Annotated in this window: 51 protein-coding genes (2 of these 51 cut by a window edge); 32 read left to right on the plus strand and 19 right to left on the minus strand. The window is 74.2% G+C overall.

Annotation, left to right across the window (positions count from 1 at the left end):
• A protein-coding gene (locus ACIQVZ_RS23010) for an amidase (RefSeq protein WP_402452507.1) crosses the window boundary here: on the minus strand, positions 1–553 show its beginning. 839 nt of this gene lie to the left of the window's left edge; the window shows 553 of its 1,392 coding nt (coding positions 1–553); it begins with the start codon at positions 551–553; its stop codon lies off the left edge, out of view.
• Positions 540–797 (minus strand): hypothetical protein, encoded by a 258-nt coding sequence (locus ACIQVZ_RS23015; protein ID WP_402452508.1) that lies wholly within the window; start codon positions 795–797, stop codon positions 540–542. The genes ACIQVZ_RS23010 and ACIQVZ_RS23015 overlap by 14 nt, the downstream gene beginning before the upstream one ends.
• Positions 798–925: 128 nt before the next feature.
• On the opposite strand from ACIQVZ_RS23015, the gene ACIQVZ_RS23020 reads away from it, so the two are divergent.
• From ACIQVZ_RS23020 to ACIQVZ_RS23030, 3 genes are all read left to right on the plus strand, one after another.
• The gene (locus ACIQVZ_RS23020; RefSeq protein ID WP_402452509.1) at positions 926–1,834 is read left to right on the plus strand and encodes an MBL fold metallo-hydrolase; all 909 of its coding nucleotides are present in this window, start codon (positions 926–928) and stop codon (positions 1,832–1,834) included.
• A gap of 290 nt (positions 1,835–2,124) precedes the next feature.
• Positions 2,125–2,259 (plus strand): hypothetical protein, encoded by a 135-nt coding sequence (locus ACIQVZ_RS23025; RefSeq protein WP_402452511.1) that lies wholly within the window; start codon positions 2,125–2,127, stop codon positions 2,257–2,259.
• A 127-nt stretch (positions 2,260–2,386) separates the two neighbouring features.
• Positions 2,387–2,764 (plus strand): nuclear transport factor 2 family protein, encoded by a 378-nt coding sequence (locus ACIQVZ_RS23030; protein WP_402452513.1) that lies wholly within the window; start codon positions 2,387–2,389, stop codon positions 2,762–2,764.
• Positions 2,765–2,798: 34 nt separating this feature from the next.
• Here the strand turns inward: ACIQVZ_RS23030 and ACIQVZ_RS23035 are convergent, their stop codons facing one another.
• From ACIQVZ_RS23035 to ACIQVZ_RS23045, 3 genes are all read right to left on the minus strand, one after another.
• Complete coding sequence (locus ACIQVZ_RS23035) at positions 2,799–4,229, minus strand: VWA domain-containing protein (RefSeq protein WP_402452514.1); 1,431 nt, start codon at positions 4,227–4,229, stop codon at positions 2,799–2,801.
• Positions 4,226–5,104 (minus strand): AAA family ATPase, encoded by an 879-nt coding sequence (locus ACIQVZ_RS23040; RefSeq protein ID WP_402452515.1) that lies wholly within the window; start codon positions 5,102–5,104, stop codon positions 4,226–4,228. The genes ACIQVZ_RS23035 and ACIQVZ_RS23040 overlap by 4 nt, the downstream gene beginning before the upstream one ends.
• 283 nt (positions 5,105–5,387) lie before the next feature.
• Positions 5,388–6,059, minus strand: coding sequence for a Tat pathway signal sequence domain protein (locus ACIQVZ_RS23045; protein ID WP_350879815.1), 672 nt, complete (start codon positions 6,057–6,059; stop codon positions 5,388–5,390).
• Between the two features lie 387 nt (positions 6,060–6,446).
• On the opposite strand from ACIQVZ_RS23045, the gene ACIQVZ_RS23050 reads away from it, so the two are divergent.
• The 3 genes from ACIQVZ_RS23050 to ACIQVZ_RS23060 all read left to right on the plus strand — a co-directional run bounded on the left by ACIQVZ_RS23050 (position 6,447) and on the right by ACIQVZ_RS23060 (position 8,510).
• The gene (locus ACIQVZ_RS23050) at positions 6,447–7,199 is read left to right on the plus strand and encodes a TetR/AcrR family transcriptional regulator (RefSeq protein ID WP_402452517.1); all 753 of its coding nucleotides are present in this window, start codon (positions 6,447–6,449) and stop codon (positions 7,197–7,199) included.
• A 142-nt stretch (positions 7,200–7,341) separates the two neighbouring features.
• A complete protein-coding gene (locus tag ACIQVZ_RS23055) occupies positions 7,342–7,998 on the plus strand; it encodes a DUF6230 family protein (RefSeq protein WP_350879817.1) in 657 nt (218 codons plus the stop codon).
• A 2-nt stretch (positions 7,999–8,000) separates the two neighbouring features.
• Entirely contained in the window at positions 8,001–8,510 is a 510-nt protein-coding gene (locus tag ACIQVZ_RS23060) for a DUF6114 domain-containing protein (RefSeq protein ID WP_350879818.1), read from the plus strand.
• A gap of 110 nt (positions 8,511–8,620) precedes the next feature.
• On the opposite strand, the gene ACIQVZ_RS23065 is transcribed toward ACIQVZ_RS23060, so the two are convergent.
• Positions 8,621–9,715 (minus strand): NAD(P)-dependent alcohol dehydrogenase, encoded by a 1,095-nt coding sequence (locus tag ACIQVZ_RS23065; protein ID WP_402452519.1) that lies wholly within the window; start codon positions 9,713–9,715, stop codon positions 8,621–8,623.
• A 158-nt stretch (positions 9,716–9,873) separates the two neighbouring features.
• On the opposite strand from ACIQVZ_RS23065, the gene ACIQVZ_RS23070 reads away from it, so the two are divergent.
• A complete protein-coding gene (locus tag ACIQVZ_RS23070) occupies positions 9,874–10,761 on the plus strand; it encodes a helix-turn-helix domain-containing protein (protein ID WP_402452521.1) in 888 nt (295 codons plus the stop codon).
• Positions 10,762–10,875: 114 nt separating this feature from the next.
• Complete coding sequence (locus tag ACIQVZ_RS23075) at positions 10,876–12,132, plus strand: globin domain-containing protein (RefSeq protein WP_402452522.1); 1,257 nt, start codon at positions 10,876–10,878, stop codon at positions 12,130–12,132.
• A gap of 92 nt (positions 12,133–12,224) precedes the next feature.
• Here the strand turns inward: ACIQVZ_RS23075 and ACIQVZ_RS23080 are convergent, their stop codons facing one another.
• Positions 12,225–13,631, minus strand: coding sequence for a selenium-binding protein SBP56-related protein (locus ACIQVZ_RS23080; protein WP_402452523.1), 1,407 nt, complete (start codon positions 13,629–13,631; stop codon positions 12,225–12,227).
• A 247-nt stretch (positions 13,632–13,878) separates the two neighbouring features.
• Between ACIQVZ_RS23080 and ACIQVZ_RS23085 the strand changes: the two genes are divergently transcribed.
• The 6 genes from ACIQVZ_RS23085 to ACIQVZ_RS23110 all read left to right on the plus strand — a co-directional run bounded on the left by ACIQVZ_RS23085 (position 13,879) and on the right by ACIQVZ_RS23110 (position 19,301).
• The gene (locus ACIQVZ_RS23085; protein ID WP_402452524.1) at positions 13,879–14,865 is read left to right on the plus strand and encodes an alpha/beta hydrolase; all 987 of its coding nucleotides are present in this window, start codon (positions 13,879–13,881) and stop codon (positions 14,863–14,865) included.
• Positions 14,866–14,948: 83 nt separating this feature from the next.
• Positions 14,949–15,743 carry a spermidine synthase gene (locus tag ACIQVZ_RS23090; RefSeq protein ID WP_402452567.1) on the plus strand — a complete coding sequence of 265 codons (795 nt, stop codon included), beginning with the start codon at positions 14,949–14,951 and terminating at the stop codon, positions 15,741–15,743.
• A 154-nt stretch (positions 15,744–15,897) separates the two neighbouring features.
• On the plus strand, positions 15,898–16,710 hold the full coding sequence (locus ACIQVZ_RS23095; protein WP_402452525.1) for a class I SAM-dependent methyltransferase: 813 nt from the start codon (positions 15,898–15,900) through the stop codon (positions 16,708–16,710).
• 202 nt (positions 16,711–16,912) lie between these two features.
• Positions 16,913–17,578: a DedA family protein gene (locus ACIQVZ_RS23100; protein ID WP_350879825.1), complete on the plus strand. Its 666-nt coding sequence runs from the start codon at positions 16,913–16,915 to the stop codon at positions 17,576–17,578.
• Positions 17,579–17,699: 121 nt separating this feature from the next.
• Positions 17,700–18,368, plus strand: coding sequence for an O-methyltransferase (locus ACIQVZ_RS23105; RefSeq protein ID WP_402452526.1), 669 nt, complete (start codon positions 17,700–17,702; stop codon positions 18,366–18,368).
• 33 nt (positions 18,369–18,401) lie between these two features.
• Positions 18,402–19,301 carry a Gfo/Idh/MocA family protein gene (locus tag ACIQVZ_RS23110; RefSeq protein WP_402452528.1) on the plus strand — a complete coding sequence of 300 codons (900 nt, stop codon included), beginning with the start codon at positions 18,402–18,404 and terminating at the stop codon, positions 19,299–19,301.
• 16 nt (positions 19,302–19,317) lie between these two features.
• Here ACIQVZ_RS23110 and ACIQVZ_RS23115 read toward each other — a convergent pair whose 3' ends face one another.
• Positions 19,318–20,427, minus strand: a complete 1,110-nt coding sequence (locus tag ACIQVZ_RS23115; protein WP_350879828.1) for a hypothetical protein — start codon at positions 20,425–20,427, stop codon at positions 19,318–19,320.
• Positions 20,428–20,721: 294 nt separating this feature from the next.
• On the opposite strand from ACIQVZ_RS23115, the gene ACIQVZ_RS23120 reads away from it, so the two are divergent.
• The 5 genes from ACIQVZ_RS23120 to ACIQVZ_RS23140 all read left to right on the plus strand — a co-directional run bounded on the left by ACIQVZ_RS23120 (position 20,722) and on the right by ACIQVZ_RS23140 (position 26,461).
• Positions 20,722–21,540 (plus strand): SDR family NAD(P)-dependent oxidoreductase, encoded by an 819-nt coding sequence (locus ACIQVZ_RS23120; RefSeq protein WP_402452530.1) that lies wholly within the window; start codon positions 20,722–20,724, stop codon positions 21,538–21,540.
• Positions 21,541–21,637: 97 nt separating this feature from the next.
• Positions 21,638–22,531 carry an ABC transporter substrate-binding protein gene (locus tag ACIQVZ_RS23125; protein ID WP_402452531.1) on the plus strand — a complete coding sequence of 298 codons (894 nt, stop codon included), beginning with the start codon at positions 21,638–21,640 and terminating at the stop codon, positions 22,529–22,531.
• Positions 22,532–22,744: 213 nt separating this feature from the next.
• A complete protein-coding gene (locus ACIQVZ_RS23130) occupies positions 22,745–23,803 on the plus strand; it encodes a phosphotransferase family protein (protein WP_402452533.1) in 1,059 nt (352 codons plus the stop codon).
• Between the two features lie 3 nt (positions 23,804–23,806).
• Positions 23,807–25,018 (plus strand): acyl-CoA dehydrogenase family protein, encoded by a 1,212-nt coding sequence (locus ACIQVZ_RS23135; RefSeq protein ID WP_402452534.1) that lies wholly within the window; start codon positions 23,807–23,809, stop codon positions 25,016–25,018.
• A gap of 153 nt (positions 25,019–25,171) precedes the next feature.
• Complete coding sequence (locus tag ACIQVZ_RS23140) at positions 25,172–26,461, plus strand: alpha/beta hydrolase family protein (protein ID WP_402452536.1); 1,290 nt, start codon at positions 25,172–25,174, stop codon at positions 26,459–26,461.
• 46 nt (positions 26,462–26,507) lie between these two features.
• On the opposite strand, the gene ACIQVZ_RS23145 is transcribed toward ACIQVZ_RS23140, so the two are convergent.
• The 3 genes from ACIQVZ_RS23145 to ACIQVZ_RS23155 all read right to left on the minus strand — a co-directional run bounded on the left by ACIQVZ_RS23145 (position 26,508) and on the right by ACIQVZ_RS23155 (position 29,070).
• Entirely contained in the window at positions 26,508–27,479 is a 972-nt protein-coding gene (locus ACIQVZ_RS23145; RefSeq protein ID WP_402452537.1) for an NADPH:quinone oxidoreductase family protein, read from the minus strand.
• Positions 27,476–28,234, minus strand: coding sequence for an SDR family oxidoreductase (locus tag ACIQVZ_RS23150; RefSeq protein ID WP_402452568.1), 759 nt, complete (start codon positions 28,232–28,234; stop codon positions 27,476–27,478). The genes ACIQVZ_RS23145 and ACIQVZ_RS23150 overlap by 4 nt, the downstream gene beginning before the upstream one ends.
• Positions 28,235–28,308: 74 nt before the next feature.
• A complete protein-coding gene (locus ACIQVZ_RS23155; protein ID WP_350879835.1) occupies positions 28,309–29,070 on the minus strand; it encodes an SDR family oxidoreductase in 762 nt (253 codons plus the stop codon).
• Between the two features lie 207 nt (positions 29,071–29,277).
• On the opposite strand from ACIQVZ_RS23155, the gene ACIQVZ_RS23160 reads away from it, so the two are divergent.
• The 4 genes from ACIQVZ_RS23160 to ACIQVZ_RS23175 all read left to right on the plus strand — a co-directional run bounded on the left by ACIQVZ_RS23160 (position 29,278) and on the right by ACIQVZ_RS23175 (position 35,179).
• Positions 29,278–29,907 (plus strand): TetR/AcrR family transcriptional regulator, encoded by a 630-nt coding sequence (locus tag ACIQVZ_RS23160; protein ID WP_402452539.1) that lies wholly within the window; start codon positions 29,278–29,280, stop codon positions 29,905–29,907.
• A 405-nt stretch (positions 29,908–30,312) separates the two neighbouring features.
• Positions 30,313–30,891 carry a GNAT family N-acetyltransferase gene (locus ACIQVZ_RS23165; RefSeq protein ID WP_402452540.1) on the plus strand — a complete coding sequence of 193 codons (579 nt, stop codon included), beginning with the start codon at positions 30,313–30,315 and terminating at the stop codon, positions 30,889–30,891.
• Positions 30,892–31,090: 199 nt separating this feature from the next.
• Positions 31,091–32,818, plus strand: coding sequence for a glycosyltransferase family 2 protein (locus ACIQVZ_RS23170; protein WP_402452541.1), 1,728 nt, complete (start codon positions 31,091–31,093; stop codon positions 32,816–32,818).
• Positions 32,819–33,031: 213 nt separating this feature from the next.
• Positions 33,032–35,179, plus strand: coding sequence for an acyltransferase family protein (locus tag ACIQVZ_RS23175; protein WP_402452542.1), 2,148 nt, complete (start codon positions 33,032–33,034; stop codon positions 35,177–35,179).
• 112 nt (positions 35,180–35,291) lie between these two features.
• Here ACIQVZ_RS23175 and ACIQVZ_RS23180 read toward each other — a convergent pair whose 3' ends face one another.
• Positions 35,292–35,915: a hypothetical protein gene (locus ACIQVZ_RS23180; protein WP_402452543.1), complete on the minus strand. Its 624-nt coding sequence runs from the start codon at positions 35,913–35,915 to the stop codon at positions 35,292–35,294.
• 142 nt (positions 35,916–36,057) lie between these two features.
• Between ACIQVZ_RS23180 and ACIQVZ_RS23185 the strand changes: the two genes are divergently transcribed.
• Genes ACIQVZ_RS23185 through ACIQVZ_RS23195 form a run of 3 tightly spaced genes read left to right on the plus strand, consistent with a single transcriptional unit; the run spans position 36,058 to position 37,449 of the window.
• The gene (locus tag ACIQVZ_RS23185; RefSeq protein WP_063350865.1) at positions 36,058–36,288 is read left to right on the plus strand and encodes a hypothetical protein; all 231 of its coding nucleotides are present in this window, start codon (positions 36,058–36,060) and stop codon (positions 36,286–36,288) included.
• A 25-nt stretch (positions 36,289–36,313) separates the two neighbouring features.
• A complete protein-coding gene (locus ACIQVZ_RS23190; RefSeq protein WP_350879841.1) occupies positions 36,314–36,820 on the plus strand; it encodes a hypothetical protein in 507 nt (168 codons plus the stop codon).
• A gap of 32 nt (positions 36,821–36,852) precedes the next feature.
• Positions 36,853–37,449 (plus strand): class I SAM-dependent methyltransferase, encoded by a 597-nt coding sequence (locus tag ACIQVZ_RS23195; protein WP_402452544.1) that lies wholly within the window; start codon positions 36,853–36,855, stop codon positions 37,447–37,449.
• A gap of 176 nt (positions 37,450–37,625) precedes the next feature.
• Here ACIQVZ_RS23195 and ACIQVZ_RS23200 read toward each other — a convergent pair whose 3' ends face one another.
• The 3 genes from ACIQVZ_RS23200 to ACIQVZ_RS23210 form a co-directional block, all read right to left on the minus strand.
• Positions 37,626–38,219, minus strand: coding sequence for a TetR/AcrR family transcriptional regulator (locus tag ACIQVZ_RS23200; protein WP_402452545.1), 594 nt, complete (start codon positions 38,217–38,219; stop codon positions 37,626–37,628).
• Positions 38,220–38,262: 43 nt separating this feature from the next.
• Complete coding sequence (locus ACIQVZ_RS23205) at positions 38,263–38,901, minus strand: histidine phosphatase family protein (protein WP_402452547.1); 639 nt, start codon at positions 38,899–38,901, stop codon at positions 38,263–38,265.
• Between the two features lie 104 nt (positions 38,902–39,005).
• Positions 39,006–39,941: an aldo/keto reductase gene (locus ACIQVZ_RS23210; RefSeq protein WP_402452548.1), complete on the minus strand. Its 936-nt coding sequence runs from the start codon at positions 39,939–39,941 to the stop codon at positions 39,006–39,008.
• A gap of 223 nt (positions 39,942–40,164) precedes the next feature.
• On the opposite strand from ACIQVZ_RS23210, the gene ACIQVZ_RS23215 reads away from it, so the two are divergent.
• Positions 40,165–40,887, plus strand: a complete 723-nt coding sequence (locus ACIQVZ_RS23215) for a rhomboid family intramembrane serine protease (RefSeq protein WP_402452549.1) — start codon at positions 40,165–40,167, stop codon at positions 40,885–40,887.
• A 98-nt stretch (positions 40,888–40,985) separates the two neighbouring features.
• Positions 40,986–41,954 carry a D-2-hydroxyacid dehydrogenase family protein gene (locus ACIQVZ_RS23220; RefSeq protein WP_402452551.1) on the plus strand — a complete coding sequence of 323 codons (969 nt, stop codon included), beginning with the start codon at positions 40,986–40,988 and terminating at the stop codon, positions 41,952–41,954.
• Between the two features lie 149 nt (positions 41,955–42,103).
• Here the strand turns inward: ACIQVZ_RS23220 and ACIQVZ_RS23225 are convergent, their stop codons facing one another.
• Together ACIQVZ_RS23225 and ACIQVZ_RS23230 are read right to left on the minus strand one after the other, a co-directional pair.
• A complete protein-coding gene (locus ACIQVZ_RS23225) occupies positions 42,104–43,699 on the minus strand; it encodes an L-lactate permease (RefSeq protein WP_402452553.1) in 1,596 nt (531 codons plus the stop codon).
• 234 nt (positions 43,700–43,933) lie between these two features.
• The gene (locus tag ACIQVZ_RS23230) at positions 43,934–44,680 is read right to left on the minus strand and encodes an IclR family transcriptional regulator (RefSeq protein ID WP_402452555.1); all 747 of its coding nucleotides are present in this window, start codon (positions 44,678–44,680) and stop codon (positions 43,934–43,936) included.
• A gap of 98 nt (positions 44,681–44,778) precedes the next feature.
• Here ACIQVZ_RS23230 and ACIQVZ_RS23235 point away from each other — a divergent pair, with 98 nt between their 5' ends.
• Together ACIQVZ_RS23235 and ACIQVZ_RS23240 are read left to right on the plus strand one after the other, a co-directional pair.
• The gene (locus tag ACIQVZ_RS23235; RefSeq protein WP_402452557.1) at positions 44,779–45,945 is read left to right on the plus strand and encodes a pyridoxal-phosphate-dependent aminotransferase family protein; all 1,167 of its coding nucleotides are present in this window, start codon (positions 44,779–44,781) and stop codon (positions 45,943–45,945) included.
• A 37-nt stretch (positions 45,946–45,982) separates the two neighbouring features.
• The gene (locus ACIQVZ_RS23240) at positions 45,983–48,997 is read left to right on the plus strand and encodes an FAD-binding and (Fe-S)-binding domain-containing protein (RefSeq protein WP_402452559.1); all 3,015 of its coding nucleotides are present in this window, start codon (positions 45,983–45,985) and stop codon (positions 48,995–48,997) included.
• 59 nt (positions 48,998–49,056) lie between these two features.
• Here ACIQVZ_RS23240 and ACIQVZ_RS23245 read toward each other — a convergent pair whose 3' ends face one another.
• The gene (locus ACIQVZ_RS23245; RefSeq protein ID WP_350879852.1) at positions 49,057–50,652 is read right to left on the minus strand and encodes a M4 family metallopeptidase; all 1,596 of its coding nucleotides are present in this window, start codon (positions 50,650–50,652) and stop codon (positions 49,057–49,059) included.
• A 209-nt stretch (positions 50,653–50,861) separates the two neighbouring features.
• On the opposite strand from ACIQVZ_RS23245, the gene ACIQVZ_RS23250 reads away from it, so the two are divergent.
• Positions 50,862–52,190 (plus strand): hypothetical protein, encoded by a 1,329-nt coding sequence (locus ACIQVZ_RS23250; protein WP_402452560.1) that lies wholly within the window; start codon positions 50,862–50,864, stop codon positions 52,188–52,190.
• A 32-nt stretch (positions 52,191–52,222) separates the two neighbouring features.
• Here ACIQVZ_RS23250 and ACIQVZ_RS23255 read toward each other — a convergent pair whose 3' ends face one another.
• Positions 52,223–54,409 carry an AMP-binding protein gene (locus ACIQVZ_RS23255; RefSeq protein ID WP_402452561.1) on the minus strand — a complete coding sequence of 729 codons (2,187 nt, stop codon included), beginning with the start codon at positions 54,407–54,409 and terminating at the stop codon, positions 52,223–52,225.
• Positions 54,410–54,615: 206 nt separating this feature from the next.
• On the opposite strand from ACIQVZ_RS23255, the gene ACIQVZ_RS23260 reads away from it, so the two are divergent.
• A protein-coding gene (locus tag ACIQVZ_RS23260) for an ATP-binding cassette domain-containing protein (protein ID WP_350879855.1) crosses the window boundary here: on the plus strand, positions 54,616–55,265 show its 5' portion. Its footprint extends 175 nt past the window's final position; 650 of the gene's 825 nt are visible here — the first part of the coding sequence; its start codon is at positions 54,616–54,618; the stop codon falls past the right edge of the window.

Consider the following 55,265-nt stretch of genomic DNA (forward strand, 5'->3'; position numbering starts at 1 on the left):
CGACGACCCCGTTGAGCGCGGCGGGCACCCGGATCGAGCCGCCGGTGTCGGTGCCCAGCGCGAAGGTCGCGGCGCCCGCGGCGACGGCGACGGCGGATCCGCCGCTGGAGCCGCCGGCGACCCGGCCGCGGTCCCAGGCGTTGCCGGTCTGCGGGGTGGTCAGGCCGTAGGCGAACTCGTGGGTGTGCGTCTTGCCGACCAGGATCGCGCCGGCCGCGGCCAGACGGGCGGCGACCGTGCTGTCGGCCTGCGCGCGGTGGTCGGCGCGGACCCGGGAACTGGCCGTGGTGGCCAGCCCGGCGACGTCGATCAGGTCCTTGAGCCCCATCGGCACGCCGTGCAGCGGCCCCCGGTGCAGGCCGCGTGCCGCTTCCCGTTCGGCCTCGCGGGCCGCCCGGCGCGCCCGCTCCGCGGTGACCGCGACGTAGGCGCCGAGGTGCGGTTCGACCTGCTCGATGCGGTCGAGGACCGAGTCCACCAGTTCGACGGGGGACAGTCGCCGGGCCCGGATCTCCTCCGCGGCGGTGGCGAGGGAGAGCTCATACGGCTGCATCGCGCTTCTCCTCTTCCGTGTAGTGGGCGCTTTGCGCGCGGTAGGCGCTCGCGGGCGGGGTGTCCCCGAAGTCCAGCTCCCGCAGGACCGCGACGACGGAGAGCAGCTGATTGGCGGTGGCCGCGACCGAGTCGTGGCGGTCGGCGGGCAGGGGGAGCCCGGCCCGGGCGGCCCAGCGGGCGGCCTCGGGCGGCGTGAGGTCGGTGGTGGGCGGTCGGCCCGAGGGGCGTTCGGCGGAGGACATGGGTGTTCTCTCCTGATCGGGGCTGGGGCGCGATGGCAGTCGCAGCAAAAGCTAACTGTTTGCGTTAGTCGGACTGTAGGCCCTACGATGGCTTAACGCAAACAGATTGCGTTTACGGGAGGAGCCCCATGTCCAGCGCCACGTCCGAAGCCCCCGCCCCCATCCCCGCCTGGGCGGTGGGCGACGTCACCGTCCACCGCGTCGACGAGACCCTCCTGCCGCCCGCGACCGGGCCGTGGCTGCTGCCCGAGGCCACCCCCGAGGTCGTGACCGGCCACGACTGGTTGCGCCCCCACTTCGCCGACCACGAGGGCGTCCCGCGCCTCGACAGCCACAGCTTCGCGTTCTCCGTGGGCGGGCTGCGCGTCCTCGTCGACACCGGCATAGGCAACGGCAAGGAGCGGGCCAACCCGGCCTGGCACCAGCTGCGGACCGACTACCTGGAGCGCCTCACCGCCGCCGGCTTCCCCCCGGACTCCGTCGACCTGGTGATCCTCACCCACCTGCACGCCGACCACGTCGGCTGGAACACGCGGGAGGTGAACGGCGAGTGGGTCCCCACCTTCCCCCGCGCCCGCTATCTCACCTCCCGCGCCGAGCGGGAGTTCTGGGCCGGCTACGACCTGGAGGAGGCGCGCAGGCAGATGTTCCTCGACTCCGTGATCCCGGTCGAGCGGGCCGGCTTGCTGGACCTCGTCGACGTCCCGGCCGAGGGCGTCGAGATCACCCCGGGCCTGAGCCTGATCCCCACCCCCGGCCACACCCCCGGCCACGTCGCCGTCGAACTGACCAGCGGGGGCGAGACGGCGCTGATCACCGGTGACTGCATCCACCACCCGGTCCAGCTCGCCCACCCCGCCATCGGCGCCTGCGTCGACATCGACCCGCGGCAGTCCGAGGCCTCGCGCCGCAAGCTCCTCGGCTCCCTCGCCGACACGGACACCCTGCTGCTCGGCACCCACTTCGCGCCGCCCACCGCCGGCCGCGTGCGCACGGAGGGGGACGCCTACCGGCTGCTGCCCGTGCCCTCGGCCTGACGCCGCGTTCGACCTCCCCGGGACGCTCGCACCCCTTCACCGGTCCTGCGCCCGGGGTCCGTCGACCGCACACCCGGATCGAGCGGGACGGGTGCGCCGGGTCGGGGCGGTGAGCCGGAGTCGGCTCCCCGGGGCTCGATTCCCGCGCGATCTGTCGTTTATCTGGCGATACCGCCGCTGAGCTGCGAAATCTCGCTGGCAGCGGACGTTGATGATCCCCTAGAGTCGGCGCGCCCGCCCCGGTCGGGGCGCTGGCGGCACCGGCGTGCGAGTCCGAGCACGCGGCGATCGTGGTGGTCCAGCGGCTGACGGCCATGCAGTGGGCGCGCCGGGCCGACATCAACCCGATCGCAGCCATGGCCGCCCAGACGGCGGCCGAGGAGGCCCGGGCGCAGGCCCGGGCGCAGGCTCAGGCCCAGGCGTAGGGCCAGTCTTCGGCCGCCACGGCGGCGGACTCGGAAGCTCCCTTAAGGCTGTGACCGGGATGGTCCACCGTCGTCGGAAGGCGGCTCGCGGGACGAGCGCACGCGCAACGGCTGGTATTACTGAGGCATGCAGGAAGAGACGGCACGCTCCGCGATCGACACGTTCATCTCCGCGTTCAACGCCTCGGACGACAGCTATGTGACTGCCCTGCTCGCCCAGGCCCTGACCTCAGACGTGGTCTTCTGGGGGCCGTTGGGCCGCAGCGAAGGACTCGCGGCGGTCGAGCAGTTCGTGCTGGACATCCGGCGCCACCCGGCGGGGGCCGGCACGATGGCGCGCTGCTCAGCGGTGGACATGCCTGGCGAGTGGGCCCGGTACCAGTGGGTCTTCACCACGCCGGATGGAGGCCCCCGCCTGGCGGGAACGGACGTCGTCCATCTGCGGCGGAGCCTCATCGACCAGATCATCGTCTTCGCGGGGGAGATCGAGCCGTCCGCCTCCTGAGTCGTCCTTCTGCCGCTCCTACGCGTTCACCGCACTAGACCGGCAGCAGGCGGGTGATCAGTTCGCCGAGGCGGCGGGCGTTGCGGCAGGAGTGCATCTCCACGACGCCCGCGTAGGCGGCTGCGGCGGAGTCGCCGGTCGGCCAGAGGGCGGGCTGCTCGGGGTTGAGCCAGTGGACCCGCCGGGCCCGGCCGGCGATCCGGCGCAGTGCGTCCAGGTTGGGGTCGCGGTGGTTGTTGCGGGCGTCGCCGAGGATCAGCACGCTGGTGCGCGGGCCGACCGCGTCCAAGTGCCGTTCGGCGAACTCGCCCAGGGCGGAGCCGTAGTCGCTGTTGCCGTGGTGACCCATCACCTTGGCCTCGGTGAGGATCCGGGCGGCGAGCCGGGCCGGGTCGGCGTCGCCGCGCGCCAGCAGGGCGGTGACCTCGGCGGTGCGGTTCACGAAGGCGAACACCCTGACCTTGCTGAACTGTTCGCTCATCGCCTGCACCAGCAGCATGGTGAAGTCGGCGAATCCGGCCACCGAGCCGGAGACGTCGCACAGCAGCACCAGTTCCGGCCGGGCCGGGCGGCGCAGCCGGTAGGCCGGGCGCAGCGGCACCCCGCCGGTGGACAGTGAGCGGCGCAGGGTGCGGCGCAGGTCGATGCGTCCGCGTGCGGCGCGGCGGCGCCGGGCGGCCAGCCTGGTGGCCAGCTTGCGGGCCAGCGGGTGGACGGTACGCCGCAGTTCGGCGAGCTGGTCGCGGCCGGCGGCGAGGAAGTCGATCCGGTCGGCGGTGGGTGCGACGGCGCGTTCGGCGATCCGCTCGGCGCCGCGCAGTTCGGCGACGCGGCGGCGGGCCTCGGTGGCGACCAGGGCGCGGAAGTCCTGGATGCGGCGGCGGATCTCGTCGGCGAGGACGCGGTCGGACAGGTCCGGGGCGGTGGCCTGCTCGCGCAGGGCGGCGAGGATCCGGGCGAGCAGGGTCTCGGGGGCGAGCCGGCCGAGCGCCTGGTGGGCCGACCAGCCGTCCGAGGCCGGGGTGGCTCCGGCGCCGTACCGGCCCAGGGCCTCCACCACCTCGCCGGCCAGCCGGGCCTGGGCGGCCCGGTCGTCGGCGGCCAGGGCGGCGGCGAGGCGCTCGCGCAGGTCGTCGCGCAGCGGGTCGGGGCGGCCGGGGCACGGCGGCCGGGGGTCGTCCGGGAGTGCGGGCGGGTCGGCGCGGACGGCCTCGGGGGTGCCGACGCCGAGCGGGAAGAACAGGTCGAACGTGGCGTCGAAGACTGCCCGTTGGGTGTCCGAGCGCAGCAGCGCGGCGGCCAGCCCGGCCCGCATCTGCTCGCGGTCGGCGAGCCCGAGGACATCGAGGACGGCGGCCGCGTCGACCGTCTCGGCGGGGCCGATCCGCAGGCCGTGCCCGCGCAGCGAGCGGACCAGGCCGGTGAGTCGGGCGGCGGTGTCGGCCGGGGGCGGGGCGGTGGTCACGCGAGGGTGAGCTTCTGCGCGGCCTTCCGGATGTCGTCCTGGTGCTTGAGGATCACCCCGAGGGTGTCCTGGACGACCGCCTCGTCGAGGGTGTCGGCGCCGAGCGCCAGCAGGGTGCGGGCCCAGTCGATGGTCTCGGCGACGGACGGCGCCTTGCGCAGGTCCAGCGCGCGCAGCGCGCCGACCACCTGGACCAGCGAGGCGGCCAGCGTGTCGTCCAGGCCGGGCACCTTGAGCCGGACGATCCGCCGCTCCACCTCGGCTTCCGGGTAGTCGAGGTGGAGGAAGAGGCAGCGCCGGCGCAGCGCCTCGGACAGTTCGCGGGTGGCGTTGGAGGTGAGCAGGACGAAGGGGCGGCGGCTCGCGGCGATGGTGCCGAGTTCGGGCACGGTGACCTGGAAGTCGCTGAGCACCTCCAGCAGCAGCGCCTCCACCTCGACGTCGGCCTTGTCCATCTCGTCGATGAGCAGCACGGTGGGCTCGTCGCCGCGGATGGCGGTGAGCAGCGGGCGGGTGAGCAGGAACTCCTCGCCGAAGATGTCGGTGCGGGCCTGGTCCCAGCCCTCGTCGCGGCCGGCGGTGATCCGCAGCAGCTGCTTGGCGTGGTTCCACTCGTAGAGCGCGCGGGCCTCGTCGATGCCCTCGTAGCACTGGAGCCGGACCAGCCGGGCGCGGCCGATCGCGGCGACCGCCTTGGCGAGTTCGGTCTTGCCGACCCCGGCGGGGCCCTCGACCAGCAGCGGCTTGCCGAGCCGGTCGGCGAGGAAGACGGTGGTGGCCACGGCGGTGGAGGCCAGGTAGCCGGTGGCGGCCAGCTGGTCGGCGGTGTCCGCCACCGATGCGAAGAACCCCGTGCCGTCGCCGCTGCCGCTCATCTGCCCGCCCCGTTCCTGTCGGCCGTGTCCGTGCGGCAGCACCCTACCGGCCGGTCACTTCGCTGTCTCGGGGGTTCGGCGGGGTGGTGGGGTGCGGGGCCGCTGGTCCGGGGCCGTGGCGTGCTGCTGGATCACCTGGCGGGCAGGCGTGCTGGCGTGCGGGCGCGCCGGAGCGGCGTACGGCGACCGCGGTCGCCGTACGCCGCTCGTCTGTTCCCGCCGGTCCCGTCCGTCAGTCGACGAGGTCTGACCGGACGTCAGTCGGCGAAGGCCCCTCGGGTCGTCAGTTGACGAAGATGAGCGGGCTGCCCGCCACCGAGGTGTCGGTGACCGGGCCGTAGGTGGCGCTGAAGTAGCCGGTCGAGAAGCACAGGCCCGAGCCGGAGACCAGGTTGAACGGCTGGGAGGAGAAGCCGATGGTGTTGCCGGTGTTCGAGGTGGTGCCGTTGATCCCGGTGGTGGTCTGGTAGACGCAGTTGATGCTGCCGAGGATGGTGTTGAGCACCACCGTGGTCTTCATCGCGCCGGCCGCGCCGGGGGTGAGGGCGACCGGGTTGCCGGGGCCGTCGCCGACGGTGTTGGTGAACGGCAGGTTGTTGACGGTGATGCTCTTGACGCCGGTGACGCCGAGGACGTTGGAGGAGCAGGAGCCGAAGGTCTGGGTGTTGAGCTGCTCGACCGCGCTGCCGGGGGCGGCCGGGTTGGCCGTCACGGTGGCGGAGAAGGCCGAGTTGGCGCAGCTGATGCCGCTCGTTCCGCTGGCGCTGCTGTAGAAGGTGGCGGTGGTGCCCGAGACCAGACTGGCGGTGAGGACGTCGCCGACGGCGACGTCCGGGCCGCTGCTGCTGCCGGTGGTCAGCACCGCGGAGCCGTCGGCCTGGGCGGGTGCGACGGCGGCGCAGGTGAAGGCGAGGGCGGCGAGGGCCGCGGTACCGAGCGTGCGGCGAAAGCGCATGAGGGTGACCTCTCTCCGTGCGGAGACGGGTGGGGGTGGCCCGCGGTGCGGGTGTGGTGGCGTGCACGGCGGGGGAGGTGCGTGGGCATGGCGTGCCGGGGGCTTCGCGGGGCCGTGGTGCGGCGGGCCCGGCGCCACGGGCCCGCTCGTACGGCACAGCGGTGTGAAGGTGCGGACGTGCGCTGCGAGTGCAGGAGTGCACGTCGGCGGCTGCCACCGCCGCGGGCCTGCGTCCGCTCGTGGTCCCGTGGCCCGGGCTGCTCGCCCGGGGCCGCCGGAGCCCCTGGAGGTCGTCCGGTGGTGACAGGGTCGCCCACCGGTTGGAAACCTGTCAGTGTTGTAAACCCGATGTTGCGTCAATGTCAATACGGGTAACAGGAGTTGGTGATGGAACGGAAACACCTCCGAAGTGCCGACGTGATCCTGCTGCCGGGCGCGCGGGCCGGCCGTGACCCGGCCCGCTCCATCAAGCGCGGCCCGAGCCGGCTGCCCCCGGGCGTGGTGGCCGCGACCCAGCGCGAGCGGCTGCTCGACGGGCTGGTCCAGACGGTGGCCGCGCGCGGCTACCAGCACGCCACGGTCAGCGACATCTGCCGCGCGGCGGGGGTGACCAGGCCGGTCTTCTACGAGCTGTTCAGCGGCAAGGAGGACGCCTTCCTGGCCGCGCACCGGTACGGCACCGGGGTGGTGGTCCGGCGGATGGCGGCGGCCTTCGCGGCGGAGTCCGACTGGTGCGCCGGGATCCGGCAGGCGCTCGGCGCGATGCTCCATCTGCTGGCGGGGACACCGGCTTTCGCGACCATGGCGGTGATCGAGATCGAGGCGGTCGGACCGGCCGGCCGCCGCGAGCGGGACCAACTCCTCACCCGGTTCCGGGCGTTCTTCGCCGAGGTGCCACAACCCCCGCGCGGTGTGCGGGTCGTGGAGCTGGTGGACGCCGTGGTGGGAGGGGTCTACAGCGCGCTCTACCGGCGGATCGACTCCGGCCGGACGGTTCAACTACCGGAACTCCTGCCGGTGTTGAGCATGTTCTGTCTCGCGCCCTTCCTCGGCCCGGCACAGGCGGCCGCCCGGCTCGGGTTTCCGATCGGTGAAGATCCTTCGTGCACCCGTATTGACCCGGCCACTACCGGGCAGTAGCTTCCCAGTTACTCAAAGCGCGGCCTGACCGTGCCCGCCCCGCTGCCGAGGGGCGGGCGGCCCGGTCGGGCCGTGGAACGCTGTCCGCGCCAGGGCACCGTGCCAGTGCCTGCACATCCCACCCACCCAACAGGGAGCACACATGGCCATGTCCGAGGACGCCGCCGCCGCGGCCGAGACCCCGGAGACGCCGACCGGCACCAGGAGAGGGCGGGTACGGCTCAAGCGCAGCGCCTGGATGGCCGTTCCGGCCGTCGCGGCGGGCGCCGTCCTGATGGCCCTCACCGCCCAGGGCGTACTCGCCGCCCAGTTCTCCATCAGCGGCATGCCGTTCACGATCACCGCGGACAAGCTCGACGGCAAGGGCTTCGCCCAGTTCGGCAGCCTGGACTCGATGATCCCCGACAGCCCCAACCAGGGCTCCACCGGCGGTCAGGTGCTGGTCGCGGTCTCGGCGATCAAGAAGGCCGAGATCACCAACCTGTGCCAGAGCGTGGACCTCGGCGGCGTCAACCTGGTGATCCACGCCGGCGACGGCGGCACCCCCGTCTCCGCCACCGATCTCACCACCGACTCCGACATGCTGTCCGGTGACGCGGAGTTCACCAACATCGAGATCGGCGGCGACGCCAGCACCTACACCAAGGCCGGCAACGCGGGCAAGGGCAACCCGGGCGTCTTCGGGCAGCAGGCCGACACCGTCGTGCTGACGCACCTCAAGCAGCACAACTACGCGAGCACCGCCGTCGGGTTCAAACTGCCCAACCTGCGGCTGAGCTTCAGCTCCCAGGGCTGCTGACCATGACGGAGTCCGTACCGGAGCCGGCCGGTTCCGGCGAGGGCGTCGCGGAGGGGGCCGTGGGGACGGCTCCCGCCCCCGCTCCCGCCACCACCCGACCGGTCAAACGCGACTGGCGGGGCCAACGGCCGTTCTGGGGCGGGCTGCTGGTGCTGTTCGGCGGCGCCGAGATCCTGTTCACCCTGCGTGCCCCGCTGCCCGTCGTCCTGCACATCGGGATGCAGGGGCTGGCGGGCTACCTGGTGCCGGCGGTGATGGTGCTGTGCGGCCTGCTGATCCTGTTCAACCCGGCCCAGCGGCTGTTCTACTCCGTCCTCGCCGTGCTCGCCGCGCTGGCGAGCTGGCTCACCTCCAACCTGGGCGGCTTCGTGATCGGGATGCTGCTCGGACTGGTGGGCGCCTGCCTCACCTTCGGCTGGCTGCCCGATCAGCCGCTGCGCCGGGGGCGGCAGCGGCGGGAGGACCGGCGCCAGGAACGCCGGTCGTCCCGAGCGGGCACGGCCGGGGCCTGACCCGCGGCGCCCCGCGCCCCGACGGCGCCCGCCCCCTGGCGATGGGAGAGCACCAGGGGGCGGGGCGTCGGGGCACGGGGGAGTGCGGGGTCAGGCCGTGACGGTCACGGTCAGATCGTCGCGACGTCGATCACGAAGCGGAACCGGACGTCGCCGGCCAGCACCCGCTGGTAGGCCTCGTTGATCTGCTCGGCGCGGATCAGCTCGATCTCCGCGGTGATGCCGTGCTCGCCGCAGAAGTCCAACATCTCCTGGGTGGCAGGCAGTCCGCCGATCATCGAGCCGGCCAGCGAACGGCGGCCGGCGAGCAGCGCGTGCGCGTTCACCGTGACCGGCTTCTCCGGCGCGCCGACCTGCACCATGGTGCCGTCGGTGCGCAGCAGGCCGAGGTAGGCGCTCAGGTCGAGGTCGGCGGAGACCGTGTTGACGATCAGGTCGAAGGTGCCCGCGAGTTCGGTGAAGGTGGCCGGGTCGGAGGTGGCGCGGTAGTGGTCGGCGCCGAGCTTCAGCCCGTCCTCGCGCTTGCGCAGCGACTGGCTGAGCACGGTGACCTCCGCGCCCATGGCGTGCGCGAGCTTCACGCCCATGTGGCCGAGCCCGCCGAGGCCCACGATCGCGACCTTCTTGCCCGGCCCGGCGCCCCAGTGCGCGAGCGGCGAGTACAGCGTGATGCCGGCGCACAGCAGCGGCGCGGCGGCGTCCAGCGGCAGGTTGTCGGGGATGCGCAGCGCGTACGCCTCGTCGACGACCAGCTTCGAGGAGTAGCCGCCGTGGGTCGGCAGGCCGTCGTGGCCGACGCTGTTGTAGGTGAAGACGGTGCCGCCCTGGCCGGTGCAGTACTGCTGGAGGCCGGCCCGGCAGTTGTCGCACTCCCGGCAGGAGTCGACGATGCAGCCGACGCCGACCCGGTCGCCGGCCTGCCAGCGGGTGACGCCCGGGCCGACCTCGGTGACCACGCCGGCGATCTCGTGGCCCGGGACCATCGGGAAGATGCCGGTGCCCCAGTCCTCGCCGACCTGGTGGATGTCGGAGTGGCAGATGCCGCAGAACTTGATGTCGATCACGATGTCGTGCTCTCCCACCGCCCTGCGGGTAACGGTGGTCTTCTCCAGCGGGGAGTCGGGCCGCGCCGCGGCGTAGGCGGCGACCGTGCGGGTGGTGCCCTCGGTGGTGCTCGTCGTCGTTGCGTTCGTCGAGTTCGTCATGCTTCCAGCCTGCTCCGGTGCGGCGCGGCCAGCCAGACCAGAGCTCTTCGTACGCACGCCACGCGTAGGGACCCCGGACGTACGACCACGGAACGTACGCACGGCAGTATCACCCTTCCCCCCACCTGCGCCGCCCGGATCCCCCGCATACTGCAGACATGGACCAGCGCACCGAACTCAGCGAGTTCCTCCGATCCCGCCGCGCCCGGCTGCGGCCCGAGGACGTGGGCCTGCCGGACAGCACCACCCGGCGGCGGGTGCCCGGCCTGCGCCGCGAGGAGCTGGCCCTGCTCGCCGGAGTCAGCACCGCCTACTACACCCGGCTCGAACAGGGCCACGGCGAGAGCGTCTCCGCCGCCGTCCTGGACGCCATCGCCCGCGTGCTGCGGCTCAGCCCCGCCGAGCGCGAGCACCTCGGGCGGCTCACCAGGCCCGCCCGCCGCCGCCCCGGCCGGGCCGCCGCCCGCCCGCAGCGGGTCCGGCCCGCGCTCCAGCAGCTCCTGGACGCGATGGAGTGCGTGCCCGCGTACGTCCTCGGCCGGCGCCTGGACATCATCGGCTGGAACCGGCTCGGCACCGCCCTGCTCGGCGACTTCGCCGCGATGCCGCCCGAGCAGCGCAACATGGCCTGGCAGCTCTTCCTCGACCCGTCGGCCCGCGAGCTCTACGAGGACTGGGACGGCAAGGCCACCGACGTCGTCGGCATGCTTCGGCTGGACGCCGGACGGGATCCGGACGACCCCAGGCTCGCCTCGCTGATCGGTGAACTGTCCCTCAAGAGTGACGACTTCCGCCGGCTCTGGGCCACCCACAGCATCCAGGACAAGGGCCACGGTACCAAGCGGCTGCACCACCCGGTGGTCGGCCGGCTCGACCTCCAGTACGAGACGCTGCGCCCGGCCGGGGACGTCGACCAGATGCTCGTCACCTACCACGCCGAGCCCGGCTCCAGCTCCGCCGAGTCCCTGCGGCTGCTGGCCAGTTGGGCGGCCACCGACTTCCACCCGGAGCCCGCCGAGGCGACCCCGGCCGATCCCGCCCGGTAGCGACGCGACGGGATTCCCGCCAGACCCTTCCGTCAAGGGGTCGATGGTCCCGGGTCCGATCGGGGCCATCGGCCCTTCTCGCCGGTAACCGGGTGGCGATTGACTGGGCGGGTCATGGACACCACCACCAGCGGCACCACCGCCGAGTACGACCGGCTGATCGCCCGCCACCACGCGATGCGGCTCCGCCGCCAACTCCTCACCCCTGCCTCGCCGTTCGCCCACGATCCGGCCGGCGCCGGCGCGTACGGCGGCACCGGCGGGCCGGGCGACCGCGACGGCTACGACGGCGCCGCCGACCAGCGGCTGATCCGGCGCGACCTCGGCCTGCTCGAACCGCTCTCCGAACTGATCGACCACCTCTACGCGGTGATGTTCCGCCGCCGCCCCTACCTGCGTCCGCTCTTCCCCGCCTCGATGGAGTTCCAGCAGGCCCACCTGGAGCGGATCCTCCGCCACCTGGTGGACCACCTCCACCACCCGGCCGAACTGGCCTCGACCCTGCGCCAACTCGGGCGCGACCACCGCAAACTGGGCGTCCGGCCGGTCCACTACGAGGCCTTCGAGGAGGCCCTGTGCGCGGCGATCCGGCACCGGGCGGCCTCCCGGTGGACGGAGGAGATGGAAGCGGCCTGGGTCCGGATGCTGCGCTTCGCCGTCGCGGCGATGACGGCCGGCGCCGACTCCGCGCTCACCGAACCCCCGTACTGGCACGCCGTGGTGACCGGCCACGAGCGCCGCCGCCCCGACCTCGCCGTCCTGCGCGTGCGCACCGGCGAGCCCTACCCGTACCGGGCCGGACAGTACGGCACGGTCGAGCACCCGACGCTCCCGCACACCTGGCGGCAGTACTCGATGGGCTGCGCGCCGCGCACCGACAACGAGTTGGAGTTCCACGTCCGGCGCACCGGTCCGGACGGGGTCAGCGCGGCCCTCGTCGAACGCACCGCCGTCGGCGACCGGCTGCGCCTCGGCCCGCCGCGCGGCGGCCTGCTGCCCGAGGACGACACCCGCGACCTGCTGCTGGTCGCCGGCGGCACCGGCCTGGCCCCGATGAAGGCCATCGTCGAGCAGCAGGCCGCCCAGCGCCCGCGCGGCCGCCGCGTGCACCTGTTCGTGGGTGCCCGGGACCGCGGCGACCTCTACGACTGGTCCGCGCTCTCCGAACTGTGCTTGCACAAGCCCTGGTTGGCGCTCACGTCGGTCACCGCAGGTCGGCTCGCCGACGCCGTCGCGGGCGCCGGGGACTGGCGCGAGCACCTCGCCTGCGTCAGCGGCCCGGCCGGAATGGTCGCCTCCGTCCGCTCCGAACTGCTCGCCGCCGGGCTGCCCCTGGCCCAGGTCCGCTACGACCAGGCGCTCGCCCGCTAGGTCCTGTCCGGCAAGATCGACCGGACAGGGCCTAGCCGTCCGGCCCGCCGGCGGGGACGTCCTGCCGCTGGACGTCCCCGCCGGCGGGCGTCCTACCGGTAGCAGTAGGAGTCCGAGGAGGCGTCGCCGCCCGCGAGGTGGGTCTGGTGCACCCGCAGGCCCCGGAAGTCGGCGCCGTGCGGGAAGAAGCGCTCGTCGACGCTCAGCCCGCCCGCCTCGGTGTCGGCGTCCAGCTTGACGATCCACGGCTCGATGCCGTCCGGGTAGAACTGGTCGTCCCAGGCGCCGTAGAGGGAGTTGGTGAGGTAGAGCCGGCGCCCGTCCCGGCTGATCTCGACCATCTGCGGGGCGCCGCTCAGCGGGCGCCCCGGCGCGGCCGGGTGCGGGGTGCGGGCGACGACCCCGCCCAGCCGCACCGAGTCGGCGAGGCGGGGGTGGAACGGGTCCGACACGTCGTACTGGAACAGCTCGCCGGTGCCCCACGCGGACACGTACAGCCAGCGGTCGTCCACCGACAGGTTGATGTCCGTGATCAGCGGCGGCACCGCGCCGAACGGTTGCAGCGCGGGCGGCAGGTCCTCCGTCTTGGCGGGCTCGGCGGGGATCTCGATCACCTTGCGCGCGGTGAACGCCGGGCCCTCCCGGTACCAGAGCCAGACCGAGGCGGACAGGTCCTCGACGTTGGTCACCACCCCGGCGAAGCCCCACTCCGCCTGCGGATCGTGCGCCGGGCGCAGCTCCAGCACCATCTGGTACTGGTCGCCGAGGTCGATCCGCTGCAGGTGCCGCCCCGAGTCCAGCTCCCAGAAGTGCAGCGCGTGCCCGTACTTGCGGCCCAGCAGCAGCTCCGGGACGACCCCGCCCTCCACCATCCAGGGCGTGCCCCACTCGCTGGTCACCCCCACGTTCGTTCCCAGGTGCCACCAGACGTCGTACGCGAAGTGCTGCGGCCCGCGCTCCGTCTCCCAGGCGCGCAGCACCTCGAAGGTGGTGTGGTCCAGCAGCGCCACCCCGCCGGGCCCGTCGTTCCCGTCCCCGCCGCCCAGGCAGGACAGGAACACCCCGTCCGGTCCGCAGTGCAGGGTGTGCGGGCGCGAGTAGCCGGCCTTGGCGGCGAGTTCCGCCGCCTCGACGGTCTTGACGAGGCGCGGCCGGACGGGGTCGGGCCGGGTGTCCATCACGTGCAGCCGCGAGGAGCGCAGGCCCGGGAGGAGGAGGTAGCGCCGCTCGGGGTTCTCGTGGCAGGCGTGCGCCAGCGCACTGGAGCAGGCGTTCCAGCCGAAGTGGTGCAACTCGTCGCCCAGTGTCGGTAGTTCGGCGAAGTTGAGGACCTTCCCGTAGCTCGCCGACGCCGGATCGGTGTCCACGGTGAGCAGCGCGTCCGGCCGATCCCCGGCGCGGTCGAACCCGGCGACGTACGCCAGTGTCTCCGGTGGCGCGGCGATCGCCTCGGCGGCCGAACGGTACAGCGACGGATCGGTGTGGCCGGGCTGCGGCATGTGTTCTCCTCAACTCGCCTGCGTGACAACCGGAGTTGGATCTGTCCGGGTAGCGTTCCACACGACCACCGGCGCACAGCAGGCGCACGGGGAGCGATCAGGAGGCGCGGACGGCCCGGTCACACCGGTGCCCGGCGGAGCGGCGCCCGGCAGGCAGTCCCGCGCTACCGGCCGGTATTGTCGGGGTCCTGGATCAAGGACACCTGCGACGTACGGCAGGTCGAGCACGAGGACGGGTGCGGCGCAGATGGAGTTTCGGGAAGACATCCTGGGTGCCCCCTACGAGACGGCCGAGCTGACGCTGCGGCCGGACGCCGAGGGGGAGGTCTGCGCGACGCTGGTGCGCCGGCTGGTGCCGGGGTCGGAGCGGGCCGTGCTGTACATCCACGGGTACAACGACTACTTCTTCCAGACCAACCTCGCCGACCACTTCGCCGCGCTCGGGTTCTCCTTCTACGCCCTGGACCTGCGCAAGTACGGCCGCTCCCTGCGCCCGCACCAGTCGCCGAACTTCGTGCGCGACCTCGCCGAGTACGACGAGGAGATCGACGAGGCGGTGCGGATCATCCGCGAGGTGGACGGGCACCGGCGGCTGCTGCTGAACGGGCACTCCACCGGCGGGCTGATCGGCGCGCTGTGGGCGGGGCGGCGCTCGGGGCGCGGCCTGGTGGAGGGGCTGTTCCTGAACAGCCCGTTCCTGTCGATGCCGGCCGCGCCCGCCGTGCGGACCGTCGGCGGCCCGGCCGTCACCGCGATCGGCCGGCTGGCGCCCACCCGCGTGCTGCCGTCGACGCTCAACCCGCACTACACGCACAGCCTGCACAAGGACCACCGGGGCGAGTGGGACTTCGACCTCGCCCTCAAGCCCGCCGAGGGCTTCCCGCTGTACGCGGGCTGGCTGGCCGCCATCCACCAGGGCCACCGGCAGCTGCGGCACGGGCTCGGGATCGACGTGCCGGTGCTGCTGATGGCGTCGACCCGGTCGATCACGACCACCAAGTGGCACAACGCGCTGCACCACGCGGACGCCGTGCTGCGCGCCGACGACATCGCCGGCCAGGGCCCCCGACTGGGCCGGCACGTCACCATCGTCCGGATCGAGGGCGGCATGCACGACCTGGTGCTCTCGGGCGAGGCCGCCCGCACCCGGGCCTTCGCCGAACTGGACCGCTGGCTCGCCGCCTACCTCGACGTCCGGCCTGCGGACACCCAGGCCGTGGGGGAGAGCGCGTGACGGACGAGCCGGTGCCGGTCGGGGCGGTGCCGGACGAGCCGGTGCCGGTCGGGCGCCACACCGACCTCGGCTTCGCCAAGCTCATGCCGGACCTCGACCGGGACGGCGGCTGGCTGCTCACCCTGGACGGCACCCCGCAGTCCTACGTCGACCTCGCCGACCCGACCCACCTGGAGTTCGAGTACACCCGGCGGCTCGGCCACCTCGCCGACGCCCTCGCCCCCGCCGGGCAGCCGCTGGACGTGCTGCACCTCGGCGGCGGCGCGCTCACCCTGCCCCGCTACCTCGCCGCCACCCGCCCCGGCTCGCGCCAGCGGGTGGTCGAGGTGGACGGGCCGCTGCTCGACCTGGTCGCCGAGCACCTGCCCTGGCAGGGGCCCGGCGCGGACATCACCGCCACCGTCGGCGACGCCCGCGCCGCCCTCGCCGGAACCCCGCCCGGCAGCCGGGACCTGGTCATCGCGGACGTCTTCCACGGCTCGCGCACCCCCGCCCACCTCACCTCGGTGGAGTTCCTGCGGCTGGCCGCCGCCGCCCTGCGCCCCGGCGGCTGCTACGCCGCCAACCTGGCCGACGGCCCGCCGCTGGCCTTCGCCCGGGCCCAGGCCGCGACGGTCGGCGCGGTGTTCCCGTACACCTTCCTGGTCGCCGAGGCCCCGGTGCTGCGCGGCCGCCGGTACGGCAACATCCTGCTCGCCGGTTCGACGGCCCCGCTCCCGGCCGCCGAGCTCACCCGGCTGCTGGCCGGCGACATCTTCCCGGCCCGCCTCACCGACGGCGCCGACCTGGCCGCCCTGGTCGGCCGCACAGCCCCGGTCACGGACGCCGACGCCACCGACTCCCCGCCCCCGCCGGACGGCGCGTTCAGCATCGGCTGAGCGGCGCGGCGGCCCGGGCGTCCCCGCGTCCGGGGTGTCAGAATCGGCGGGTTCAGGCCGGAGCGTGGAGCACGTCGAGCGTGGAGCACGCCGAGCGCGGAACACGTCCGGCGCGGAGCAGGTCCAGCGCGGAGCACATCCGAAGGAGTGAGCGATGAGCGGCGGGGAGCGGCCGGAGTTGGCGCAGGTGCCGGAGACGGCGTTGTGGACGCTGTGGCACCGCGCGGTGGAGGCGCGTCGGCCGGACACGGTGCTGGAGGACCCGAAGGCGGTCGAACTGGTCGACCGGATCGACTTCCCGTTCGCGGAGCGCTTCGGGGAGGGCGCGCTGGTCAGCCAGTTGCAGGCGCTGCGGGCGGCCTGCTTCGACCGTGAGGTGGCGGACTTCCTGAACCGCTGCCCGCGCGGCACCGTGGTCGGCCTCGGGGACGGCCTGGAGACCCAGGCGTGGCGGGTCGACAACGGCCGGGCGGACTGGCTGGCGGTGGACCTGCCGGAGACGGCCGCGCTGCGGGAGCGGCTGCTGCCGCCGGACGAGCGGCGCCGGATCCTCGCCTGCCCGGTCACCGACCCGGGCTGGATGGACGAGGTGGATCCGGCACGCGGAGTGATGATCTGCGCCGAGGGCCTGCTGATGTACCTGCGGCCGGAGGAGGCGCGGGCACTGATCGCGGCCTGCGCCGAGCGCTTCCCCGGCGGGTCGATGGTGCTGGACGCGGTGCCGCGCTGGTTCAGCGCCCGGACCGTCCAGGGCAAGCTGCGGACCCGGCACTACCAGGCGCCGCCGATGCCGTTCGGCATGGACGCGGACGAGCACGGCAAGCTGGCCACCGCGCACCCGGCGGTGACCGACGTGCGCGAGGTGTACCCGGAGGGCGGGCGGGGCCTGCTCCGCGCCCTGCTGCCGCTCGTGCGCCGGGTGAACGCGCGGCCGTCCGTGGTCGCACTTCGCTTTGCCGGATCTTGAAGAACGGCTGGTCGAGCGGGAACCATGGGGCACCACCGCACGTCGTAACCACGGGTGATCGGCCGGGGGGACAGGCCGCCCGGCACGTTAGGCTGCCCTTATGGGGAAGCGGCCGCGTTGCCGCCATCGGACAACTGCCGGAACCGGCGTGCGGCACCGCTGAGGGCCGCGCCGGTTCCGACCTGCCACGGAGGTACTGGCCTTGCACATCGACGCCTGGATCGAGAGCGTCCCACCGACAGCGGTGTACGCCCTGGTCGGCCTGATCATCGGACTGGAGTCGCTGGGCATCCCACTGCCCGGCGAGATCGCGCTGGTCACGGCCACCCTGATGGCGGTCAAGGGTGTGGTGAGCCCGGAGTGGATCGCGGTGGTCGCCATCCTCGGGGCGATCATCGGCGACTCGATCGGCTACTCGATCGGCCGCAAGGGCGGCAAGCCGCTGTTCGAGAAGCTCGGGCGCAAGTTCCCCAAGCACTTCGGGCCGTCCCACCTGGCCACCGCCGAGCGCTCCTTCCAGAAGTGGGGGATGTGGGCGGTCTTCTTCGGCCGCTTCATCGCCCTGCTGCGCATCTTCGCCGGGCCGCTCGCCGGCGCGCTGAAGATGCCGTACTGGAAGTTCCTGATCGCCAACGTGCTCGGCGGCATCGTCTGGGCCGGCGGCACGACGCTGCTGGTCTACAAGGTCGGCAAGAGCATCGAGCCCTGGCTGTCCCGCTTCTCCTGGGCGGGCCTGGCCGCGGCGGTGCTGATCGGCGGCGCCTCGGCCTGGTTCATGAAGCGCCGCGCCGCCAAGACCCACGCCAGGATCGAGGCGGAGGAGGCGGCCGCCGCGGCGACCGCCGCCAAGGCGCCCGTCGCGGAGTAAGCGGAGCAAGCAAGCGGAGCAAGCGGAATGACGAAGCGTCTGCACTGAGCACGGCGGGGCTGTCGGGCCCCCGGAGTAGCATCGGCGGGTACCTGCCGATCATGCACAACTGGAGGGCCCGATGACCCAGTCGACGTGGGATGCCGTGGACGCGTACTTCTCCGAGCAGCTGGTGGGGCACGACCCGGCGCTGGAGGCCGCGGCCGCCGCCGCGGACGCGGCCGGGTTGCCGAAGATCGCCGTCGCCCCCAACCAGGGCAAGCTGCTGCACCTGCTGGCGCTGACCCAGGGCGCGCGGCGGATCCTGGAGGTCGGCACGCTCGGCGGGTACAGCGCGATCTGGCTCGCCCGGGCGCTGCCCGCGGACGGCACCCTGCTCACCCTGGAGATCGACCCGAAGCACGCCGAGGTCGCCCAGGGGAACATCGCGCGCGCTGGGCTGGAGAAGGTCGCCGAGGTGCGGCTCGGCCGGGCCGCCGACTCGCTGGCCGCGCTGGTGGAGCAGGGCGTGGAGCCCTTCGACCTGGTCTTCATCGACGCGGACAAGCCCAGCAACCCCGAGTACTTCCGGCGGGCGCTCCAGCTGACCAGGCCGGGCTCGCTGATCATCGTCGACAACGTGGTGCGCGGCGGCGCCGTCGCCGACGCGGACAGCACCGACCCGTCGGTGGTCGGCACCCGGGCCCTGCACGACCTGATCGCCGCCGAGCCGGGGGTCACCGCGACGTCGGTGCAGACGGTCGGCAGCAAGGGCTACGACGGCTTCACGCTGGCCCGCGTGCAGAGCTGAATTTTTCCAGTACCACGGAGGAACGGAGACATCGTGCGGATCGGACTGCTGGGCGCCGGCCCCTGGGCGGAGCGGGTGCACGCACCCGTCCTCGCCGAGCACCCCGGGCTGGAGTTCACCGGCGTCTGGGCCCGCCGGCCGGAGGCGGCCACGGCCCTCGGCGGGGCGTACGGCGTCCCCGGTTACGCGGACCTCGACCAGCTGCTCGCCGAGGTGGACGCGGTCTCGATCGCGCTGCCGCCGACCGTGCAGGCGGGCCTCGCGGTACGGGCCGCCGAGGCCGGCTGCCACCTGCTGCTGGACAAGCCGGTCGCGCTGACCGTGCCGGACGCGCGGGCCGTGGCCGAGGCCGTCCGGGCCCACGAGGTCGCCTCCGTGGTCTTCTTCACCGTCCGCTTCGGCGGGGAGCAGATCCCGTGGATCGAGCAGCAGGCGGGCCTGGGCGGCTGGTTCACCGGCCGCTCGGACTGGCTCGGCTCGGTGTTCGCCCCCGGCAGCACCAGCCCGTACGCGGCCTCGCCGTGGCGCAAGGAGAAGGGCGCGCTGTGGGACGTCGGCCCGCACGCGCTGTCGGTGCTGCTGCCGGTGCTCGGCGACGCGACGCAGGTCACGGCGGTGGCCGGCCCGCTGGACACCGTCCACCTGGTGCTGCGGCACGCCGACGGCGCCTCCAGCACGCTGGCACTGAGCCTGACCGCGCCGGTCGGTGCCGGCGGCGCCGGCCTGGAACTGCGCGGCGAGCACGGCATCGCCCACCTGCCCGAGCGCGGCGAGGGCCCGGCCGCCGCCCTGCACCGCGCCCTGGACGCCCTCCAGGCCTCGGCCGCCACCGGCCAACCACACCCCTGCGACGCGGAGTTCGGCCGGCGCGTGGTCGAGATCCTGGCCGGCGCCGACCACTCCCTGGCCACGGGCGCACCGGTGGCGGTCTGACGCCCGCCGGCGCAGGTCAGACCGGCGGCAGGGTGGTGCCGGTCGGGCCCGGGCGGCGGTCGGTGGGGCGGGCCGGGGGGATGACGGGGGCGTGGAAGTCGCGCGGGCCGGTCCACAGGGCGGGGACGGCGTCGCCGCGGCGGGCGAGTTCGTAGGCCAGCGCCTCGTAGTTGACGCGCCAGCCGTGGAAGTGCTGCCAGGCCTCGTCGACCGGGCGCTCGCGGGGGAAGCCGGCGGACGTGATCATGGCGACGGCGCCGATGTACTCGGTGTAGGTCAGGCGGATCGGGACGTCCGGGTCAGGGTCCGGGTCGAAGTCGATCCGTACGGAGCGGCCGATGTCGCGCAGCGCGGTGAAGCCCGCGCGCAGCACCAGGCGGGCCTCGGGCGGGGCCGAGCGCGGGCAGAGCGCCAGATGGAGGGCGGCCGCGTCGAGCACCGCGATCAGGCCGACCACCCAGCTGCGGTTGGGCTGCGGGGAGCGGAAGGACAGCAGCACCGGGTAGTTGGAGTGGCTCTCGCCGATGTCGGCGGCGAGCCGCTCCCAGTCCCGGTAGAGCTGGGGGAGGGCGGTCTCGGTGTCGACGAGGGACTGCCGGGCGAGCAGTTCCGGGCCCCAGGCGGGCTCGCCGGCCCGGGACTGGAGGAGGGTCACCTCGGTCTCCCGCCGCTGGTAGGCGGCGTAGAGGGTGGGCAGGTAGGCGATCTGGAGGGCGATCACCAGCGGCCCGCTGGCGGCGGCCATGAAGTCGATGGCCGAGAGTTGCAGGCGCTCGCCGCTGGCGTAGCCGAGGGTGAAGAGGCTGGATCCGGCCTCCCGGATGGCCACCGACCAGCTGAGCTCGGACGTGCCGTGCAGCAACAGGGTGTAGGCGAGCAGCATGCCGCTGAGCCACACCCCGAGCATGCCGAGCAGGATCAGCGGCGCCAGCCAGGTCAGCGCCCGGTCCTGCGCGTAGTAGCTGCGGAACGGCGTCGCGTAGAGCCGGAGCACGGTTCGCAGCACCCGCCAGAGCCGGCTGACCAGCGCCGAGTACAGCCCGCGCGGGACGACCAGCGTGCGCAGGATGCTGCCGACGATGAGCAGGAGCAGCAGCGCGCCGGCCAGGGTGTGGATCATCCTCATGGCGCCATTCTGTCGGGCGCGCGGGGCGGGTGCGGCGCGGGGCGCCGCGCCACGGGACGACAGCCGGTGCCGCGACCGCACGGGTGCACCGGCATGGCGCGGCGACGGGGGAGCCCGATCCGTCGCCGCGCCCGGCCGGGCGCGTGCGGAGTCCTCGGACGGCTTGGCGCGCCCGCGCCCGCCGTCGCCGCCGGGGTTACGGTGGTCAGCAGGGGACGGGACACCGGAATGGGCCTTGTCCGACACCAGGCACCACGGTGATCGGAGGGAACGCGACGGGGGCCAGGAGACGCGATGGGTGACCAGGACGTCGAGCACGAGACCCACCACGACGACGCCGCACTTCACCGTCCCGTGACCGGGTCGGCAGGCAGAGTCGCCCTGGTGACAGGGGCCAGCAGCGGCATCGGTGCCGTCACGGCCCGCCTGCTGGCCGCACGGGGCATGCGCGTGGTGGTCAACTACCTGCACAGCGCCGCGGCGGCCGAGGAGGTGGTGGCCGGCATCGAGGCCGCAGGCGGTCAGGCCATGGCCGTACAGGCCGACGTGCGTGAGCCGGCGGCGGTCGAGCACCTGGTCGAGCAGGTCCGGGCGGCGTGGGGCGGCGTCGACGTGCTCGTGCACAACGCGCTCACCCCGTACGTGATCAAACCGTTCCTGGACATCACGTGGGAAGAACTGGGCGCCAAGCTCGACGACGAGTTGCGGGCGGCCTTCACGGTCACCAGAGCCGTCCTGCCCGCCATGACCGAACAGCGCTGGGGGCGCATCGTCTATCTCGGTACCGGCCTCAGCCGCCGCCCCCGGGAGGGCATGATCGCGCTGGGCACGGCCAAGGCCGCACTGACGCAGTTCGCCCGGTACCTCGCCCAGGAACTGGGCCCGCTGGGCATCACGGTCAACGTCGTCGAGCCCGGCCCGGTGGACGACACCCGCATGGCGGCCCACGCGTTCGACGAGGAGCACCGGCAGCGGCAGGTGGCGGCGACCCCCCTGGGCCGCCTGGCACGCCCGGACGACGTCGCCCGGGCGGTCGCCTTCTACACCGGCGAGGACAGCGCCTTCATGACCGGCACCACGGCCGCGGTCAACGGCGGGATGTCCATGGACTGATGCCCCGCCGCCCCGCGTCGCGGGTCCCGCGCCCCGGGCGGCGAGGCGGCGGGCACGCGCGGGGCCCCGGTGGCGACACGACCAAGGGAGAACGTTCATGCACACGATCGATCTCGCCTACGTCGGGCGGGGTTTGCACGAGGAACTGACCGCCTACGTCGCCGACCAGCAGGGCTACTACGCCGACGAGGGCGTCCACGTCGCGCTGCACGACGGCTGCTCCTGGAGCGAGGAGCGGCTGCGCCGCGTCGCCACCATCGGGCTCGGCCGGGCCCTGCTGTCCCGGCTGACCGGCGCCACCCCCTGGGTCGCGCTCAACGTCAACACCCACCGCCCGCTGTTCTGGTTCCTCGCCCGCCCCGGCCTGACCTCCCGCCCCGGCCCGGCCTCCCTGGCCGGCCGACGGCTGGCGGTGCACGCCCCCCACACCGCACCCGGATGCTTCACCCGGATCGTGCTGCGCCGGGCCGGCCTCGACCCGGACCGCGACCTCCACGCCGTCGTCCGCCCGCCCGGCGACTACGGCATGGACCTGCGTCGGCTGCGCGACGGCAGGATCGACGCCGCCGTGGTCGGCAGCACCATGGCACCGGAGGCGATCGCCGCCGAGTACGGCTGGCAGGTGCTGGCCTGGATGGGCGACCACTTCCAGATCCCCACCGTGGGCGTGGCCGTCGACCCCACCCACCTCCGCCCGGACGACCCGGCGGTCCAGGCCGTCGTACGGGCCCACCGCCGCGCCCTGCAAGTGATCCACGACGAACCCGACACCACGGTGCGCTACATCCAGGCGTTCCTGGGCCGACACACCGCAGAAGAGGCCCGCGCCCACTACGAGACGTTCATCGCACCGTACTTCACCACCGACGGCCAAGCCGACCTCGCCGTCGGCACCACCGCGATCACGGCCGTCGCCGCCGAACTCGGCGTCCCCGCCACCGTGACGGCGGCAGAGTTCTACCGCACCGGAACCGCCGCACCCGTCGACTGAACGCCACCGCTCGGCCGGGGATCCGACATGTGGTGCGGGAGGACCTGCCGCCGGCGAGTTCGGCGACATTTGATCCAGGACCTCACCGACGAGCCCCCGGACCGCACGGTCCGGGGGCTCGTCGCGTGCGGGTGGGCATTGACAGTAGGCGACGTCCCGCTGAATGCTAAGCAAGCGCTTAGTCAATGATGCCGCACCCCGAGGAGCCGCCCGATGCCCGAGAGCCCCGCCGACCCGCCCGGGCTGGACCTCGCCCTCCTCCGCGCCCACCTGGACCGCGAGCTGCCCGGGCTCGTCCAGGGCCCGCTGCGGGCCGACCTCATCGAGGGGGGCCGCTCCAACCTCACGTACGTCCTCACCGACGGCACCGGCCGCTGGGTCCTCCGTCGCCCGCCGCTCGGGCACGTCCTCGCCACCGCCCACGACATGGGCCGCGAGTACCGCGTCATGACCGCCCTGCGCGACACCGAAGTGCCCGTCCCTCGCACCCTCCTCCTCGACCCCGGTACGGACGTGCTCGGTGCGCCCTGGTACCTGATGGAGTTCGTTCCCGGCATCTCCCACCGGGACGTCGCCCCGCTCGCCGCCCTCGGCGAGCAGCGGGTGCGCGCCCTCGGGCTGCGGCTGGTCGACACCCTCGCCGCCCTGCACCGGATCGATCCGGCGGCCGTCGGCCTCGCGGACTTCGGCCGGCCCGACGGCTATCTGGAGCGCCAGCTGCGCCGCTGGTCCACCCAGTTGGCGAACTCCCGCAACCGCGACCTGCCCGAGGTGGAGCGGCTGCACGCCCTGCTCGCCGCGCGGCGGCCCGTCTCCCCGGCGCCCGCCCTGGTGCACGGCGACTACCGGCTGGACAACGTGCTGGTCGGCGACGGCGAGGGCGACGGCGAGGGCGACGGCGAGGGCGACGCGATCACCGCCGTGCTGGACTGGGAGATGTCCACCCTCGGCGACCCGCTCACCGACGTCGGCCTGCTGGTGATGTACACCGAGGTCGCCGGGGTCGGCGGCGGCATCATCCCCTCCGCCGCGACCGCCCCCGGCTTCCCGAAGCCCGACGAACTCGCCGCGTACTACGCCGAGTCGACAGGTCGACAGGCCGGGGACCTGGACTGGTACGTGGCCTTCGCCTCCTTCAAGCTCGCCGTCGTCGCCGAGGGCATCCACTACCGCTACCAGCAGGGCCGCACCCTCGGCGCGGGCTTCGAGCGGGCCGGCGAGATGGCCCCGATCCTCGCCCGGCACGGCCTGAGCACCCTCAAGGAGCACTGACCGATGGACTTCGCCTACGACGCCCGCACCAACGAACTCCGCGCGCAGCTGCTGGCCTTCATGGACGAGCACGTGTATCCGGCGGAGGCGGCCCTCGCGCAGCAGCTCGCCGACCCGGCCCGCGAGGCCTGGAGCATCCCGCCCGTGGTCGCCGAACTCCAGGCCGAGGCGCGCAAGCAGGGCCTGTGGAACCTGTTCATCCCCGGTGAGTACGGTGCGGGCCTGACCAACCTCCAGTACGCCCCGCTCGCCGAGATCACCGGCCGCAGCCCGCACTTGGCCCCGCCCGCGCTCAACTGCGCGGCCCCCGACACCGGCAACATGGAACTGCTCGCCCAGTTCGGCACCGCCGAGCAGCGCGAGCGCTGGCTGCGCCCGCTGCTGGACGCCGAGATCCGCTCGGCCTTCGCGATGACCGAGCCCGAGGTCGCCTCCTCGGACGCCACCAACATCGCCACCCGGATCGAGCGCGACGGCGACGAGTACGTCGTCAACGGCCGCAAGTGGTACATCACCGGGGCGATGAACCCGCAGTGCCGGATCCTCATCGTGATGGGCAAGACCGACCCGGGGGCCGAACCGCACCGCCAGCAGAGCATGGTGCTCGTCCCGCGCGACACCCCCGGCGTCACCGTCAGGCGCGGCATGACGGTCTTCGGCTACGACGACGCGGACCACGGCGGCCACGCCGAGGTGCTGTTCGAGGACGTCCGCGTCCCGGTCGGGAACCTGATCGGGGAGGAGGGCGCGGGCTTCGCCATCGCGCAGGCCCGGCTCGGCCCCGGCCGGATCCACCACTGCATGCGCGCGATCGGCATCGCCGAGCGCGCCCTGGAGCTGATGTGCCGCCGGGTGAACGGGCGGGTCGCCTTCGGCCGGCCGCTCGCCGAGCAGGGCGTGGTGCAGGACTGGATCGCCGAATCCCGGGTCAGGATCGAGCAGTTGCGGCTGCTGGTGCTCAAGACCGCCTGGCTGATGGACACCGTCGGCAACCGGGGCGCGCACACCGAGATCCAGGCGATCAAGATCGCCACCCCGCGCACCGTCGAGTGGATCCTCGACAAGGCCGTCCAGGCGCACGGCGCTGCGGGCGTCAGCCAGGACACCCCGCTCGCCCAGCTCTGGGCCGGCAACCGCACCCTGCGGCTGGCCGACGGCCCGGACGAGGTGCACAAGCGCTCGCTGGCCCGGCGGGAGCTGCGGCGGCACCCGTAGGGGTGTCATACCGGAGTACTCAGGGGCAGGTTGGCCCCTGGGTATGACGGCCGCGGCCCGCCCCCGCCCGTACTGTCCTGATCAGCAGGCCGGCAGGTCAGCAGGCCAACGGGCCGGCAGGCCGGCAGGTCAACGGGGACGAGGAGAGACATCATGGGCGGGCGGGGACGGGCCGCGGCGGCGGTACTACTGGCGGCGACGGCGGTGCTCGGAGCGGTCGGCGCATCCGGGGCGGTGGCGGCAGCACCGGCGCCGGGGGCGGACGGCGGCGGCGAGCGGCAGGCCCGGGCCTGGCTGCCGGAGCCCACCGGGCCGTACCCGATCGGCACCACCACGCTGCACCTGACCGACACCGGGCGGCAGGACCCCTGGAAGCCCGGGCAGCGCCGCGAGCTGATGATCAGCCTCTGGTACCCGACCGCCCGCCCGGCCACCGGCGCCGACCGCGCCCGGTACATGGCGCCCGCCGCCGGCGAGCACTTCGGCACCGAGGGCAGCATCGGCCAGGCGAACTACGGCGCCACGCCCGGCCGCACCGACTGGGCGGGCATCCGCACCCACGCCCGGCCGGACGCCCCCGCCCTGCCCGGCGGCCCGCGCCCGGTGGTGCTGTACTCGGCCGGCCTCGGCGACCCGCGCACCTGGGGCACCGGGCTGGTCGAGGACCTGGCCTCGCGCGGCTACGTCGTGGTCACGCTGGACCACACCTACGAGGCCTCCGAAGTCGCCTTCCCCGACGGGGAGCTGGCCACCTCCGTGTTCCCCGCGCTGGTCGGACAGCCCGGCCTGGACATCGGCGCGGTGCTGCGCAAATCGATGCGGACCAGGGTCGACGACACTCGCTTCGTCCTGGACGAACTCGGCGGCCTGCGCCTGGACCCCCGGCTGCCGGCCGGTCTCGCCGCCTCGCTGGACCTCGACCGGATCGGCATGGTCGGCCACTCGGCGGGCGGCTTCACCGCCCTCCAGACCATGCACGACGACCCGCGCATCGCGGCCGGCGTCAACCTGGACGGCCAACTGCACTTCCCCGGGCCGGACGGCCACACCGGGGTGTACCTGCCCAGCGTCGCCCAGGACGGCCTGGACCGCCCGTTCCTGCTGATGGGCACCCGCAACGAGGACTCCGGGGACTACCACCACCAGCCCGGCTGGGACGCCCTCTGGCAGCGCAGCACCGGCTGGCACGCCGATGTCACGCTGAACGGCTCCCGGCACGGCTCCTACACCGACGCGCAGTCCCTGCTGCCCCAGCTCGCCCGGCAGGGCGCGATCCCCCCGGAGCGGCTGAGCGAGGACGTGGGCGACATCCGCCCCGACCGGGCGGTGCTCGCCACCCGCTCCTACGTCGCGTCCTTCCTCGACCGCTGGCTGCGCGGGCACGACGACCACCTGCTGGACGGGCCGTCGGCGCGCTTCCCGGAGATGGAGTACGCGCGGTAGGGCAACATCCGCCGACCACCGCACCGCGCTCCCGTGGAGCCTGCCGTCAGTCCCCGAGGACGGCGATCCGGCCGGTGCTGCGGCCGTCGGCGACGAGCTGGACGGCGTCGGCGGCCCCGGCGAGCGGCACCCGGGCGCTCACCAGCGGGCGGACCGCGCCCCGGTCGGCGAGCCGGGTCAGTTCGTCGTGGGCGGCGCGGACGGCCTGCGGGTCACGGGTGTTGTAGAGGCCCCAGTGCAGGCCGAGGACGGCGTAGTTCTTCACCAGCGCGTGGTTGAGCGCCGGCGCCGGGATCCGGCCGGAGGCGAAGCCGACCACCACGATCCGGCCCTCGAAGGCGACGCACTTGGTGGAGCCGGTGTAGGCGTCCCCGCCGACCGGGTCGAAGACCACGTCCGCGCCGCGCCCGCCGGTGAACTCCTTGACGGCGGCGACGAAGTCCCCGGCCGTCCGGTCCACCACCAGGTCGGCGCCGAGCGCCCGGGCCGCCCGCGCCTTGGCGGGGCCGCCGACCACGGCGACCACCCGGGCCCCGGCGGCCCGGCCCAGTTGGACCGCCGCGCTGCCCACGCCGCCCGCCGCCGCGTGCACCAGCAGCGTCTCGCCGGCCGCTAGCCGGGCCCGGCGGTGCAGGGCGAACCACGCGGTCTGGTAGCCGATGTGCAGCGCGGCCGCCTCGGCGTCGTCCAGCGCCCCGGGCGCGGGGAAGGCGGCGGCCGCGTCCAGTAGCGCGTACTCGGCGAAGGCGCCGTGCGGCAGCACCGGGTTGCCGATCAGCCGCTCGCCCCGCCGCGCGCCGTCCGCCACCTCGCCGCACAGCTCCACGCCGGGCGTGAACGGCAGCGGTGGGCGGACCTGGTACTGGCCGCGCACCATCAGCGCGTCCGGGAAGTTGACCGCCGCGGCCCGCACCCGGACCAGCAGCTGCCCCGGCCCGGCCACCGGCCGCGGCACCTCCTCGGCCAGCCGCATCACCTCGCCCGGCTCGCCGAGCCGCTCCACCTGCCAGGCCCTCACAGCGCCTCGCTCCTCTCCAGCCCCTGCTGGAGCCGGTTCATCCCGTTGATCCAGCGGTCCGGTTCGGTGGCCCGGACCCGGTAGTACTCGGCGACCTCGGGGTGCGGCAGGATCAGGAAGCGGCCCTCGCGCAGCCCGGTCAGCGCCGCCTCGGCGACGTCCTCCGGGTCCAGCGCGGTGGGTGCGAGCAGGGCCTCGCCGACCGCGCCGGTCGAGGCGAGCATGTCGGTGCGAACGCCCTGCGGGCAGAGCGCGTGCACCCGGACGCCGCGGTGGCGGTACGTCGCGGAGAGCCACTCGGCGAAGGCGAGCGCGCCGTGTTTCGTCACCGCGTACGGGGCCGAGCCCAACATGGTGAGCAGCCCGGCGGCGGAGACCGTGGCGAGGAAGCGGCCGCCGCCGCGCTCCAGCCAACGGGGGAGCAGCAGGTCGGCGGCCCGGACGTGGGCGAGGACGTTGACCTCCCAGGCGCTCGCCCAGGCCGCGGCGGGCGCGTCGGCCCCGCCGACCGGGGCGACGCCCGCGTTGGCGCACCACACGTCGATCTCGCCGAGCGCGGCCCGGGCCTGCCCGACCAGGGCGGCCAGCCCCTCGGGGGAGGCGGCGTCCCCGGGGGCGGCGGTGCCGCCGCAGTCCTCGGCGACGGCCCGGGCGGCGTCGGCGTCGAGGTCGTTGACCACGACCCGGGCGCCGGCCGCGGCGAAGGCCCGGGCCAGGGCGGCGCCGATGCCGCGCCCGCCGCCGGTCACCACCACGCCCTGGCCGGCGAAGTCCGTCGTCGGGGCCTCCTGGTTCGCTGTCGCCGGTGCGTCCGTGTCCGCCGCGCTGCTCACAGGCCGCCGCCGCCGAGGGTGACGCCGCCGTCGACGACCAGGGTCTGGCCGGTGATCCAGGCGGCGTCCGCGGAGAGCAGGAAGGCGACCGCGCCCGCGACGTCCTCGGGCACGCCGAGCCGGCCGAGCGGGTAGGCGGCGGCGACCTGCTCCTCCCGGCCCTCGTACAGGGCCTCGGCGAACCTGGTCTTGACCACGGCGGGGGCGACGGCGTTGACCCGGATGCCCTGGCCGCCGAGCTCGGCGGCGAGTTCGGTGGTGAGCCGGATCAGCGCGGCCTTGCTGACCCCGTACATGCCGATCCCGAGCGAGGAGCGGATGCCCGCGACGGAGGCCACGTTGACCACCGAGCCGCCGTGCTCGCCCATCCAGGCGGCGTGCGCGCGGCGGGTCCAGGCCAGCGGGGCCAGCACGTTGACGGCGAGGATCTTGGCGGCGGCGGCCTCGCCGGTGTCGAGGACCGGGCCGTAGAGGGGGTTGATGCCGGTGTTGTTGACCAGGTGGTCGAGCCGGCCGAAGGCCTCCAGGGTGCGGGCGACGGCCTCTTCCTGGTGGGCCGGGTCGTCGGTCTTGCCGGCGACGGCGATGGCGTTCTCCGGCCCGCCCAGGTCGTGGACGGCCTCGGCGAGCGGCTCGGGGGTGCGGGCGGTCAGGCAGACCTTGGCGCCGCGGGCGACCAGCTCGCGTGCGATGCCGAGGCCGATGCCCCGGCTCGATCCGGTGACGACGGCCACCCGGCCCTTGAAGGAGTACGCCACGGAGGGTCCTGCCTTTCGCACGGAACGTTCGACGGGGGTGCCGGGTGGGCGGAGGCGCCGGTTCGGCGGGTGTGCCCGGTCGGCGGGTGTGCCGGTCCACCGGCTGACTAAGCGCTTGCTCAGCATGGTGTCGGTGCGGGAGCCTGTCAACAGTCCGTCGACCGGCCGGCGGGAATGTGTGTACGAGTTCTCTGGGAGGATGGCGCCATGACCAGCACGCCCATCGCCGACCTCTGGCGCACCCTGCCCGGCGGCGCCGACTCCCGCCCCGAGGCGGCGTACCGGCTGCTCCAGGCGGCCGTCGAATCCTTCGCGGAGCGCGGTTTCCACGCCACCACCACCCGGGACATCGCCACCGCCGCCGGGATGAGCCCGGCGGCGCTGTACATCCACTACCAGTCCAAGGCCGCGCTGCTGGCCGAGATCAGCCAGGCCGGGCACGCGGCCACGCTGGAGCTGGTCCGGGCGGCGGCGTCCGGCGAGGGCGACCCGGCGGCCCGGATGCGCCGGCTGGTCGAGGAGTTCACCGCCTGGCACGCCCGGGCCCGCACGGTCGGCCGGGTGGTCAACTACGAGCTGCACGCGCTGCCCGAGGACGCCTACGCGGTGGTCGCGGCGCTGCGGCTGGACATCGAGCGCGAGGTCAGCGCGCTGATCGAGGCGGGCGTGACGGCCGGCGCCTTCCAGGTGTCCGAAGTCCGGACGGCGGCCCGCGCGGTCACCTCGCTGGGCATCGACGTCTCCCGCTGGTTCACCGACCGCTCCACCGAGACGCCGGACGAACTCGGCCGCCGCTACGGCGAGTTGGTGCTGCGGATGCTCGGCGCCCGGGTCTGATCCGCCGGGCCGGCCGGCCGGTCCCCGACCTTCCGGACGTCCTCGGCCGGCGGCGGGCAGGGTGACGACTCGGCTGCCATGTGCTCCGAGGAGGGCCGATGGCGCGTCGACCGGCGATGTTCCCGCCCCGCCGGCCGAGACCTGGGCCTCCTGGGCCTCCTGGGCCTCCTGGGCGGGACGCGGCGCGCAGGCCGCGGCGGCGAAGCCGTGTCCGGGGTGGACGGCGGCCGGGCCAGCGCCCCCCGCCGGCCGGGCCTGTGGGGGCTGTCACCGCAGGTCCCGGGTCGCGGGGCCGGTTCGCGGGCTGTGGCACGATGCCCGCAGGCCGGTCACCAGGGACGGCCCGCGCCACGCCGCAGGCACGAGCGGCGGGCGGTTCCACCGCACGCAGAATGAGGACCCGCCATGTCCGAGACCATCCCCAGCCACGCCCGGCCCACCGGGCAGCCCGCCTTCCGCCCCGCCACCCTCGCCGACGTACCGGCGCTGGTCGAGCTGGTCGAGTCCGCCTACCGCGGTGACGCCAGCCGGGCCGGCTGGACCACCGAGGCGGACCTGCTGGAGGGCCAGCGCACCGACGCCGAGGGCGTCGCCGAGGTCATCGGCCGCTCCGACGGGGTGCTGCTGGTCGCCGAGCGGGACGGCCGGCTGGTCGCCTGCTGCCAGCTGGAGCACCGCGGGGACCGTGCGTACTTCGGCATGTTCTCGGTGCGCCCTGGGCTCCAGGGCGGCGGCCTCGGCCGGGCCGTGCTCGCCGAGGCCGAGCGGCTGGCCGGCGAGGAGTGGGGCGTGGGCGAGCTGGAGATGACCGTGATCGAGCAGCGCGCCGACCTGATCGCGTGGTACGAGCGGCGCGGCTTCCGCCGGACCGGGGTCTTCACCCCGTTCCCGTACGGCGACGAGCGTTTCGGCGTCCCGCTCCGTCCTGACCTGCGGTTCGAAAAGCTGACGAAGGGGCTGAAGAGGTCGCCGGGGGAGGCCTGACCGGCGGGGCGCGGGCCGGCCGTGCTCGGGGGCGAATCCATGATCGCTTGACGGTTCGTCGGTACGTGATGGCATGTCAAGTCACTGACCAGGGGCGATGCGGAGATGTCATACCTCGTTCATGATTGGTCTAGGCCAATGTGAGAGGCTGAGGGCGAACGGTCACGTTCCGTCCCATGCCCAGGGGGGCCACTTCCGCATGCCCGTACTCCATGGCACCGCCATGCCCGCGCCCGACGCCGGCCCACGCCGGATCCCCGCGGACCCCGACCTCCGCCTGCCCAGCCCGCCCGACGACGAGGAGCTCTACTGGTACTTCGGCCCGCAGCGCCGCTGGGTGCTGCTCTGCGCCACCCTCTCCTACGCGGGAGCCACCGCCACCCTCGGCCTGTTCGCCCTCAGCCGGCCGCTGCTCTGGCCCTTCCTGGTGCTCACCGTGCTCAACGCGGCCACCTGGCTGCTCTCGCTCACCGACGGCCAGCGGGCCCGCCGCTACACCCGCGACTCGCACGACCTGCTGATGCGCGCCTGGCAGCCCGCCCGCCACCCGAGCGTCGACCTGCTGCTGCCGACCGCCGGCGAGCCGCTGGCCGTCCTGGAGAACGCCTACCGCCACACCGTCGCCGTCCAGTGGGCCGGGGCGCTGACCGTCATCGTCCTCGACGACGCCGCCCGCCCCGAGGTGCGCGAACTCGCCGAGTCCTACGGCTTCCAGTACCGGGCCCGCCCCGACCGCGGCCGGTTCAAGAAGGCCGGCAACCTCAACCACGGCCTGGCCGAGGGCAACGGCGAGATCGTCGCAGTCCTGGACGCCGACTTCTGCCCCCGCCCCGACTTCCTGCACCACCTGGTGCCCTACCTCGACAACCCCGAGGTCGGCATCGTGCAGAGCCCGCAGTGCTTCGACACGGACGCCGACATGTCCTGGCTCGAACGCGCCGCGGGAGCCACCCAGGAGATCTTCTACCGCTGGATCCAGCCCTCCCGGGACGCACAGGACGGCACCGTCTGCTGCGGCACCAACGCCCTCTACCGGCGCGCCGCACTCATGCGCGTCGGCGGCTTCGCCGAGATCGACCACAGCGAGGACCTCTACACCGGCCTCTCGCTCGCCCGCGCCGGGTGGACCACCCGGTACGTGCCCGCCCTGGTCGCCAAGGGCATGTCGCCCACCGGCCTGCCCGCCTTCATCAGCCAGCAGTACCGTTGGTGCCTCGGCTCCCTGGCGCTCGTCCGCGACCCGGACTTCCGCCGCGGACCGCTCCCTCGCTCCGCCCGGCTCTGCTTCTGGAACGGCATCCTCGGCTACGTCACCAGTGCGGTGAACGTCTTCGCCGTCCCGCTGCCCGCCCTGATCATGCTGTTCTTCGCCCCCGGTGAGATCCAGCCGTGGCAGGTCCTGCCGTTCCTGCCGCCGATCTGGGTCTCGCTCGTCCTGCTGCCCGCGATGTCCCGCACCCGCTGGCGCTTCGAGGTCACCCGGGTCCAACTCCTCGGCGGGCTCTGCCACGTGGTCGCCATCGCGCACGCGCTGCGCCGCCGCAGTGCCGACTGGGTGCCCACCGGTGCCGTGTCGGGCGGCAGTTCACTGGCCAAGGCGGTCGCCCGGATCGGCGTCGGCTGGCTGGGGTTCGTCGTTCTCGCGGGCATCGCCGGACTCGTGCGCGCGGCCGTGCTGTACGGCTGGCAGCCCTTCTGGGCGCTCACCGCGCTGCTCGCGCTCACCGCGTACACCATGATCCCGCTGATCCGGTCCCTGTGGCCGCTCCTGCGCGGTGGCAACGGGGCCGCCGTCGGAGAGGTCGCCGCGCCCGTGCGGCGCCGGTCCGACCTGGGATTCGGCCACGCGGAGGCCGTCGCCGTCACCGCCGTGCTGCTGCTCTGCGGGCTGCTGGCCTCCGGTTGGGCCGATCCGCTGATCTTCTGACGCCAAGTCAGTTTCTGCTCCATCGATGCCGCTCCACCAATGCCGCTCCATCAACTCCTGACGTCAAAGTCGATGTCTGACGACCCATCAACTTCGTTCGGATCCACCGCGTTTCCCAGTGCGTCGCCCCACCGGCGCGGATGCGCCGCCCGGCCGCCCCATCGGCCCGGCGGTCCCGACCACCCGCTGCCTGCCCCTGCGAGGAGCACCGCCGTGTCAACGGCCGTACCACCACCGTCGTCGTCCCCTTCCTCCCCTGCCGCCACCGCCTCGGCCGAACTGCTGCCCGGCGTCGTCCGAATGGACCGGCAGGCCGCGCCCGAGCGGCGCCCCTCCGCAGAAGCCGTCGCACCGCCGCAGGCCCAGCGGCGCACCGGCTTCCGCCCCGACATCGAGGGACTGCGCGGCGTCGCCGTCCTCTCCGTCCTCGCCTACCACGCCGCCGTTCCCGGCTTCGCCGGCGGCTACGTCGGCGTCGACGTCTTCTTCGTGATCTCCGGCTTCCTCATCACCGGACTGCTGCTCGGCCGCCCGATCGGCCTGTGGGACTTCGCCGCCCGCCGCGCCCGCCGCATCCTGCCCGCCGCCGCCACCGTCCTGGTCGCCACCGCCGTCGCCGGCGGCGCGCTGCTCGACCCGCTGCGCGGCACCGACCTCGCCCGCGACCTGATCGCCTCCGCCGGACAGGTCGTCAACTGGCGCTTCGTCGGCCAGCAGACCGACTACCTGGCCGCCGAACACGCCCCGAGCCCGCTCCAGCACTTCTGGTCGCTCGGCGTGGAGAACCAGTTCTACCTGCTGTGGGGCGTTCTGCTGCTCGGCCTCGCCCGCTTCCTGCACGGCCGCCGCCGCACCGTCGCGATCACCCTGGCCATGACGGCCATCGGCGCGGTTTCGCTGCTGCTGTGCGTCCGGTGGACGGCGACCTCGGCGCCGCTCGCCTACTTCTCCACCGGCAGCCGGCTCTGGGAGTTCGCGGCCGGCGCCTGCGCGGCACTGCTCGGCGGCGCGCTGGCCGGCCGCACGCAGCGGCGCGGTACGGCCTGGTCGCTGCGACTGCTCGGCTGGGCCGGCGCCGCCGCCGTCCTCGCGTCGATCCTGCTCTACGACCGGAACACCCCCTTCCCCGGCACCGCCGCGCTGGTGCCCGTCCTCGGCGCCGCCGCCGTCCTGCTCGCCGGCCCCGCCCACCGCGCGCTCGGCGCCACCGACGCCGGACGCCTCCTCGACAACCGGCCGCTGCGCGCCGCCGGTCGCCTGTCGTACGCCTGGTACCTCTGGCACTGGCCGGTGCTGACCATCGCCCAGGCCCGCTACGGCGCCCTGCCCTGGACCACCCTGGCCGCCCTCGCCGCAGCCAGCGCGCTGCCCGCCTGGCTCACCATGCGGCTCGTCGAACAGCCGCTGCGGTACGGCAGCAGCCCGGCGCCGCGCCGGGGCCTCGCGGTCGGCGCCAGCGCCCTTGTCATCCCGCTGATCGCGGCCCTCACCCTCGGCGGCGGCACGGTCCGCGCCCTCGGCGGCACCGCCGATACCCCCTCCGCCGCCCCGGCCGGGGCCCCGACCGGCCCCAGCCTGCTCGCCCCCGGCGCGCGGGTGCTCGGTCTGACCCCCTCGCTGGCCCGCGCCCGGGAGGACTTCCCGCCCGGCAAGGGCTGCGAGATCCCGCTGAACGCCGACAGCAGCCCGCGCTGCCTGTTCGGCGCCGAGGACAGCCCCGACCGGATCGTGCTGCTCGGCGACTCGCACGCCGGCCAGTGGATATCCTCCGCACTCGCGATGGCCGAGCAGCGGCACTGGGCCCTGGAGGTCCTGGTCAAGCCCGGCTGCCCGCTCGCCACCCTCACCGTGCGCAACAACGTCCTCGGCCGCACCTTCGAGGAGTGCGACCGCTGGCGCGAGAACACCCTCACCCGGCTCACCTCCGGGCCCCGGCCGCGCCTCGTCCTGATGGCCGGCCTCAACCGCTACGGCAGCCAGGAGGAACGCACCCAGGGCTGGACCCGCACCCTGGACCGGCTCGCCGCCGTCGGCGCCCCGCTGGCCTACCTCGGCGACACCCCGATGCCCGGCAAGGACATCCCGACCTGCCTCGCCGCCTCCGACGGCCGCTCGGACGCCTGCTTCTTCCCGCGCGACACCGCCTTCGAGCCGGACCCGATGCTCGACGGCGGCCTCGCCGCCCGCTACGGCGTCCGCACCCTCGACCTGGGCCCGCTGCTGTGCCCCGGCAGCGGACCGGACTGCCCGGCGGTGCTGGAGGGCGTGGTGCTGTACCGCGACACCGGCCACATCACCGACACCCTGGCCCGCGTCCTGGCGCCGCGCCTGGACAAGGGAATCCTGGAGGCGGCCGGGTAGCGCCGCTCCGCCGCCTGGGGCGCCCCGCCGGATCGGTCCGGCGGGGCGCCCTCGTCGTGCGGGTGCGGGTGCGGGTGCGGGTGCGGGTGCGGCGGCCGCCGCAGGCGTTTTCTCAGCCGTAGACGCTGTGGCAGAGGCGGGCCTGCTCCGAGCCCGCGGGCCAGCGGCCGACGCGTTCGGCCCGGTCGCAGATGCCGCCCGGGCCGAGGGTGGGCAGCGCAGCGCCGGGAGCCGGAGCCGCCGGGGTGGCACCCGCGGGGGTGGTGCCGTGGGCCGACGGGGAGGGGTGCGCGGTGCGGCCGGGCTTCGGGTGCGCGGTCGCCGCGTGCTGGGCGTCGGCCGGCTCGTCCTCGTCCGGCGCGGCCGCCGCCGTGGCCGTGGCCCGGGCCGGCCCGGCGCCCTGCGGCGTGGGCGGCGGGAGCGGGGACGGCGCGGGCCTGGTGGGGAGCGGGGAGAACGCGGGCGGGTCCGGCGCCGCCGGGTCGGACGCGGAGGGGGAGGGGTGCGGCAGGGCCACCACGTCCAGCTCGTCTCCCGACCCCGGCCCGCACATCGCCAGGACGGCGGCGAGAACGGCGACGGTCCCGACGGTCGCGGCGGCCCACACCTTCCGCGACCGCCGCGACGCCGGTGCGGGCGGCCGAACGGGGGCCGGCGCGAACGCGGTGGGTACCGGGGGTGGCTGCCACGCGTCCTGCGGCCACTGCCACTGTCCTCCGGTGGGCTGCCCAGTCATCTTGTCGTCCTTTCAGCGCTGAACCCCCGCCGAATCCCCCGCCGTGCCTTTCCCGTGCTCAACGAGCGCGCCGACGCCGGGACATGACCCGGAAGAGGGGTCTAGAGGGGCGCCGATTGCCGCCGCGCCACATGCTGGGGGCATGGAGACGAACAGCACGTCCAAGCACCTGGTCGAGGTGGCGGACTTCCGGACCGACAGCCGCTACCGCCTGGTCCACTTCGAGGGCCACGGCTGGGAGCCGCTCGCCCCCGAGGAGTTCGAACCCCGGATCCACCAGCTCTTCCCGGACCTCGACCCGCGAGATCCGGTCCGCGTCCACTGGGCGGATCGCCCCTGGGAGTGGCCCCTCTGGCACCCCGGCGAGGCGTGAGCCGCGCTTTCGTTACGCTGTCCGGGTGAGCGTGGATCATTTCTGGCGCCGCCTGCCCGGCCAGCAGGTCGACACCTGCTCGCCGACGGAACTCGGCGAGCTCGTCCCCGACCGGCAGGACGTCCGCTACGACCAGCTGGCCTCCGCCGGGCTCCTCCTCGGCGTGCGGAGCACCGCCCGGCTGATGGAGCTCGCCCTCACCGAGAACGGCCTGCACCCCGACCCGGCCGCCCGCCTGCCCGTGTACGGCGGCGAGCGCCGCGAACCCGACGCCGCGCAGACCGATCCGCTGGTGCTGAGCCCCGCGCAGGTCGCGGCCGCCTTCACCTTCCTGCGCGACTCGGCGCTCGGCGAACTCGTGCGCCAGCAGGACACCGTGCTGGCCCGGACGGTCGCGCGCCTCGGGTACCCGACGCCGTGGTCCGAGACCTGGGCGTCCCGGGTGGTCGCCGACCTGCGGGAGCTGCGGGACTTCTTCGCCGACGCGGCGGCGGCCGGTGACGCGGTGGTCGTCCGGGACCGGAAGGCCTGATCGGGGTGGGCGAGTCGGATAGGACGGAAGGCTTGAACGGGCTTTCGAGCACCGCCGGTTACGGCGAGGCGGCGGAGGAACTCGCCGTCCAGTACGAGAGCGTGACCTTCGCCGAGGTCCACGCGGACCTGCTGGACAGCTACCCGCCCCCGCCCGCCGCCGTCCTCGACGTGGGCGCCGGCACCGGGCGGGACGCGGCCGCCCTCGCCGCCCTCGGCCATCCGGTGGTGGCCGTCGAGCCGACCGCCGAACTCCGTTCCTTCGCCGAGCGGTTGCACGCGGGCTCCGGCGTGCGCTGGGTCGCCGACGAGCTGCCCGAGCTGCCCGAGCTGAGCGCCGGCGCCGAACGCTTCGACCTCGTCCTGCTGACCGCCGTATGGATGCATCTCGCCCCCGCCGAGCGGCCGTTGGCGATGACCGCCCTCGGCCGGCTGCTCGCCCCGGGCGGGCGCCTCGCCCTGACCCTGCGCCACGGGCCCGTCCCGCCGGGCCGCCGGATGTTCGACGTCCCGCCCGAGGAGACCGTCGCGCTCGCCGCCGCCCGGGGCCTGCGACTGCTCCACCGCACCGAACGCGGCGACCTGCACGGCCGGTCCGGCGTCCGCTGGACGAGCCTGGCCTTCGGGTAGACCGCTCTCCCGGCGTCCGGCCCGCGCTCGCGCGGTGCGGGGGTCAGTTCACGTCCATCAGCCGGTGGGCGAGGACGTCGGGCGTGAGGAAACCTCGGGCGCGGGAGATTCGGGCACAAGGAATCGGAAGGGGCGGAGCCGCGCGCAGGTCGGCGGCGGCTCCGCCCCGTGAAGCCCTACGCGGTGCGGGTGGCCGGCTTGGCGCCGAGCAGGTGGCGGACGGCGTGCAGCGCGTGGTCCAGCGGCTCGCGGCTGCGCCGGACCGAGGCGAGCAGGACCGCGCCCTCCAGCAGTGCCAGCGCCTGCCCGGCCGCCGTCGCGGCCTCGGCCGGCTGGAAGCCCTCGGCCTGCAGCCGGTCGGCCAGCACGCGCTGCCAGCTCTCGTACACCTCCGCGCAGACGGCGCGCAGCGGCTCGTTGGTGCCGGCGACCTCCAGGGCGACGGTCGCGATCGGGCAGCCCTTGGTGTAGTCGGAGCCTGCCAGTCGCTCGGCGAAGACCTCGGTGAGCCGCTCGGTGAGCGCTCCACTGTCGGCGCCCTCGGTGGCCAGTGCGGCGAGCAGGTCCTCGACCTCCTGCCCGGCCTGGACGAGGGAGGCGGCGACCAGTTGGTCCTTGCCCTCGGGGAAGTGGAAGTAGAGCGAGCCGCGCGGTGCGCCCGTCGCGGCCACGATCTGGTTGAGACCGGTCCCGAAGTAGCCCTGTGCCTCGATCAGCGTCCGGGTGCCGGCGATCAGCCGGGCCCGGGTTTCCTCACCCTTGACTCCCATGCGGAAAACAATAGACCGGTCTGCATATTCCTGTCGACGGGCCTCAGCAGCGGGCCTCGGGCGGGAAGCCCGTCCAGCACAGCTCGTCGGGCAGGTGGCGCATGTCGTTGTGGAGCAGCACGTAGGAGGGGCGGCCGGGCGTGTAGCGGATGACGGTCAGCGCCGCGTTGCAGGAGTTGAGGCCGAGCCAGCGCCAGGCAGGGGAGCCGAGGGCGTGCCGGACCAACCAGCCGATCAGGAACGCGTGGGTGACGACCAGTTCGTGCCGGTCCTCGCCGCCCGCCACCGGACCGGTGAACCGCTGGACGGCCCGGCGCGCCAGCTCCGGGCCGCGGGCGCGCTCCTCCGCCGTGGACTGCGCGAGGAAGTCCAGCAGGTAGTCGGCGCTGCCGGCGGGCAGTTCGTGCCGCTCCGGGACGTACGGCACGTAGTCGCCGGCCTCCTCGCAGACCGCCGGGACCGCGCCGGCCGGCCGCCCGCCGCCCAACTGCTCGGCGATCAGCCGGGCGCTCTGCGCGGCCCGGGGCAGCGGCCCGTGGTGCACTGCGGCGATGGGGCGATCCGCCAGCCGCCGTCCGAGCAGGACGGCCTGTCGGTGTCCGTCGGCCGTGAGCCCGCTGCCGTCCGGCGCGGCCTCGCCGTGGCGGGTCAGGTAGAGGTAGCGGGTGGCGGACTCGGCCATGCTCCGGGACTCCTTCGTTCGTGTTGGCGCGCGTGCTCTCGTGCCCGCCGGTGATCCTGAGCTCGTCCCGGAGCGACGCCGCCGCGGCCCCGCCCGGTTCCGGCTCAGCCCGCGTGCGCCTCCTGGAGCAGCGCCAGCTCCTCCGGGGAGAGGCGCAGCGCCCCGGCGGCGATGTTGTCCTCCAGGTGCGCCAGGTCGCCGGTGCCGGGGATGGCCAGGACGTGCGGGCCCTGGTGGAGCGTCCAGGCGAGGCGGACCTGGGCCGGGCCGACCCCGCGCGCCTGCGCCACCGCTCGGACCTGGGCCGGTTCGGCGGCGCCCGTGCCGGACTCCCGCCCGGCTCCGGCGATCGCGTAGAACGGGACGAAGGCGATGCCCTGCTCGCCGCAGAGCCGCAGCACGGCGTCCTGTTCGGGCGAGGCGCCGATGCCGTACGGGTTCTGCACGCACACGACGGGAGCGACGGCCTGTGCCTCGGCGAGCTGGTGCGGGTGGATGTTGGAGAGGCCGAGGTGGCGGATCAGCCCGGCCTGCCGCAACTCGGCGAGGGCGCCGAAGCGTTCGGCGACCGAGTCGGTGCCGCTGATCCGAAGGTTCACCAGGTCGAGGTGGTCGCGGCCGAGTTGGCGCAGGTTCTCCTCGACCTGGCCGCGCAGCCGCTCCGGGGTGCGGGCGTGCTCCACCCACTCGCCGTCGAGCCCACGGCCCGGGCCGACCTTGGTGGCGATCACCAGGTCGTCGGCGTACGGCGCGAGCGCCCGGTTGATCAGCTCGTTGGCGGAGCGCAGCGGGGAGAAGTAGAAGGCGGCGGTGTCGAGGTGGTTGACGCCCAGCTCGACGGCGCGCCGCAGCACCCGGACGGCCTGCTCGCGGTCGCGCGGCACGGCGTCGGGGACGAGCGCCCGACCGGTCTGCGGCAGGCGCATCGTCCCGAAGCCGATCCGGTGGACGGTGCGGTCGCCGAGCGTCCAACTGCCGGAGGCGGCAGCGGTGACGGGGGCGGCGGCAGGGACGGAGACGGGGGTGGTGTCAGAGGCCATGCCGTCATGATCGCCACTGCACCGCCCCGACCGCCAGCGATTCGGGAATGGACGGATCCTCGCAGAATCCGCAGGGGCGGAGGTGACGGCGGAGCGGTCCGGACTGTGACAACCGTCATGCCGTTTCCATGATCACCCGCCCTGGTGGGGGCCCCGCCCGGCCGGAATGATGGGCGCGTCGACGGGCGGAAGCGTCCGAGGTCGGGTGAACGGGGGGTCGGCGATGTCGCCGCACGAGATCGGGTTGTACGCGAGCGCCGCCGTGGTGGTGAGCGTGGGACTGCGAGCGCTGGTGCTGGCCGGCGCCGCCGCCGGCCAGGGAGCAGGAGCTCCGGCAGGCGCCGGGCCGGGCGAGGTGCTCGCCGTGGTCCGGGCCGCCCTGGCGCGGCGGCCCCGGGCCACCCTCGCACTGTTCGCGCTGATGGCGGTGATGGCCGTGCTCCAGTACGCCGTGCCCACCCTGGTCGACGATCTGATGCGGCAGCCGGGAGCGCTGTCCGACGGGCAGTGGTGGCGGGCCGGGACGGCCCTGCTGGTGCAGTCCTCCGGGATCGCGCAGATCGCGATGAACCTGCCGGCCCTGCTCGTGGTCGGCGCCGTCGCCGAGTCGGTCCTCGGTTGGTGGCGGACCCTGGCCGTCTTCCTCGCCAGCGGCGTCCTCGCCCACGTGGTGAGCCTGGCGGGCTGGTCGCCGCGCGGCGGCGGCGACTCCGTGGCCGTCTGCGGCCTGCTCGGCGCCCTGGCCGTCATCTGCCTGCTGCGCGGGAGCGCCCTGGGCCTCACCTTCAAGGGCACCTGGTACCTGCTGCTCATCCCCGCGGCCGGTCTGTTCCTGTGCGTGCTGCGGAACAACCACGGCGCCGGGCTGGTGGCGGGCTGCCTGCTCGGTCTGGCGCTCGCCACCGGGACGAGGGCCAGGCCGACCGGCCGGCCCGCCGTGGCGTGACCGGGGGCCGGTTCGCCCCCGGGGCCGATCCCGCAGGCCCGCGGCTCGGACCGGGCCTGGCGCGCCGGGCGCCGACCGGCGTCTGGGAGAGTGCGGGCATGACACTTCGGACCCTTCGCTGCGCCGTCCTCGACGACTTCCAGGGCGTCGCCACCAGCATCGTCGACTGGTCCCCGGTCTCCGACCGGGTGGCGGTGACCGCCTTCTCCGAGCACTTCGGGTCGGAGGACGAACTCGCCGCCGCGCTGGCCGACTTCGACTTCGTCGTGACCCTGCGCGAGCGGGTGCCGTTCCCGGCCTCGCTGTTCGCCCGGCTGCCGAGGCTCAGGCTGCTGGTCGCCTCGGGCATGCGGAACTCGGTGATCGACCACGCGGCCGCCGAGGCGCACGGCGTGACGGTCTGTGGGACGGCCAGTTCCTCCACCCCGCCGGTCGAGCTCACCTGGGCGCTGCTGCTCGGCCTGGCCCGCGGCATCGTGCCGGAGAGCAGGGCGCTGCGCGAGGGCGGTCCCTGGCAGAGCACCGTCGGCGCCGACCTGCACGGGCGGGTGCTCGGCCTGTTGGGCCTGGGGAAGATCGGCGGCCTGGTCGCCCGGGTCGGACTGGCCTTCGGCATGGACGTGCTGGCCTGGAGCCAGAACCTCACGGACGGGCGGGCCGCCGAGGTCGGCGTGCGCCGGGCCGCGGACAAGGAGGAGCTGTTGAGCGGCGCCGACTTCGTCTCGATCCACCTCGCCCTGGGCGAGCGCACCCGGGGACTGCTCGGCGAGGCCGAACTCGCGCTGATGAAGCCCGGGGCGTACCTGGTGAACACCTCCCGGGCGGCGATCGTCGACCAGGACGCGCTGCTGGCCGCGCTCACCGGGGGCCGGATCGCGGGCGCCGCCGTGGACGTCTTCGACGTCGAGCCGCTGCCCGCCGACCACCCGCTGCGCACCGCGCCCAGGCTGCTGGCCACCCCGCATCTGGGGTACGTGTCGCGCGACAACTACCGCCGCTACTACGGCGAGGCGGTCGAGGACATCGCGGCCTACCTCGCCGGCGAGCCGATCCGCCGCCTGGGCTGACCCGCCGCCTGGGCTGACCCGCCGCCTGGGCCGACGCCGGTCCGTCGTGCGGGGCCGCCGCACCGGACGGGGTCGGTCCGTCGTACAGGGCCGATCCGCCGAGCGGGGCCGCCGCGCCGAACGGGCCGACCGGCGCGGCGGCCACTCGTTCACGGCACCATCCAGCCGAGGACCGGGGTGGACTGGAGCCAGGCGAGGAGGCAGAGGACGGCCAGGACGGCCAGGCTCCAGCCGATGATCTTGCGCAGGACCTCCCCCTCCCGCCCGTACGTCCCGACCGCGCTCGCGGCGATGACCAGGTTCTGCATCGCGACGGCCTTGCCCTGGACGCCGCCGGTGCTGGTGGTCGCGGCGGCCAGGAGGGGCGAGAGCCCGATGTGCTGGGCGGCGGAGACCTGCATCGCACCGAAGAGCGCGTTGGAGGAGGTGTCGGATCCGGTGAGGGCCACGCCGAACCAGCCGGTGAAGCCGGAGAACAGGGCGAAGGCACCGCCGAGGCCCGCCAGCCAGGTGCCGATGGAGACGGCCATTCCGGAGAGGTTCATCAGGTAGGAGAGGGCGAGGACGCAGGCGATGGTCAGGGCCGCCCAGCGGATCTGGTGCAGCGCGTCCAGGTAGCAGCGCAGTGCCCGCCGTACCGGCACCCGCAGGATGAGCGCGGTCAGGACGCCGGTGGCGAGGAGCAGGGTCCCGGCCGCGCCGAGCCAGCCGAAGTCGAAGGTGGTGACCGCCACGGGTCGGCCGCTCGCGCTGGTCACGTGGAGGCCGGGCCAGGGGAAGGAGACGTCCTGGTCCTTCACGAAGCGGGCGAGGGGCCCGCCGTAGGACACCAGGGTGAACAGCGCCGTGATGATCGCGTACGGGAGGAAGGCCAGCACGGTGTCCCGCCGGGGGACGCGCGTCGCGCGGGGTTCCGCTTCGGTGGCGTGGCCGTGTCGCCGCGCCCGGACCTTGAGCAGCACGATGACCGAGGCGAGCGAGGTGAGTGAGGCCACCAGGTCGGTGAGCTGGTAGGTGAGGTAGTTCGAGCAGAGGAACTGGCCGACGGCGAAGCCGGTTCCGGCGGCCAGGGCCACCGGCCACACCTCCCGGAGCCCTCGGCGTCCGTCGAGGAGGAGCAGCAGGACGAACGGCACCAGGGCCGCGATGACGGCGGACTGGCGGCCGACCATGGCGCCGAGGTCGGCGCCGGGGAGGGAGGTGACCTTGGCCAGGGTCTGGATCGGGTTGCCCACCGAGCCGAAGGCCGCCGGTGCCGTGTTGGCGAAGGCCGCGACGGCGGCGGCCTTCAGGGGCTCCAGCCCCAGGCCGAGCAGGATGAGCGAGGTGACCGCGATGGGGGTGCCGAATCCCGAGAGGGACTCGATCATCGACCCGAAGCAGAAGGCGATGAGCACGGCCTGGATCCGGACGTCGCCGGAGAGGGACGAGAAGGTCCTTCCGATGACGTCGAAGTGGCCGGAGGCGCGTTGGAGGCGGTTGATCCACACCGCGCCGAGGATGATCCACACGATCGGGAACAGCCCGAAGGCGGCTCCCTCCAGTGCGCCGTCGGCGGCCTGGCCGAGCGGCATGCCGTAGCCGGCGGTGGCGATCAGGAAGGCGGTGGCGAGCCCGGCGAGGGCAGCCCAGTGCGACTTCAGGCGTACCAGGCCGAGCAGGGCCAGGAGGACGAGGAGGGGGGTCGCCGCGAGCAGGGCGGCGAGAGCGGGGTGTCCGAGCGGGTCGGGGACTTGGCGATACACGGGTGGGTCTCGCTTTCTCCAGTCGGCGATGACCGCGACGGCGAGAACGCTCGATCCACCCGAGTACGGACGATCGGCGCACGCACGTTTTCGCATCATGGAACCCGAGTTCCATCAGGCGCCAAGCATGGGATGCGCCGATACCGCCGTCAAGGGGTCGGGGGGCGGGCTCCGGATCGGGAGCGCCGGCCCTGACGTACCGTCAAGAAGGCTGTGGGCGGAATGAGTTCGCCGTCATCCGCGCGCTCCGAGCGCGACGCCGAGCCGCTTCGCCGCCGCGCTGACCAGGGCTCCGTGCTCCGTTTGCGACGCGTCGGTGGCCCGGCTGGCGGGGACGTTGACGCTGATGCTCGCGACCGGCAGCCCGAGGCCCCCGATGACCGCCGAGGCGACCGCCGAGACGTCGGAACGCCACTCGCCGCTGTTGGTCGCGTAGCCCCGGCGCCGGATCTCCGCCAACTCGTCCAGCAGCCGCCGCGGTTCGACGATCGTCGTGTCGGTGTAGCGGGCCAGCCCCTCGGCGAGGTAGCTCTCCAGGGCCTCGGCCGGGCTCGCGGCGAGCACCGCCTTGCCGTTCGCGGAGGCGTGGGCGGGCAGGTCCTGCCCGAGCGGAAGGACGATCCGCACCGGCTGGCTGGTCTCCAGTCGCTCCACCAGGATCACCCGACCGCCCTCCGGCACGGCCAGGTGCACCGTTTCGCCGGTCTGCCGGCGCAGTTCCTCCATCACCGGCACGGCGGCGTCGCGCAGGCCCAGTTCACCGGTGGCCTGCCGGCCGACCTGGAGCGCCTTGGCGGTGACCAGCCACCGGGTGGGCGCCCCGCCGGCCTGGCGCAGCCACCCCGCCGTGTGCAGGGTGAGCAGCGCCCGCTGCACGGAGCTCTTCGGCAGGTCCATGGCCCGCGCCAGCTCCGCGACACCGATCGGCTGGCGCGCGGCGACCTCCTCCAGTACCCGCAGTGCGTTGAGCACGTTCTGCATCCTTGACCCCCTTCGAAGGTGGCGTCTACGCTCCGCTATGCCGCTCCACGATACGACGTGCCGTCACACGGCACAACCCTTAAGGGGGTTCGACGCGTATGTCCTTCCGTACCGGCCGCCACTTCCTCCAGATCCCGGGCCCCACCAACGTCCCCGACCCCGTGTTGCAGGCGATGGCGGCTCCCACGACCGACCACCGAGGGCCCGAGTTCGCGGCACTGACGCACCGTCTGCTCACGTCGATCGGGCCGGTGTTCGGCACCTCGGGCCCGGTCGTGATCTACCCCGCCTCCGGGACCGGCGCCTGGGAGGCCGCGCTGGTCAACACCCTCAGCTCCGGCGACCGGGTGCTCTGCTTCGAGACCGGGCAGTTCGCCACGCTCTGGCAGGAGATGGCCCAGGCCCTCGGCCTGCGGGTGGACCTGGTCCCCGGCGACTGGCGCCACGGCGCCGATCCCGAGGTGCTCGCGCGGCGACTCGCCGAGGACACCGACCGGACGATCAAGGCGGTGTGCGTCGTCCACAACGAGACCTCCACCGGAGTGACCAGCCGGATCGCGGAACTGCGCCGGGCCCTGGACGAGGCGGGCCACCCGGCGCTGCTGCTGGTCGACGCGGTGTCCTCGCTCGGCTGCCTCGACTACCGCCACGACGAGTGGGGCGTGGACGTCACGGTGTCCGGCTCGCAGAAGGGCCTGATGCTGCCGCCCGGGCTGGGGTTCAACGCCGTCAGTCGCAAGGCGCTGGTCGCCTCGCGCACCGCCGGCCTGCCCAGGTCGTTCTGGAGCTGGGCGCCGGTCATCGAGGCGAACAGGAGCGGCTCCTTCCCCTACACCCCCGCCATCAACCTGCTCTACGGCCTGGACGCGGCCCTGCGGATCCTCGACGCCGAGGGGCACGCCAACGTCCACGCCCGGCACGCCCGGCACGCCGCCGCCACCCGGGCCGCCGTCCGCGGCTGGGGCCTGGAGGTCCTGTGCGCGGACGAACGCGAGTACTCCGGCTCGCTCACCGCCGTCCTGCTGCCCGAGGGCCACGACGCGGACCGGTTGCGCGAACTCGTCCTGGAGCGCTACGACATGTCGCTCGGCGCCGGTCTGGGCAGGCTCGCCGGCCGGGTCTTCCGGATCGGCCACCTCGGCCACCTCAACGACCTGACCCTCATCGGCACCCTCGCCGGGGTGCAGCTGGGCCTGGAGCTCGCCGGGGTGCCGATCGACCCGGCCGGCCTCGGCGCGGCGCTCGACGTGCTCCGCCGACCGTGAACGCCTCGGCACCACCGGACAGAGGAGCCAACCGGACATGACAGCGAGCAGTTCCGACGCCTCGACGGCCGGCCGCGGCCCCGAGCGCGCCGCCCGACCCGAGAACGGCAGCCGCGACGGCGACACCCGCGCACTGGCGCAGCGGCTCCGCCGCGACCTCGACGGCGAGGTCCGCTTCGACGACTACACCCGGCACCTGTACTCCCGGGACGCGAGCATGTACGCGATCACCCCGGTCGGCGTGGTCCTGCCCCGGCACGCCGACGACGTCCAGGCCGCGGTCGCCGCGGCGGCCGAACACGGTGTACCGCTGGTGCCACGCGGCGCGGGCACCAGCCTCGCGGGGCAGACCGTGGGCCCCGGGCTCGTCCTGGACCTCTCCCGCCATCTGAACCGCATCCTGGAACTGGACCCCGAGGCCCGTACCGCCCTGGTGGAACCCGGTGTCGTCCAGGCCCAACTGAACCGCGCGGCAGCGCCGTCGGGCCTGGTGTTCGGCCCCGACACCTCCACCGCCAACCGGGCCACCATCGGCGGCATGATCGGCAACAACTCGGGCGGTAGCGGATCGCTGCGCCACGGGATGACCATCGACCACGTCCGGGAGCTCGACGTCGTGCTCTCCGACGCCAGCCGGGCCCACCTCGCCCCGGTCGACGCGGCGGAGCACCGCCGCCGGGCCGCCCTGCCGACCCTCGAAGGCGCCGTCTACCGCGAACTCCCGCGGATCGTCCGGGCCAACGCCCGGGCCATCGCCGAGGGCACGCCGGAGTTCTGGCGCCGCTCCGGCGGGTACCGCCTGGAACGGCTCGTCCGCGAGGGCGCCGAGGGCGCCGAGGGCGCCCCCTTCGACCTCGCCAAGTTCGTCGTCGGCTCGGAGGGCACCCTGGTCATCGCCACCAGGGCCCTGGTCGACCTGGTGCCCAGGCCCGCGCACACGGTCATCGCCGTCGGCCACTTCACCTCCGTCGCCGGGGCCGTCGACGCGACCGAGGACGCCCTCGCCTGCGAACCCGCCGCGGTGGAGCTGATGGACCGGACGATCCTCGAACTCTCCCGGCGGAAGATCGAGTACGCCCCGCTCGGCGGCATCCTGGCGGGCGATCCCGGGGCGCTGCTGTTCGTCAGCTTCAGCGGGGACGACGAGGGCGAACTGCGCGGCCGGCTCCAGCGGCTCACCGCCCGGTGGGCCCGGCACGGCCACGGCTACCACACCCTGCACGCGGTGACCGCGAAGCAGCAGGAGGCCCTGCTCAAGGTCCGCGCGGCCGGCCTCGGCCTGCTGATGGCCGCCGGCCAGGGCACCCGCCGCCCGCTCGCCTTCGTCGAGGACACCGCCGTCGACCCGGTCCACCTCGCCGACTACACCCGCCGCTTCCAGGAGGTGCTGGACCGGCACGGCCTGGCGGCCGGCTTCTACGGGCACTGCTCGGTCGGCTGCCTGCACATCCGCCCCTTCGTGGACCTGACCGATCCCGCCCAGGTGACGACCATGCGGGCGGTCGCGGAGGAGATCCGGGACCTGGTCACCGAGTACGGCGGCGTCAACTCCAGCGAGCACGGCGACGGCCTGGCCCGCAGCGAGTTCAACCCGCTGCTCTTCGGGCGGGACCTCTACGAGGCGATGCGCGGTACGAAGCGGCTCTTCGACCCCCGGAACCTCTTCAATCCCGGCAAGATCGTCGACGCCCCCGCCATGACGGACCACCTGCGGGACCCGGCCCTGCCGCCCGCGCCCGAACTGCGCACCCGGCTCTCCTTCGAGGTGCTCGGCGGCATGCGCGGGGCGGCCGACCGGTGCATGAACATCGGGCTGTGCCGCAAGAGCGCCACCGGCACGATGTGCCCCTCCTACATGGCCACCCGGGAGGAGGAGCACTCCACCCGCGGCCGCGCCAACGCCTTGGTGAAGGCGCTCTCCGAGCCGGACCCCCGGCAGGCGCTGGGAGACGAGCGTCTGCACGGGATCCTCGACCTCTGCCTGATGTGCAAGGCGTGCAAGAGCGAGTGCCCGCTCGGCGTCGACATGGCCACGCTCAAGGCCGAGACCCTCTCCCACCACCACGACCTGCACGGGGTGCCGCTCAGATCCCGGGTGTTCGGCGCCATCCGTCTGCTCAACCGGCTCGGCTCGGCCACCGCGCCGCTCTCCAACCTCCCGGGGCGCAGCCGGCTCGTCCGCCGACTGCTGGAACGGAGGCTGGGCATCACCGCCGCCAGGCCGCTGCCGGCCTTCGCGCGGAACGACCTGCTGCGGTGGTTCCGGCAGCACGAGGGTGCGGCCCCGTCGGCCCCCCTCGGCGAGGTGACCTTCCTGGCCGATTCCTTCACCACCTACACCGAGCCGGCCATCGGCCGCGCCGCCGTCGAACTGCTGGAACTGGCCGGCTGGCGGGTCCGGTTGGCGGGGCAGGGCTGCTGCGGTCGCGCGAGCCTGTCCAAGGGACTGCTGGACGACGCCAAGCGGCAGTCGGCCGACTTCGCCCGTGCCATCGCCGCGACGGCCGCCCCGGACTCACCGGTCACCGGCTGCGAGCCGTCCTGTCTGATGACGCTGCGGGACGAACACCTGGCCCTGCACCCGGACGACCCGGTGGTCAAGGACCTCGCGGGCCGGGTCCGGCAGGTGGAGGAACTGCTCACCGAGGCGATCGACGCCGGACGCCTCCGGCTGAGCCCCGAGGCCTGGCCGGCCGGTCGCCGACTGCTCTACCACGGCCACTGCCACCAGAAGGCCGAGGTCGGTACGGCCGCCACCGTCGCCCTGCTCAACCGGATCCCCGGCGTCGAGGTGGTCGAACTGGACGCCGGCTGCTGCGGGATGGCGGGTTCCTTCGGCTTCGAGAGCGAGCACTACGAGGTGTCCATGACCGTGGGGAACGACCGGCTCTTCCCCGCCGTCAGCGCCGAGCCCGAGGACACCGTGATCGTGGCCACCGGCGCGTCCTGTCGCCAGCAGATCCTCCACGGGACGGAGCGCCACGCCTGGCACCCCGTCCAGCTCGTCCGCGAGGCCCTGCTGACCGGCACCGCGTCCGCCCCGCCCGGCTGAGCGGGGTCGGGGGCGCGGCGGACCGGGTCACCCGGGCCCGCCGCGCCGGACCGTGCGCGTCAGTTGACGTTGACGCCGCTCCAGGCCGCGGCGACGGCCTTGTACTCGGTGCTGTTGAGGCCGTACAGGTCCTTGGCCGCGCTCAGGGAGGCGGTGCGGGCACCCTTGTAGGTGGTGGTGGAGGTCATGTAGACGGTCAGCGCGCGGTACCAGATCTTGGCGACCTTCTGGTTGCCGATGCCGGCCACCGTGGAGTTGTTGCAGGTGGGGCTGTTGTAGGTGTAGCCGTTGATGGTCTTGCTGCCGCTGCCCTCGCTGGCCAGGTAGAACCAGTGGTTGCCGACGCCCGAGGAGTTGTGCACGTCGAGCTTGCCGACCGAGCTGCTCCAGCAGTCCGCCGACCGGCCGTCGAGCGAGGGCTTGTCGAAGCGGCGCAGCCACGGCGGGGTGGACTGGTCGCTGAACAGGTAGTCGGGCGTGTCCACCTTGTTGTTGGCGTACCACTCCACCATGGTGCCGAAGATGTCGCTGGTGGACTCGTTGAGGCCGCCGGACTCGCCGCTGTAGCGCAGGTTGGCGGTGGCGCTGGTGACGCCGTGGGTCATCTCGTGGCCCATGGTGTCGAGGTCGACCTGCTCGGGGTCGGTGCTGCCGTCGCCGTCGCCGGTCATCATGCAGAAGCAGCTGTCGGACCACTGGGCGTTGTCCCAGTTGGTGCCGACGTGGACGAAGACGGTGGCGCCCTTGCCGTCGTTCTTGATGCCGTTCCGGCCGAAGGTGTTCTTGTAGTAGTCGTACGTCCAGGCGGTGTTGGCGTGGGCGTCGACGGCGGCGGTGGAGCGGTCGGTGGAGAACTTCTTCCCGTCGCCCCAGACGTTGGTGGCGCTGGTGAACGCGGTGCCGGAGCCGGCCTTGAGCGCGCTCGCCGAGACGTTGTTGGCGTCCTTGGTGACGTGGCCGCGGACCGAGTCCTTGAGGGTGTAGCCGCCGCCGCTCTGGGCGGTGGTGTCGATCGTGATGTCGCCGGTGTACTCGGAGTGGCCGGTGCCGGAGGCCTGGTGCTCGGCGTCGTAGGTCTCGATCTGCTCGCCGGTGGTGGCGTCGGTGACGATCACCTTGCCGGCCGGCTGGCCGTGGTCGCCGGTGCCCTCGACGGTGGTGCGCCAGGCGAGCCGGGGCGTGCCGTCGGCGGCCCAGACGACCAGTTCGGGCGTGCTGGTGGCGTCCTGGACGCCGGGTGCGGCCGCGAGCGCGTCGGCGGCGCCGGCCTGCGCGGGCACCTTCGGGACGGTGGACCTGACGGCGGCGTCGTGGGCGGCCGCGCGGGAGGAGTCCTTGAGCCGTCCGCGGGCGTCCTGGTGGACGACCAGGTCACCGCCGACGACCGGCAGGCCCTGGTAGGTGCGGTCGAAGCGGACGTGCTGGGTGCCGTCGGCGTCGAGGACGACGTCCTTGACCACGAGGTCCTGGCCGGCGCCGAAGCCGAACACCCCCGCGTTGTGGGTGACGTTGGCGCGGGCCTGGGATATCGCGGCCTCCCTCGTGCCGGTGGCGGCGGTGGCCGTGCCGGTGGGGACGGCGACGGCGACGAGGGCGGCGACGACCGCGATGGCTCCGGCCGCGAGGGGGCGGCGGGAGGAGGAGGTGGGGCTCACTCTGACTCCAGTCGGGGTAGCTGCAGGGAAAAGAGCTGCGACCGACATTGACGGCGATCAGTCAGATGGAGCTAGAGGAATGGTCATATCTTTGCCAAGTTGTGTCCTGTTCAAATCAAAAGTGAGCAGAAATCAACACCCTTGCCGCATATGGCCGATCGCGTTCCGACGCCTGACGCATGACCTGGCGAAGCCCTAGGCTCGCCCCCATGGACGGATGGGTGGCGGCCTGGACCGGCGGCCGGGCGGCGGTCCACGTGGGCAACGTCGCGGACTTCAACGAGCAGTTCTTCGCCCCGGGCATGGACGCCGCCCAGCGCGCCCGACGGCTGCGGCAGGCACACCACTACGCCTGCCAGGCCGCCTGCTACAGCCCCGAACCCGCGCTGCTGGTGCTGCCCGCCGAGGTCGGCCCGGAGTGGACCGACTGGCTGGCCCGGGAGCTGGAGTGGGGCCCGGTCGAGGTGCACGGCGGCGTCGCGCCCGAGCGGGCGGTCGCCCGGGCGCTCGCCGAACGGCCGGCCCTGGCCGCACGGATCGCCGCCCTCGGCCGGCCGGTGGTCGCCTGGGGCCGCACCGCCGCCCAGGGCGAGGGACCCGAACTGGCCGCGGTGCACCGCTACGAGTCCAAGGCGGCGGCCCACGACCTGTTCGCCGAACTCGCCCCCGACCACCCGGGCATCGTCGTCCCCCGGCAGGAACGCCCGGTCGGCCGGGGCCGGGCGGCCCGCCGGCTGACCGCCCGCGCCGCCCGGGGGCTGACCACCGTGCTGAAGAGCCCGCACGGCGTCGGCGGCTACGGCACCGTCGTGGTGGAGCCGGCCGACCTGTTCACCGCCGGCGGCGGCCGGGCCCTGCTGCGGCGCCTGGTCCGCTCCGAACTCCTGCCCGCCCAGGGCGGCCTGCTGCTGGAGGAGCACATCGACCCGGGCCCGGCCGCCCGGCTGCGCGACCTCACCTACGACGCGCTGGTCGGCCCGGACGGAGCCGTCCACCCGGTGGGAGCCGGCGACATGCACGTCGCCGGCACCCGCTACCAGGGCGTCACCGTCGGCCCCGACGCGGTGCCCCGGGGCGCGGCCGGGACGGCCCGCCGGTTCGCCCTCGCGGTGGGGGAGCGGCTGGCCGCCGAGGGCTACCGCGGCTGGTACGACGTGGACTTCGTCACCGACCGGCAGCGCCGGCTCGCCCCCACCGAGATCAACCTGCGGCTCACCGGCCCGGCCGTGGCCTTCATGCTGCGGGCCCGCCTCGACCAGGTGCGGGGCCCGGGCCACCTCGTCCGCACCCTGGACGCGATGCCGCTCGGCGCCCGGCTCTCCCCGGGCGCGCTGCACGACCACCTCGACCGGCTGCGGCCGCGCTGCGCCCGGCTCGACGTCACCCTCCTGCCGTTGATCCCGACGGCGTGCCACGACCCGGAGCCCGTCGTCGGTCTCGCCCTCGCCGGGCCGAGCGCCGAGGCGCTGGACGCCGCGCAGGCGCTGCTCGCGGCCGCGCACCACGGGCTGGCCGGGATGTTCGAGGCACTGCGCTGACCGATCGTCAGGGGGGCCGTCGACGCAGGCCGTCACCGCCGCGCGGTCGGCCGCCGGATCAGGAAGACCAGCACCACCAGCGCGGCCGCCATCAGCGGCACGTTGAAGGTGAACACCATCGCCGTCTCGCGCGGCCAGTCGGTGGCGTCGGTGAGCCGGTACAGGTTGTCCTGCGGCCACCAGGAGGCCAGCAGCCACACCACCGAGAAGTAGGTGAGCAGGGACAGCCCGAACGACCGCCCCTGCCGCAGCACCGCCGGGAAGCCGAAGAAGAGGAAGGCCACCCCGGCGCCGAAGGCGAGGTTCTCGCACAGGTAGAGCAGCTCGAACCAGAAGTGGTACGCGTCGGGCACCGCCCCGAGCCGCGTCGCGCCGGGGAAGAAGACGTCGGTGCCGACCCAGGCCATGAGCGAGAAGAACACCACGCAGCCGAGCGCCAGGCAGCCCGGCAGGTTCGACGTGCCGCTGCGCCCGCCCCCGGCCTTGCCGCCGCCGCCCTTCCCCGCCCGCGACCCCGCCTTCACCGATCCGGCGGCGGTGTGCTCCGGCGGGGCGGGCAGCGGCAGCGCGGCGCGGTCCAGCTTGCCGGCCCGGGTGCGCGGCAGCTCCGGCACCGGGACGACGGCCTCGGGCGCGCCGCCGGCGGGCAGCCGGGCCGCCAGGTACTGGGAGAGCGACCAGCCGTCCGCCCCGTCCGCGTCCGGCGCGGTCACCGCGTACCCGACCAGGCTGCGCCGGCCCGGCCGCAGCTCCAGCTCCACCACGGCCGCCTCCCGGACCGCCGGGTGGGCGCGCAGCCGGCCCTCCGCCCGGGCCGTCGCCGCGACCCGGGAGACCACCGCGGCCTCGCGGGCGAAGGGGACCGGCCCGACCACGTGCGCGGCCCGGCCGAGGAACTCCAGGACGCCGTCGTCCCGGAGCCGGCCGATGTCCCCGGTCAGCAGCACCCGGCCGTCCGGATCGAAGGCCGCCCGGACGAACCGGTGGCGGGTGTCGTCGTCCCGGTGGAGGTAGCCCCGGCCGAGGCCGCCGCCCGCGATCGCGATCTCGCCGGCCCGCCCCGGCGGCGCCGGGGTGCCGTCCGGGCCGACCACGTAGACCCGGGTGCCGGGGAACGGCCGGCCGATCAGGGAGACCCGCTCGCCGTCCTCGGTGGCCGCCGTGCCCTGCGCGTCGAAGTAGGTGCTGTCCACGCCGGCCTCGGCGAGGCCGTACACGTTGAGCACCCTGGTCCCGTCGCCGAGCATCCGCTGTAGGCCCAACTGCTCGTCCAGGTACCACTTCTCGGCGCCGACGGTGAGCAGCCGCACGCCGGGCAGCGGCGCGCCGGCCCGGGGGCCGTCGGCCAGCGGCGTACCGGCCAGGGGTTCGCCTGCGCGCGGCTCGCCCGTCCGCGGCTCGCCGCTCCGGGCGAGGTGGGCGGCCAGCCGGCGCGCGAGGCGGGCGTTCAGCTCCAGGACGGTGATCCCTTCGGCGGCCACCAGGGCGGGCAGGCCGGCGAGGTCGGCGGTGCGGTCCAGGGTGAGGTTGCGCGGGGCGACCACCAGGGTGGCGCCGGAGCCCAGCGCGCGGACCCAGTCGGCGGTGAAGACGTCGAACTCCAGGCTCGACGTCTGCAGGATCCGGTCCGCCGGGGACAGCCCGTACACCTCGCGCCAACCCCGGTACGCGGACAGCAGGTTGCGGTGCTCGACCAGGGCCCCGGTGGGCAGACCGGTGGAGCCCGAGGTGTAGAGGACGCAGGCGAGGTCCGCCGGGCTGGTGGGCGCCCCCGGCGGGCCGGACGGCGCTTCGGCGAGGTCGGCCGTGTCCAGGCAGACGATCTTCGCCGGGCCCGCGTCGGTGAGCCGCACCCGGTGGTTCTCCTCGGTCACCACCAGGTCCGGGGCGGCGTCGGCCAGGACGTGCCGCAGCAGCGCGTCCGGCGCGCTCGGCTCCAGCGGCACGTAGGCGGCGCCCGCCTTCAGCACCGCGAGCAGCGCGACGTACACCTGCGTGCCGCGACCCAGGGCCACCGCCGCCCGGCCGCCCGGGGCCAGGCCGTGCGCCGCCAGGTGGCGGGCCAGGGCCGCGGCCCGCGCGTCCAGTTCCCCGTACGTCAGCTCGGCATCGCCGCAGCGGACGGCCACCGCCTGCGGTGCCTGCCCGGCCCGCAGTTCGACCAGCCCGTGCAGCGTGTCGGCCGCCCGGTCCTCGGCCGCTTCCCCGTCGGTCGGCATCGGCGCTCCCCTCGTTCCCTCCGAATGCCCAGATCATCCTCCCAACTCCCGCGGCGTGACAGGGTTCTGGAGCGTCCACTCCTCGGACGGTCCGGCCCCGCGCGCGGCGACGGTTGTACTCTGCACGCAGACGGTCGGCGCCGGCCCGTCCGGTACGGCGCCTCGCCCGCGCCCTGTCCGGCGCCGCACCTCGGAGGTCCGCCCCCATGAGCTCGTCCGTCCCGTCCTTCGACGGCCCGCTGCTGCGCACCCAGGACGTGGACGTCGTACGCGACGGCCGCCACCTGCTGCGCGGGATCACCCTCGCCATCGAGCCGGGCGAGCACTGGGCGCTGCTCGGCCCCAACGGCGCCGGGAAGTCGACCCTGCTCGCCCTGCTCGGCGCGGTCTCCCACCCCACCCGGGGCGAGGTGGACGTGCTCGGCCGCCGGCTCGGCCGGGTGGACATCCGCGAGCTGCGCGCCCACCTCGGGCACGTCAACCCCCGGCACCCGCTGCGCTCGCCGCTGAGCGTGCGCGAGGTGGTGCTCACCGGGCACACCAACAGCATCGAGCCGGAGTTGCACCGCAAGCCCGGCCCCGAGGTGCTGGAGCGGGCCGAGCAGCTGATCGAGACGCTCGGCATGGGCGCGATCGCCGAGTCGGCGTGGACCACCCTGTCCCAGGGCGAGCGCGGCCGGGCCCTGATCGCCCGCGCGCTGATGCCGAGCCCCCGCCTGCTGCTGCTCGACGAGCCCGCCACCGGGCTGGACCTGACCGCCCGCGAGCTGCTGCTGGACAGCCTGGACCTGCTGCGCCACCAGCACCCGGAGCTGGCCAGCGTGCTGGTCACCCACCACCTGGAGGAGCTGCCGGA

Origin of the sequence: Kitasatospora sp. NPDC098663 (assembly GCF_044760075.1) — a bacterium.
Lineage (GTDB): Bacteria > Actinomycetota > Actinomycetes > Streptomycetales > Streptomycetaceae > Kitasatospora.

Bases quoted from the DNA above. Each gene is read 5' to 3' on its own strand.
- ACIQVZ_RS23015 (WP_402452508.1), bottom strand. From the start codon at position 797: ATGTCCTCCGCCGAACGCCCCTCGGGCCGACCGCCCACCACCGACCTC.
- ACIQVZ_RS23020 (WP_402452509.1), top strand. From the start codon at position 926: ATGTCCAGCGCCACGTCCGAAGCCCCCGCCCCCATCCCCGCCTGGGCG.
- ACIQVZ_RS23030 (WP_402452513.1), top strand. From the start codon at position 2,387: ATGCAGGAAGAGACGGCACGCTCCGCGATCGACACGTTCATCTCCGCG.
- ACIQVZ_RS23040 (WP_402452515.1), bottom strand. From the start codon at position 5,104: ATGAGCGGCAGCGGCGACGGCACGGGGTTCTTCGCATCGGTGGCGGAC.
- ACIQVZ_RS23045 (WP_350879815.1), bottom strand. From the start codon at position 6,059: ATGCGCTTTCGCCGCACGCTCGGTACCGCGGCCCTCGCCGCCCTCGCC.
- ACIQVZ_RS23050 (WP_402452517.1), top strand. From the start codon at position 6,447: ATGGAACGGAAACACCTCCGAAGTGCCGACGTGATCCTGCTGCCGGGC.
- ACIQVZ_RS23055 (WP_350879817.1), top strand. From the start codon at position 7,342: ATGGCCATGTCCGAGGACGCCGCCGCCGCGGCCGAGACCCCGGAGACG.
- ACIQVZ_RS23060 (WP_350879818.1), top strand. From the start codon at position 8,001: ATGACGGAGTCCGTACCGGAGCCGGCCGGTTCCGGCGAGGGCGTCGCG.
- ACIQVZ_RS23065 (WP_402452519.1), bottom strand. From the start codon at position 9,715: ATGACGAACTCGACGAACGCAACGACGACGAGCACCACCGAGGGCACC.
- ACIQVZ_RS23070 (WP_402452521.1), top strand. From the start codon at position 9,874: ATGGACCAGCGCACCGAACTCAGCGAGTTCCTCCGATCCCGCCGCGCC.
- ACIQVZ_RS23075 (WP_402452522.1), top strand. From the start codon at position 10,876: ATGGACACCACCACCAGCGGCACCACCGCCGAGTACGACCGGCTGATC.
- ACIQVZ_RS23080 (WP_402452523.1), bottom strand. From the start codon at position 13,631: ATGCCGCAGCCCGGCCACACCGATCCGTCGCTGTACCGTTCGGCCGCC.
- ACIQVZ_RS23085 (WP_402452524.1), top strand. From the start codon at position 13,879: ATGGAGTTTCGGGAAGACATCCTGGGTGCCCCCTACGAGACGGCCGAG.
- ACIQVZ_RS23090 (WP_402452567.1), top strand. From the start codon at position 14,949: ATGCCGGACCTCGACCGGGACGGCGGCTGGCTGCTCACCCTGGACGGC.
- ACIQVZ_RS23095 (WP_402452525.1), top strand. From the start codon at position 15,898: ATGAGCGGCGGGGAGCGGCCGGAGTTGGCGCAGGTGCCGGAGACGGCG.
- ACIQVZ_RS23105 (WP_402452526.1), top strand. From the start codon at position 17,700: ATGACCCAGTCGACGTGGGATGCCGTGGACGCGTACTTCTCCGAGCAG.
- ACIQVZ_RS23115 (WP_350879828.1), bottom strand. From the start codon at position 20,427: ATGAGGATGATCCACACCCTGGCCGGCGCGCTGCTGCTCCTGCTCATC.
- ACIQVZ_RS23120 (WP_402452530.1), top strand. From the start codon at position 20,722: ATGGGTGACCAGGACGTCGAGCACGAGACCCACCACGACGACGCCGCA.
- ACIQVZ_RS23125 (WP_402452531.1), top strand. From the start codon at position 21,638: ATGCACACGATCGATCTCGCCTACGTCGGGCGGGGTTTGCACGAGGAA.
- ACIQVZ_RS23130 (WP_402452533.1), top strand. From the start codon at position 22,745: ATGCCCGAGAGCCCCGCCGACCCGCCCGGGCTGGACCTCGCCCTCCTC.
- ACIQVZ_RS23135 (WP_402452534.1), top strand. From the start codon at position 23,807: ATGGACTTCGCCTACGACGCCCGCACCAACGAACTCCGCGCGCAGCTG.
- ACIQVZ_RS23140 (WP_402452536.1), top strand. From the start codon at position 25,172: ATGGGCGGGCGGGGACGGGCCGCGGCGGCGGTACTACTGGCGGCGACG.
- ACIQVZ_RS23160 (WP_402452539.1), top strand. From the start codon at position 29,278: ATGACCAGCACGCCCATCGCCGACCTCTGGCGCACCCTGCCCGGCGGC.
- ACIQVZ_RS23165 (WP_402452540.1), top strand. From the start codon at position 30,313: ATGTCCGAGACCATCCCCAGCCACGCCCGGCCCACCGGGCAGCCCGCC.
- ACIQVZ_RS23170 (WP_402452541.1), top strand. From the start codon at position 31,091: ATGCCCGTACTCCATGGCACCGCCATGCCCGCGCCCGACGCCGGCCCA.
- ACIQVZ_RS23180 (WP_402452543.1), bottom strand. From the start codon at position 35,915: ATGACTGGGCAGCCCACCGGAGGACAGTGGCAGTGGCCGCAGGACGCG.
- ACIQVZ_RS23185 (WP_063350865.1), top strand. From the start codon at position 36,058: ATGGAGACGAACAGCACGTCCAAGCACCTGGTCGAGGTGGCGGACTTC.
- ACIQVZ_RS23200 (WP_402452545.1), bottom strand. From the start codon at position 38,219: ATGGGAGTCAAGGGTGAGGAAACCCGGGCCCGGCTGATCGCCGGCACC.
- ACIQVZ_RS23205 (WP_402452547.1), bottom strand. From the start codon at position 38,901: ATGGCCGAGTCCGCCACCCGCTACCTCTACCTGACCCGCCACGGCGAG.
- ACIQVZ_RS23210 (WP_402452548.1), bottom strand. From the start codon at position 39,941: ATGGCCTCTGACACCACCCCCGTCTCCGTCCCTGCCGCCGCCCCCGTC.
- ACIQVZ_RS23215 (WP_402452549.1), top strand. From the start codon at position 40,165: ATGTCGCCGCACGAGATCGGGTTGTACGCGAGCGCCGCCGTGGTGGTG.
- ACIQVZ_RS23220 (WP_402452551.1), top strand. From the start codon at position 40,986: ATGACACTTCGGACCCTTCGCTGCGCCGTCCTCGACGACTTCCAGGGC.
- ACIQVZ_RS23230 (WP_402452555.1), bottom strand. From the start codon at position 44,680: ATGCAGAACGTGCTCAACGCACTGCGGGTACTGGAGGAGGTCGCCGCG.
- ACIQVZ_RS23235 (WP_402452557.1), top strand. From the start codon at position 44,779: ATGTCCTTCCGTACCGGCCGCCACTTCCTCCAGATCCCGGGCCCCACC.
- ACIQVZ_RS23240 (WP_402452559.1), top strand. From the start codon at position 45,983: ATGACAGCGAGCAGTTCCGACGCCTCGACGGCCGGCCGCGGCCCCGAG.
- ACIQVZ_RS23250 (WP_402452560.1), top strand. From the start codon at position 50,862: ATGGACGGATGGGTGGCGGCCTGGACCGGCGGCCGGGCGGCGGTCCAC.
- ACIQVZ_RS23255 (WP_402452561.1), bottom strand. From the start codon at position 54,409: ATGCCGACCGACGGGGAAGCGGCCGAGGACCGGGCGGCCGACACGCTG.